Below are 55,336 nucleotides of genomic sequence, written 5' to 3'. Positions count from 1 at the left end.
TACAACTCGCCGGTCAACTATCTGGCCGGGCTGGACGATGAGGGTTTCCTCGACCAGATCCGGGCACGCCGCTTGTTCTTCTGTTGCGGCCAGGGCGCATGGGAAGAGCCCATGATCGAGGATACGCGCCGCCTGGAGGCCGTGCTCCGTGACAAGGCCATTCCGGCCTGGGTCGATTTCTGGGGCACGGATGCCAGCCATGACTGGCCCTGGTGGCACAAGCAGATTGCCTACTTCTTCGACAAATGGCTTGAGGACGACCGGGCGCATCCCCTGACCATCTAGCCACGAAGCGTCGCCCGCCTCCGCTTCCGGAAAATTGCCGTTGCCGTGATGAAACGCGGCACCGTTCGGCCGTCGGTCAGAAATCCCAGTCTTCGTCCTCGGTCGCGACCGCCTTGCCGATGACGTAGGACGAACCGGAGCCGGAGAAGAAGTCGTGGTTTTCGTCGGCATTCGGCGAGAGGGCCGAGAGGATGGCGGGGTTCACCTTGCAGGCCTCGGGCGGGAAGAGGGCTTCGTAGCCAAGGTTCATAAGCGCTTTGTTGGCATTGTAGTGGAGGAATTTCTTCACGTCCTCGGTGAGCCCGACGCCGTCGTAGAGCTCCTCGGTGTACTTGGCTTCATTGTCGTAAAGCTCCAGCAGAAGATCGAAGGAGAAATCCTTGATCTCACGCTTTTTTTCCTCACTCAGGCGCTCGATAGCACGCTGGAACTTGTAGCCGATGTAGTAGCCGTGCACGGCCTCGTCGCGGATGATGAGGCGGATCATGTCGGCGGTGTTGGTGAGCTTGGCGCGGCTCGACCAGTACATCGGCAGATAGAAGCCGGAGTAGAACAGGAAGCTTTCGAGGAAGACGCTGGCGACCTTCTTCTTGAGCGGATCGCCGGAGGCATACTGCTCCATGATCAGCGCCGATTTTCTTTGCAGGAACTCGTTTTCCTCCGACCAGCGGTAGGCGTCATCGACGTCGGGCGTCAGGCAGAGCGTCGAGAAGATCGAGGAATAGGAGCGCGCGTGGACCGCCTCCATGAAGGAGATGTTGGAGAGAACTGCCTCTTCATGCGGGGTTGCGGCATCTTCCATCAGCCTGATCGAGCCGACGCCGTTCTGGATCGTGTCGAGCAGGGTGAGGCCGGTGAAGACGCGGATGGTGAGCTTCTGTTCCTCCGGCTTCAGCGTCGCCCAGGAGGGAATGTCGTTGGACAGCGGCACCTTCTCCGGCAGCCAGAAATTGCCGGTAAGCCGGTTCCAGACTTCCAGGTCCTTGTCGTCCTCGATGCGGTTCCAGTTGATGGCGCGCACGGCGGCTGCGGCCTTCGGGGCCTTGGTCTTCACTTGGATGTTCATGATCTTCCCCGATGTCACAGCGCGCACGAGACGCAGCCCTGCACTTCCGTGCCGGATAGCGCCATCTGGCGAAGGCGGATGTAGTAGATGGTCTTGATGCCCTTCTTCCAGGCGTAGATCTGCGCCCGGTTGATGTCGCGCGTCGTCGCGGTGTCGCGGAAGAACAGCGTCAGCGACAGGCCCTGGTCGACATGCTGGGTCGCTGCCGCATAGGTGTCGATGATCTTGTCCGGGCCGATCTCGTAGGCGTCCTGATAGTATTCGAGGTTGTCGTTGGTCATGAAGGCGGCCGGGTAATAGACGCGGCCGATCTTGCCCTCCTTGCGGATCTCGATCTTCGAGACGATCGGGTGGATCGAGGATGTCGAATGGTTGATGTAGGAGATCGAGCCCGTCGGCGGCACGGCCTGGAGGTTCTGGTTGTAGAGCCCACCGTCCATCACGGCAGCCTTCAGCTCCAGCCAATCCTGCTGCGTTGGGATATGGATACCGGCCTCTTCGAAAATGCCCTTCACCTTCTCCGTTGCCGGCAGCCATTCGGCTTCTGTGTATTTGTCGAAATAGTCACCCGAAGCGTATTTCGAGTTCCCGAAGCCCTTAAAGCTCACGCCCTTCTCAACGGCCAACCGGTTGGAGGCTCGGATGGCGTGGTAGGTCACCGTGTAGAAATAGATATTGGTGAAATCGACGCCTTCCTCGGAGCCATAGAAGATGCGCTCGCGGGCGAGATAGCCGTGCAGGTTCATCTGGCCGAGGCCGATAGCGTGGCTGTCGTCGTTGCCCTTCTCGACTGACGGAACCGAGGAAATATGGCTCATCTCGGAAACCGCCGTCAGCGCGCGGATCGACGTCTCGATGGTCTGGCCGAAATCCGGACTGTCCATCGCGGCCGCAATATTGAGCGAGCCGAGATTGCAGGAAATGTCCTTGCCCATCTTGGAATAGGAGAGATCGGCGTTGAACTCGCTGGCCTCGCTGACCTGAAGGATTTCCGAGCAGAGATTGCTCATGGAAATACGGCCGGCGATCGGGTTTGCGCGGTTCACCGTGTCCTCGAACATGATGTACGGGTAACCGCTCTCGAACTGGATCTCGGCAATGATCTGGAAGAAATCACGTGCCTTGATCTTCTTCTTCTTGATACGGCCGTCCTCGACCATCTCGCGGTACTTCTCCGTCACCGAGATTTCGGTGAAGGGGACGCCGTAGACGCGTTCCACGTCATGCGGCGAGAAGAGGTACATATCTTCGTTGTTCTTCGCCAGTTCGAAGGTGATGTCCGGGATGACCACGCCGAGCGACAGCGTCTTGATACGGATCTTCTCGTCGGCATTCTCGCGCTTGGTATCGAGGAAGCGCATGATATCGGGGTGGTGGGCGTTGAGATAGACGGCCCCTGCCCCCTGCCGCGCGCCAAGCTGGTTGGCGTAGGAGAAGCTGTCTTCCAGAAGTTTCATGACTGGAATGACGCCGGACGACTGGTTCTCGATCTGCTTGATCGGTGCACCCATTTCGCGAAGGTTGGTGAGCGACAGCGCCACGCCGCCACCGCGCTTGGACAGCTGGAGCGCCGAATTGATGGAGCGGCCGATGCTCTCCATGTTGTCCTCGACGCGCAGCAGGAAACACGAGACGAGCTCTCCGCGCTGTTTCTTGCCGGCATTCAGGAAGGTCGGCGTCGCGGGTTGGAAACGGCCGGAAATGATCTCGTCGACGAGGTCCCGGGCAAGTGCCTCGTTGCCGCGAGCCAAGGCGAGCGCCACCATGCAGACCCGGTCCTCGTAGCGTTCGAGATAGCGTTTCCCGTCGAAGGTCTTCAGCGTGTAGGACGTGTAATATTTGAACGCACCGAGGAAGGTCGGGAAGCGGAGCTTCTTGTCATAGGCGTGATCGAAAAGGTCGCGCACGAAGTTGAATGCATACTGGTCCAGCACGTCCTGCTCATAGTAGCCTTCCGTCACCAGATAATCGAGTTTTTCACGCAGGTTATGGAAAAAGACGGTGTTCTGGTTGACGTGCTGGAGAAAGTACTGCTTGGCCGCCAGCCGGTCCTTGTCGAGTTGGATTTTTCCGCCCTCATCGTAGAGGTTCAGCATCGCGTTCAGCGCGTGATAGTCCAGCGCCGTGATTTCCGGTGTCTTTGCCGGCTTTTCGAGCGTCATCGTGTCCAAAATCGTTCCAGCCCCTGTCTGACGTTATCGACGTCCTCATTCGTGCCGAGCAGTTCGAAACGATAGAGGAATGGCACGGCGCATTTCGCGGAAACGATCTTGCCCGCGATGGCGTATCCTGTGCCAAAATTGGTGTTGCCGGCCGCGATCACGCCGCGGATCAGGCTTCTGTTGCGCGGATTGTTGAGGAAGCGGATGACCGGTTTCGGTACCGCTCCCTTTTCACCGCCCGCGCCATAGGTCGGCAGCACCAGTACGAAGGGCTCTTCGACCTCCGGCGGTTCCTCGGTCGCATCGACCGGCAATCGCAGCGCCGTAACCCCGAGCTTCTCGACGAAGCGGTGGGTGTTTTCCGACCGGCTGGAGAAATAGACGAGCCCAGCCATCGCGCCGGCTCAGGCGAGCGCGCTGATCATGTCGGGCCGAAACCCGGCCCAGTGCTGTTCGCCGGCGATGACGACGGGAACCTGGCGATAGCCAAGACCCTGCACGAGCGCGAACGCGTCGGCGTCCTCGGAAACGTCGATGACGTTGTAGTCGATGCCTTGGCGATCGAGCGCGCGGGTGGTCGCGGTGCACTGGACGCAGGCAGGCTTGGAATAAACTGTGATGGACATGGTTTTCCTCGTATCTGGCAAATGGGCGCGACAAACCGTTCGGTCATCCGCCGATGACCGTTCGATGCGCCGAACATGGATGGGCAACCGTCTTGATAACGGCCGGACGCAGGGCGCCGCTTACTCGCGCGGAGGAACTGGAAACAAATTCGACATGACTTCACCCCGAAGTTACTCATACGGGGTATCTGGGGAGACGGCGGGCGGCATCATTCCGCAACCCATCGCTCGCCTGCCGGACACCCCGCCCGTGGACGTTCATGTGCGAGGCAGGTCTCCTGGCTTGCGGGTCACGGCAACCGTTCACCTTCCCAAGGCATTTGCGCCTCAGTGGTTTTTTGAACGAATGCTCGCCGCTTACAGTTGCGGGGGCAGCTCCGGACAGATGCGACCATCATGGTCGCCCCGGATTCCCGTCTTAGCCTTCAACTCTTTCGAATCGAAGGAACCTCGAACACTAGATATAGTAGACAAGGTAAAAATTGCGTCAATGGCTATGATTGGTTATCAACGGTTTCGTGACGACGCGTCATCGCGAATGGCCCCGCCTGTTCGGCATTTCCTGCGGTTTGCCCGGTGCAAGGACGGCGATGGACGACGTCACGATGATCTGCGCTACCGTTCGCTTGTCGGCTTTGTAGTGCCATCCCACAAATCGCGCACCATCTCGCGGAGCATCAGGGCTTCGGCCCAGCGGTCCGTCGTATCGTTGCCGTCCCTTCCGGTTATCGCATAAGGTTTTGGCCCGAGTTCGCAGGTGAAGATGAGTTCGCCATCTTCGGGAGCACGTGAGCGCCACGTGTCAAAACCGTACTCCCACCAGCCCAGAAAGAGTTCGAGCCACGGGCGGTGATGCGGGAAGGCGATTTCGACCTGCACCTGCTCGCGCGACGCGACGCGACCATGGAAGGCGTGAGCATTGTCCAGGATGCGCCGGATGAGCGCGTGATTTTCCTCCTCAACTGGAAAGGCGAACTCGCGGCCGACGAGAAAATGCGAGAGGTCGGCAAGAAGCGGCAGATCCGGCCGACGATCAAGAAGATCGAGCGTGAAGAACAGGTCCGTCGTCATCCGGTCGCGGTGCGTTTCGATGAAGACAGGAATGCCCGCATCCTCGGCAAGCCGCATCCAGCCGTCGAGCAGCGGCAGGCAATCCTCGACCCGGCGCAGGCGCACGTCAGGTTGCAGGTTGATGTGGCTGACGGGAAACTCGGTCGCCAGGTCCAGCGGAAGGCGCAAGTCTTCTATGGAGCGTGGGAAGCAGACGCCTTCGATTTTCAGGCCGGTTCCCCGGATGGTCTCGTTGAGGGAAACGACATCCGTGCGGTTCGTATAGTGCGCACTGATGCCGTCGAAACCCGCTTCCACGATCATTCCGATATTTTCCGCAAGGCTGCGTTCGTGGCCATCGGTATGCCGGCGCTCCATGGCCCAGAGCGACTGGAAAACAAGCAGCTTCTGCATCAGGCAGCCCGTGCGCTTTTGAGGAGCGCCTTGAGGCTTGCCGATGGATCGGCGAGGTCGGCCGGATCGGGACGGGTGCCTGCCGCAATCAGCATCTCCGCCAGTTTGATCTCTTTGGCGAGGCTGTTGCCGGGGCCGAGCCCGGCGGCAGCCACGAGGCGACCGTCGTCGAGGTAGAACTCCAGGTCGCCCTGTTCGAGCGCCCGCAAGACGGTGTGGTGTCCCGGTTGCGGCAGACCGGCAACCTGCAGACCGAGGTCGTACTGATCGGACCAGAACCATGGAACGGCGACAAAGGCTTCGTTATTGCCTGCCATGTTGCGGGCGGCCGTCTCGGCCTGGCTGCGCGCATTGCGCCAGCTTTCGAAGCGCATATGGCCACCACCCGGCTGGGACACGGCCGCGCAGTCACCGGCGGCGAAGATATGGGGATCGCTGGTACGCAGGAATGCATCCGTCAGGATGCCGTTGTGGACGGCAAGGCCGGCTTTTTCCGCCAGTTCGATATCCGGCACGACGCCGATGGCCGATATGACGATATCGGCGGGAACAGACGTGCCATCGGCCAGGATGACGGCATCCGTCGTGATTTCCGCCAACCCTTGCCCGAGATGGAAACGAACACCTTCTGCCATATGACGCTCATGCAGCCTTGCGGCGAAGCGAGCGGGAACGGCGCGGCCGAGCGGCTTGGGAGCCATCTCGACGATACTGACGGCGGTACCTTTGCCGCGCAGCACCGCTGCGAGCTCCATGCCGATCAGCCCGCCGCCGATGATCGCGACGTTTGCATCCGTTTGCGCGTGCGAAAAGATCGCCTCCGCATCCAGGAAGGTCCGAAAATCGAGCGCCCGTTCCGCGCCGGCGCAAACAAGGCGGCGCGGTCGCGCGCCTGTCGCCAGAAGCAGACGGTCATAGGAAAGTATCCGCCCGTCGCCGAGGAGGAGCTGGCGACGGGCGGCTTCGATCTGCATTGCCGACATGCCGGGAAGATAGTCGATGCCGGCGGCCTCGAGTGCCTCGGCCGAGCAGATCGGTTTCATCTGGACGGCGCCGCCCAGGGGTTTGGAAAGCGGTGGGCGCTCATAGGGCAGGTGCGGTTCCGTGCCGACCAGCGTGACCGGTCCGGAGAACCCGGCTTCGCGCAGGGCGAAAGCCGCGCGGGTGCCGGTCTCCCCGGCGCCAATGATGACGATGCCGCTCATGTGGTTCTCCATCGAAAATGGGAGGCCGGCGCGCGGACGCGCCAACCAGGGAGGATCAGTTCTTGCTGGCGTAGTCGGCCATGTTTTTCGCGGTGACGAGTTCGAACGGCACCCAGACCTGCTTTTCGACAGGCTCGCCGCGCTTCAATGAAAGAGCAGCGTCCACGGCGCTTGCCGACTGGGCCTTGGCGTTCTGGAAGACGGTCGCGTCGAGATCGCCCGCCGCCATGGCGGCAAGGCCGTCCTGGGTGGCGTCGATGCCGATCACGATGACGTCTTCCATCGCTGTGCCCGCCGCCTTCAGGGCCTGAATGGCGCCGATGGCCATTTCGTCATTGTTGGCGAAAATCACGTTGATCGGCTGACCGGCCGTGATCCAGTTCGTCGTCATGTCCATGGCGTTGGTGCGCGTCCATGCGGCCGACTGCTCGTCGGCGATCGTCACGCCCTTGCAATCACCGGCCGCCAGCGCTTCCTTGAAGGAGGACGTGCGGTCGCGCGAGGCCTGATGAGCGAGGTCGCCCATCAGGATATAGACCTGCGCATCCGCGCTTTTGCCCTTTTCCTTCAGCAGCGAACAGGCTTCCTCCCCGGCAAGGCGTCCGGCATCGGTTTCCTTCGAGCCGACATAGGCCTGCTTTTCCGGCAGCTTGGCGACGTTTTCGGGTTCGAGATTGAGGAACACCAGCGGAATGCCCGCCTTGGCGGCTGCATCGCTGATACCCGGGGCGGCGGAGGTGTCGGTGAGTGTCATCACGATGGCATCGACGCCGGCTGCGATGAAGTTGTTCACCTGGTTGAGTTGCTTGGAGATGTCCGTCTGGGCATCCTCGACCTGCACGCTGACGCCGTTCACCGCCGCAGCCCTGGCACTGATGCCTTCGCGCAGAAGTGTCTGGAAGTTGTTGTCGAAGCTCTGCATTGAGACGCCGATCGTCTCGGCAAAGGCAGCACTTCCCATCATGGCGGCCAGAGCGGCCGCCAGGCACATGGATTTCATGGTATCCTCCCAATAGGTGCCGGCTCACCCAATCGCACACCGGAGGCCCGACGGGCCTGATTTCCAGAACGCGGCCCTAGCCGAGGGCCACGCGAACCTCGCCATCGACCACTTCGGCCGGATAGGTCTTCAGGTTTTCGCAGGCGGGAAGGCGCAACGCCTCACCGGTGCGATAGTCGAAGGCGCCGGAATGCTTGGGACATTCCACCTCGAAATCCATGACCAGCCCGTCGGCGAGATGGATCGCCTCGTGGGTGCACAGGCCCGCCGTGCAGTGGATGCTGTCATCCGGGCCGCGGTAGATGGCATAGGTGCGGCCACCGTGATCGAAGCGGATTGCGCCTTCCTGTTCGATGTCTTCGAACTTGCAAGCAGATACCCAGCTCATTCCGCAGCTCCCTGGACTTCGTTGCGCGCCTTGCGAGCGGCAAGCTTTTCCTTGCGCTGGCGGTAACGCTCCTGCATGCGGGCCTCGCCCTCGGCGGAGCCGTCGTGCCAGGTGCCGAACCATTTATCGAGCGGGATCAGCGCATCGCCGTAATTCACCTCGAAATACTTGTGGTGCAGGTAGTGTGCGTAGGCATGGCTATCGACCAGCTTGTCCTCGCCGACTTCCACCTTGTCGAAGCCGACATGGCCGGGAATGGCGCCGAAGCCCGCATAGTGAAGCTGATAGAGCATCAGGATCGGATTGGACGGCAGGATCAGGTGATAGAAGGCGGTGCCGAGATAGAGGAAATGCTCGACCGGATGCATCGACAGCGACGACCAGGGGGACGGGTTCACCGAATTGTGGTGGACCGAATGCACCCACTTGTAGAGGAACGGGACGTGGATGAGCCGGTGGATGCAGAAGAAGTGGAATTCGTGGATGATAGGCACGACGAGTGCGACCAGCGCCAGCGTCCAGGGATTTTCCGCAAAGCTCAGCCAGGGCGCGTAGCCGTTGGCATAGGCCCAGAGCATGGCGACCTCGATGGCCGTCCAGATTGTCACGCCCGACAGGAACGTGCGCAGCATGTTGTCGATATTCTGGCGGTCGAACCAGAAAACATTGTTCTTCTGGTCCGCGGGGAATTTGCCGTTGTATTTGAAGCGGTTTTCCTGCCGCTTCAGCACGTATAGATGAAGCTCGAAGGCGCCGTAGAACAGGAAGACGCAGACAGCATTCACCGCATAAAGCCACAGCGCCCAACCGATGCCGAGCGTCCGCATCGTCTCGACCGATGGGATGACCCATGCCCAGTAGGCAACGGCTGAAGCTGCAAAAATGGCATTCCACGGGAAGAAATAGTGCGGCAACCACTTGGCGATCGCCATCAGCTTCGGCGGGAAAACAAACAGCGGCGCAGTCTCCACCGGCGTGTTCGGCGCCCAGTCGCCGCGTTTGTTACGCATGCCATATTTGAGGTCGTCCATTGCGCTCTCCTTCGGGCTTTCGCCCGCACAATCGTCACGGTGATGGAGAGGCGGAACCCGCCTATGTCGGTCATGCCCGACAGCACCCCGCCTCTCCTCTTGATTTGAAGATTATCAGGAGCAGCCCCGGGCGCCGAAGACTTCATTGATCAAAATAGATCAAAGGCTCTCGGCGGTGATTGTGATGAAGCGGATGGGGTTCCGGTCCGGCTCGATTTTCGTGAGCCCGACCCGGCGCAGGACGATATCGAGCGCGCGTTGCGCCTGAGCCTCCGGAGCCTGATCCAGCACCACGTCCATGATGCCTTCGCGTAGCGCCGTGCGGGTATAGTCGGTCAGTTCGTGGCCGATGAACAGGATGTCCTTGCCGCGTCCGCTGCGGCGCAGGACGTCGATCACCGCGGAGTTCGCCCCGCCCACATTGTAGAGGCCGACGAGGTTCGGATACATCCGCAACGCCATCGCCAAGGTCTCGGCGCTGAAATGCTCCTCGTCGCGGGTGAAACCGAGCCATTCGAAATTGATCGGGCCGGGATGGTCGCGGAAATACTCGGAAAACCCGCGCACCCGGTCGCGATGCACCTGATAGATTGGATGACAGAGGGCGACGACCGGTCCTTCGGCCCGGGCCATGCGGCTGATGAAGTGCGCCGCCGTACGCCCTGCCGCGTAATTGTCGATACCGACGAATTCGACGTGCTCTTCGGAAGCACGCGTGACGACATGGACGATTGGCAGGCCCCGGATGGCCAGTTTTTCCACCGCGGCCTTGACCAACGGGCTGTTGGGGACGGCGAGAATGAGCCCGGCGCGCGGATAGTCCGCCCCTGCGATCGCCTTTGCGATCTCCTGCGGGTTCATCTCCTCGACGAAACGCCGGTGGACGACCACGAGCGGATCGATGCTGTGGGCGATCTGTTCGAATGCCTTTGACAGGCGTCGGTAGAAGGTGGTCTCCGGACGCACCATGAGAACATCGACCCTCAGCAGGCCACGATGGGCGTCGGGAAGCAGGCGCGGATAGTTCAGGCTTCGCGCGGCCACGACTACCTTCTCGACGAGGTCGGGCTTGACGCCTCCACGCCCGTTCAAAACCCGCTCTACCGTCGCGGTCCCTACGCCTGACAGCCGGGCGATGTCCTTGTAGCCGGGTCTGTTCATCGTGCTCCCCAAATCAACCGCCAAAATAGTCGGCGAGCCCGCCGTTTGGCAATCATGCCGGTAAACACGGCCTTGAAGAGTATCGAAACGTTCGGACCCCAGGGTTTTGCGCTCGGCTCTCAGAGGGGCAGTCAGCGCGGGTACGTGCCAGCCCTTGTTGTCCATGGAGAAAATCTTCGGAAACGTCTATCCGCATGTCGATGCGGTATCGGTTGCCGGAACATTCGGCGGATGGAAAGGTTAACTTCCCGGTTATCCGTGTAAATCGAGCCCTTCCCACGATGGGCGTTTTTCGGGAAAAGGCGCGCGACCTCGGAAAAGTCAGGCGCGCGCTGCAAGAATTGTGCAGAACGCTGATGAAGACGAATGAGGCAGCGAGATGAAACAACCGGAAACACTTTTCTTTCCCGCCAGCGCATGGGTGCCGAACCACCCGTTTCTGCCGGTGCTTGTCTACCGGGCCGCTCTGTCACCGGATGTGAGGGATCGCGCCGATGCTTTCGAGCAGCTGTTCCGTGATTCAGGGTGGCAGGGGCTGTGGCGCAACGGCGTCTTCTCCTACCAGCATTATCACGTCGGAGCGCATGAAGTGCTGGGCATCGCGGAAGGAAGCGCCGAACTCCTTATCGGCGGGCCGGATGGCGAAGCCCTTGCGGTCCATGCCGGCGATTGTCTTGTGCTGCCCGCCGGCACCGGACACAAGCGCAATGTGGCGAGCGACGATTTCCTGGTGATCGGCGGTTACCCGCCCGGCCAATATGCCGACATCGAGACGGCGGCTGCCACCGAGGGTGAGCTGAAGATCATCGCGGCGCTGCCCATACCAAAGAGCGATCCGCTCTACGGCCCGACCGGCCCGCTGGTGACGTTGTGGGGTCGGGAAAACGGCGACCATGCCTCTTCGTAGAGAACGTTGAACGAGCGGCAGAAGGCAAGCTTGCCTGGACGCGGGGGACACCCCTGTCCCATATGGGACATTGCCCGCCAAAAAACCGATGGTTAGAACGAAGGGGCAGCATTGCCGAGAGCCATCGTCGCTTCCTTGCGCAGAACTCGGCCAAACATAGTTCGTGCGGGAGGGCATCGATGAAGGTTGTCGAGGCGTCGATTGAAAAGCTGCGCGATGCGCTCCAGGCAGGTGACACAACCAGCGTCGGCCTGGTCGCGGCCTATTTGAACCGCATTGCCCACTACGACCGGCATGGTATCACCCTCAACGCCGTCCCGGTGCTCAATCCCGATATGTTCACCGAGGCGCGCGCTTCGGACCTGCGGCGCGCGCGGGGCGAAAGTCTCGGGCCCCTCGACGGCATCCCCTATGCCGCCAAGGACAGCTACAAGGTGAAAGGGCTGAGCGTCGCGTCGGGCTCGCCCGCTTTCGCCGACCTCATTGCGACGGAGGACGCCTTTGCGATTTCTCGTCTAAGGGCCGCGGGCGCTGTGTTGATCGGGCTGACGAACATGCCTCCGATGGCCAATGGCGGGATGCAGCGCGGTGTCTATGGCCGCGCGGAGTCCCCCTACAATGCCGACTGGTTGACTGCCGCCTTCGGTTCCGGTTCCTCGAACGGGTCGGGAACAGCGACGGCCGCGAGTTTAGCAGCCTTCGGTCTCGGCGAGGAAACATGGTCGAGCGGGCGCGCGCCCGCAGCCAACAACGGGCTCTGCGCCTATACGCCGAGCCGTGGCGTCATTTCCGTGCGCGGCAACTGGCCGCTCGTGCCGACCATGGACGTCGTGGTGCCGCACAGCCGTTCGATGGCGGACATGCTGGAGCTGCTGGACATCATCGTGGCCGACGATCCCGATACGCGTGGCGACCTCTGGCGCCGTCAGACGTGGATTTCCATCCCAAAGGCCTCTGCTTCGCGGCCGCAGTCCTATGTCGGCGTCGCCGCGACGGCCAGCCTTGCAGGCAAGCGCTTCGCCCTGCCAGCGATGTATATCAACGCCGACCCGGAAGCGGGAACCGGCGAAAACGTGGGGATCGGAGGTCCGACGGGCCAGCGCATCGAAACCCGCGCCTCCATGATCGCGCTTTGCGCCGCGGCGCGGGAAGCACTCGAGGCCGCAGGGGCAGAGGTCGTGATCACCGATTTCCCCGTTGTCAGCAATTACGAGGGAGACCGGCCTGGCGCACCAACCATCGCGACACGCGGCCTGGTCGACGCCGACTATCTTCACCGCGAGATCGTGGATCTCTCGGCATGGGCCTGGGACGATTTTCTGGCGACCAATGCCGACCCCACCCTGCACCGGCTTGCGGATGTCGATGGGAAACGCATCTTCCCCGCGCCGGGCGGTAGCCTGCCCGACCGCTACCATGGGTTCGACGATCGCATCGCCGAGTATCCCGCCCGCCTGCGCGACCAGCCCATCGCTTCGTTTCACGATATTCCGGGCCTTGCCGACGGGCTTCGAGGGCTCGAGGAAACCCGACGCATCGATCTCGAATCCTGGATGGACCGGCTGGGGCTCGATGCGGTGATCTTCCCGGCCGTAGCCGATATCGGTCCGGCCGATGCGGACATGAACCCCGTCTCCGCCGATCTCGCCTGGCGCAACGGCACCTGGGTCGCCAACGGCAATCTGGCGATCCGGCATCTGGGTATTCCGACGGTGACCGTGCCGATGGGGATGCTGGCGGATATCGGCATGCCGGCGGGACTGACCTTTGCCGGCCGGGCCTGGGACGATACGGCGCTGCTCGCCTATGCCTGCGCCTTCGAGCAGACAGGCACCTATCGCCAGCCACCAACCCGAACGCCCGAACTCCCGGATCTTTCAGACCGAACCGGAACCAACCGTCCGGACGCGACCGACCCGGTGATGAATCTGTCGATTGCCCCCGACGGCCATGGAGGCCAGCGCCTGTCGATACAGGTGCAAAGCCAAAGCCGGTTGCTCTGGTTGACGGTGAACGGCGCGCCTGTCGTGTTTCAGCAGGAGGGCACGCAGATCGATGCGAGCCTGGATATGGAAGACAACACCCATGTCCACAGCGAATGGCGAAACCCCTATGGGCATATCGTGATCGCTTGCGCAGAGGGTGCCGCCGCCTATGCCATCGTTGGCGGTACCGCCTGAGCAACAAGTTCGCCTTGAACTACACGGCTTCGGGAAACGACAATCCGGCGACGAGCAAGCCGGGTCCAGCGTCCGCGGGCGGACCTTGCTTTCTGCCAATGCCTGTGGAATGTCCTGATCGGGATGCATGACGATCAGCTTCACATAGACGCCGATATCGCGCGTTCGATGATTGCGGAGCAGTTTCCGCGATATCGTGGGGAGCCGGTTGTTCTCCTTGTCGCCACCGGCACCACCAATGCCATCTTCCGGGTCGGCCGGCATGTCGCAGCGCGGTTTCCCCTGCGCGCCGACGAACCGGACGCATGCCTGGCGACCCTGCATCGAGAAGCGGCCGCGATGGCCGCGTTCGCAGAGCAGTCTCCCTTTGCCGCATCGCAGCCAATCGGGATCGGCGCGCCGGGACCGCACTACCCATTGCCCTGGTCGCTTCAGAGCTGGCTGGAGGGCGATGTCGCCACACCGGATGGCCTTTCCGCCTCGATCGCTTTTGCCCGGGACATTGCCGGACTTATCGCGCGGCTGCGGCGCGTGGATACACAGGGTCGACGCTTCGCCGGCGAGGGTCGAGGCGGTCACCTTCCCGACCACGATGCCTGGATGGCGGTCTGCTTCGAAAAAAGCGAAGGTCTTCTCGATGTGGCGCGCCTGCGCGACACCTGGCGGCGGCTGCGTACCCTGCCATCCGTCGGCCCGGACCGCATGACCCATGGTGACCTCATCCCCTGGAACCTGCTGGTGCGCGGCGAAAACCTCGTGGGCGTGCTCGACACCGGCGGCTTCGGGCCCGCCGACCCTGCGCTCGACCTCGTGGCGGCCTGGCATCTCTTCGACCGGGACCGCCGCGAGCTGATCCGCACGCTGCTTGGCTCCGGTGAGGTCGAATGGAAGCGCGGTGCCGCCTGGGCGTTCCAGCAGGCGATGGGGCTGGTCTGGTATTACCGCGCCAGCAATCCGGCCATGGCGGCGCTTGGCCGGAGCACGCTCACCCGCCTGCTGGAAGATGCCGATCTTTGAGATCGCAAACGTTCAGGATATGGGTTGCACGGCCTGACGGAGGAACACAGCGTGCCTCTATGCGCCGTATTCGTCGTGCAGGCGCACCCAGTTCATGGTGCCGCCGGCCTCGTTGCGCCCCTTGGGCGTTAAGTCCAGCCAGTTGAACGCCCCCATCAACAGTTCTGTCCCGCGATGATAGGTCGAATAGCTGTGAAAGATGGAACCGTTTTCATCCTTCACGAATACGCTCACGCCGAACATGTCGGAACTGCGCTTGATCGTCGTCAGGCCATAATTGTAGACGGCCTGCCCCGCCTCCCGATCCTCCCGCGTGAAGGACACGCCGAAATCGTAGCTGAAATCGCCGTCGCCTGCCGAAACCCATGGAAACGTCCAGCCCATCCGCTCTTTTATGGCCGCGATGCGGGCGATGGGCGCACGAGACACCGCGACGAAGGAGAGATCGGCATGCTCGAAATGCTGCCGGGCCGCATCGACATGGTCCATCGTGTATGAGCAGCCCGGGCAAAGGTGGTCGGAATCCGGCGGTAGCATGAAGTGATAAATGGCAAGCTGGCTGCGCTCGCCAAAGAGGTCGTCGAGGGTGATTTGCCCGTCGGGGCCTTGAAAAGGATAGACCTTCTCGATCCGCACCCAGGGAAGCCTCTGGCGCTCGGCGCGCAATTCGTCGAGGGCATGGGTCATGGCGCGTTCCTTTTCGAACAGCGCCTTGCGCGCGTTCAGCCATTCCTCGCGTGAAACAATCTCGTGTCGCATCGTCTTTCTCCTTTGCTGTTCAGTCGGGGCGCCGGGCGAGCTTGAGCCAGGGCGCCAGGTGGAAGAGAGCCATCAGCAGATACATCGCCGTCATGCTGCTGATCGGCGAGAGATCGGTGCCGGTGCCGCATATCGCCACCGGTGGCGTGTCAAACACCGAAATCAACGCCATCACGGCGAAGGTCGGCGAGGCTGCCAGTCCGGGCCAGCGGATGTCGTCCTTCGAAAGGCTTGTTGTCGTCGTCGCCATCATCCCGCTCCAAACGTCCGATCGAGGAGCACCCTACAGGCCCTCGGAGGCCGCTCGAGAGTTACAAATGTGACGGGATTTCGTTGCGCAATGCGATCGGGGGCGTTTGCCGGGGCTGCCGACTGAAAAATCAATACATTACCCGATTGCGGACCACCCTCAGCTCTCATATCTCTTCGCCAAGGACTGTCTTGACCTGGAGGATGCCACGTGGCCCTGACGCAAAATCTCATTCGCCGCCTGGAGAACCGGGATCTGTTCGAAACGATTGCCGACCCGGCATGGCTTGGCCTACCAGCGGGCGGCGCGACGTTCGAGGTCTTCAATCCTGCGACCGGCGAGCTTCTTGCAGAAATCCCGGATATGGGGGTTGCGGAGACACGAACCGCCATCGACCGCGCCGCCGAGGCGCAGACCGAGTGGGCGGCCCGCACGGCGCGCGAACGGTCCGATACGCTGTGGCGCTGGCACCAGTTGATCGTGCGGCATACGGACGACCTTGCTGCCATCCTGACGGCCGAGATGGGCAAGCCGCTGGCCGAGGCGAAATCCGAGGTCTCGCATGCGGCGGCCTATCTGCAATGGTATGCGGAGGAGGCCAACCGCATCTATGGCGAGACCATCCCGGCGCCCTCGCGCGACCGGCGCATGATCGTCATCAAACAGCCGATCGGCGTGGTCGGCGCCATCACGCCCTGGAATTTTCCAGCCTCGATGGTCGCACGAAAAATTTCTCCGGCGCTGGCGGCCGGCTGTACGGTCGTGCTGAAGCCGGCGGAGCAGACGCCGCTGGTGGCCGGCGCCATGTTTGCGCTTGCGGAAAAAGCCGGTTTCCCGGCCGGCGTGGTGAACCTCGTCTATGCTTCGGAGGGAGACGCTGTCGGGCGGGAGCTCTGCACGAATCCCAAGGTGCGCAAGATCAGCTTCACCGGCTCGACGGAAGTCGGCCGCCTGCTCATGCGGCAGTGTTCCGATCAGGTGAAGAAGCTCAGCCTGGAGCTTGGCGGCAACGCCCCCTTCATCGTCTTCGACGATGCCGATGTCGATGCCGCCGTCGACGGCGCCATCCAGGCAAAGTTCCGCAATGCCGGCCAGACCTGCGTTTCGGCGAACCGGCTTTACGTGCAGGCGGGCGTGCATGACGCGTTCGCCGAAAAATTCACCGCACGCGTCAAGACGCTTAGCGTCGGTGACGGGTTCGACCCTGATGTGGCGATCGGCCCGCTGATCGACACGCGGGCGCTCGCCAAGATCGAGGCGCATGTCGCCGATGCGGTCGAACGGGGCGGTAGCATCCATTGCGGCGGAAGGAGGATCGATGGCACGGGCACCTTCTTCGCGCCCACCGTGCTCACCGGGATCGCCCGCGACATGCGCATCGCACAGGAAGAGACCTTCGGGCCGCTCGCCCCCATCATCCGCTTTACGGATGCCGACCAGGTGGTGCGCGAGGCCAACGACACGATCTACGGGCTTGCTGCCTATTTCTACGCCTCCAACCTCTCCCGCGTCTGGCGGGTCGCCGAAGCGCTGGAATATGGCATGGTCGGCATCAATACGGGCCGCATGTCCTCCGAAGCCGCCCCCTTCGGCGGCGTCAAGCAATCGGGCATGGGGCGCGAGGGCTCCAGACACGGTTTGGAGGATTATCTGGAGATGAAGTATCTCTGCATGGGCGGCATCTAGGCCGCCCGTCATGATCATGGGGTCAGGGATGCGTCGGCATGTCCATCGCGTCTAGACGGACAAGGCCAGACGAATTGCCCTGACGGCCGCAAGCGCCGTCCGTGTCCGCGCCGTGCTGACGAATTCGGGCCAGCTCGACAGGATGACCGCGGCGAAATCCGCTTCCGGGTCGATATAGACAAGCTGCCCGAAAACGCCGCGCGCCATATACGCGCGGCGTGTGCTGTCCTCGATCCAGAACTGGTTGTGATAGGCGCCTTCGGGCAGGACATCGTGATAGATGCCGCCGAACAGCGTCGGGTCAGCGCCGAAGCGCGTCCCGGCGATCCATTCGGCCGGAACCACGCGCCGGCCGTCGATCTCGCCGCCGCGAAGATGCAGCAAGGCAAAACGGCCATAGTCACGCAGGGTGGCATTGAAGCCGCCGTCGCCCAGGGCGTAGCCTGCCGGATCGACGGTGAAATAGGCGTCCTCCTCCGCCCCCATGGGTGCCCACAATTCGCGGCTGACAAGCTCCGCAAGCGGTGTTGCGGCGGCGCGCTGCAGCACGAAGGACAGGACATCCGTCTCGATCGAGCGATAGCGGAAGGAGGCGCCATGCGGGCACTCCAGCGTCTGCAGCGACAGGATCAGGCCCCAGACATGCGCCGGCCAGTTCGGGTTCCAGCGCTCCTTCCAGCCGCAGGCGGCATCCAGCTGCGCCATGTGGGAATCGAGCGTGGTATAGGTCTCGTCGAAAAGCACGCCGCTGGTCATATCCAGTACGTGCTGGACCGTCGCGCCGTGATAGGCCGTCGCTTCCAGTTCCGGCAGGTAGTGCGTGACCGGGGCGGTCGGATCGACCAGGCCCCGTCCGATCAAGATGCCGGCGAGTGTGCCGACGATCGACTTGGCGACCGACTGCGACAGGTGCTGCGTGTGCGGGGTCATGCCGTTCAGGTAGCGCTCGGCGACGACCGTGCCGCGATGGAGCACGAGCAGGCCATCGGCGTAGCTCGTTTCGAGAAAGCCGCCGATGGTGCCGTGCCATCCGTCCGCCTCGAAGGGAATGGCGTCGATATCCTGCACGTTGCTCGGCAACAGGCTCGCCGGCCCCTGCCCGCGCCAGACCTGCGTGGTCGGCACCATGTCCCGGACATGCTGGAAGGTCCAGCGGTTCCAGGGCGCGCGGTCCCAATCCTGTCGCGGGATGACGGGGTTGCCCGGAGCGGCCGGATCACGGAATGGCGGAATGCTGGTCATGGTTTACTCTCGTTTGACGATTTGGAGCGACGCCTCGATCAGTCGTTGCGGCGAAGATAGCTGCCGCCGACGAACTCTCCGAACAGGCTGCCCATGTCGCTCATCATGGAAAAGTTGCGCTTGGCCTTCGGGCCGAGCTTGGTGGCTACCGCATCGATCATCAGGTTGAGCACGACGCTCAGGCTCGCCGTCGAATCCCAGAAGGTCTTCACATGCGTATGGGCCTCGAAGACGAAGCGTGTATAGGCAAAGGCCCAATGGCTGAACTTGTCGGTGACGATGACCATTGGCATGTCCATCGACTTCAGCATCTCCACCAGCTTGATACCACGCGTGGCATAGGAGGCCGTGTCCACCAGAACGACGACGCTCTGCTTCGGATCCGCGTTGATGATCTCACCGAACGTGCCCGAGGCGTTGTCGATGAAGATCACGTTGGAGCGGGCCCATAGCAGGCGGCTGGCGAAATCCAGCGCAAGGCCTTTCGACGCCTGGAAACCGACGACATAGATGGTGCGCGCCTTCACCAGCAGGGTCGCCGCCTCGTCCCACACATCGGTGGTCGTCAAGGCATAGGCCTTCACGATGGCGTCGAGTTCCAGCCGCAGGCTTTCCTGCAGCACCTGCTGCGGGCCCTCGCGCATCTGGAAACGAGCCATATAGTCGTCGACTTCGCTGTCCTTCTCCGTTACCGCCACGCGCAACCGGTTCTTGAGGTCGCGCAGGTTCTCGAAGCCGAGGCCGCGAACGAACCGTGTGACCGTCATTTCGCTGACGCCCACGGCCTGCGCAATGCTGCTGCCGGTCTCGAAGGGCAGCATCTGGATGTTGTCCAGGATGTAGGCTGCTAGGTTCTGCTCCGAGGGCGAAAAATCGGCCATGCGGGCGCGCAGGAGCGCGTCGATGTCGATCTTCTCCTCAGCGCCGTTCGGTCCCTTGGCATCCTTGCCGTTTCGCGCTTTCGCCACAGTGACAGCCTCCTAGAAATTGCCTGCATGGATGGCCGGACGCCCCTGCCCCCAGATGCCGGGCGCGCTTTCCACCTCTTCCTCGATTTGCCGCGCCGCCGCAAGCAGCAGGTCCTCCCGTCCGAAACGGGCAACAAGCTGGATACCGATGGGCAGACCATCCCGGCTGCGTCCAAGCGGCAGGGAGATCGCGGGTTGCCCCGTGGCGTTGAACAATGCGGTGAAGGTCTCCTTCGGCGCAAGATCATTGAACACGCCGTCCGCATCGATGCCCGCACGATTGGGATCGAAGGTGCCGATCGGTTCCGGCAGGATTGCGCTGGTGGGCGTCAGCAACAGATCGTATCCGGTCATGAAACGGCCGACCTGCCGCGTCGTCCGGTCATAGACGGCAAGCGCCTCGATGAGTTGCGCGCCGCTCACGCCCAAGCCCCGTCGGTACAGTGCGTAGACGCTTGCGCCGAGTGCCTCCTCGAGCTTTCGGTTCATGCGCTGGGCCATCGCCGGCATGTTTGCGGCGGCGTCCGCGGCCCAGATGACTTTCTGGGCATGAAGAAAGGCGGGATAGTCGAAGTCCGGTGAGACTTCATCGATATGGTGGCCAAGAGACGCAACCCGTTCCGCCGCCGATCTTGTCGCCGCCGCCACGTCCGGGTCGATCTGGACGCCGGACCATGAGCGTAGGCACAGGGCTATCCGGAGCCCCTTGGGTGTTCGCTGCATGGCATCGAGATAGATGCCCACCGGCGGCGCGATTTCATATCCGTCGCCGGCATCCGGACCATGGCACAAGTCAAGCAGCGCGGCGGTGTCGCGCACGGAACGGGTGAGCATGAACGCCGTTGCCAGCCCCAGAAGCGGCGCGTTCGCGTTCGGAGAGCCGGTGACCCGGCCGCGCGAAGGTTTCAGGCCGATCAGACCGCAGAACGCGGCCGGATTGCGGATCGATCCACCGCCGTCGCTGCCCTGCGCGAACGGCACGATGCCCGCCGCGACGGCAGCAGCCGCGCCGCCGCTCGATCCGGCAACGCCGCGCTCCGGGTTCCACGGATTGCGGGTCGCGCCGTAGAGCGGCGATTCCGTGGTCGCCGGCACACCGAACTCGGAACTGGTCGTACGTCCGACGTTGACCAATCCACCCTTGCGCAGACGTGTCCAGTAGACGGCATCCTGGGCGGCGCGAAAACCCTGCGCTAGGCGACTGCCGAATTCCGCTGGCCGCCCGGCTTCGATCGGAAAGTCCTTGGTCAAGGTGGGAATGCCACCGAACGGTCCGGCGGCGGCGGTCTCCGACAGGCCTTCCAGTGCATCGGGATAGAGTTCGATGACAGCATTCAGCGTGGGGTTCACCGCCGCAACGGCCTCTTTAAGGCAATGGCCAAGCTCGCCTGGCGTAACCTCGCGCTTTGCCAGCAGGCGGGCGAGGCTGGTTCCGTCATGGGCTGTATATTCGTCAAGTCGCATGGATCGACACCGGTTCTGCACTGGGGGTTGTCTGTAAAGACGGCAGCCTGGCCAGAGAACCGACCAGCGCCTGCGTATAGGGATCCTGTGGCGTGGACAGAACCTGCCGCGCCACGCCTTCCTCCACGATGCGCCCAGCCTTGAAGACATAGACGCGCTGGCAGAAACTGCTGACCACGGAAAGATCGTGCGAGATGTAGAGCAGCGTCAGCGACCGCTCGCGCTGGAGCTTCACCAGCAGTTCCAGGATCTGTGCCTGTGTCGTCACATCGAGCGCCGAGGTGATTTCATCCGCGATGAGCAATTGCGGCTTCAGTGCCAGCGCCCGCGCAAGGCCGACGCGCTGGCACTGCCCGCCGGAGAGCTGGCGCGGTTTGCGATCCCGCAGGCTGCGCGGCAATTCCACCATTTCCAGCAGGGCATCGGCCTCTTTCTGCGCCGCTTTTCGATCGGCAAGGCCATGTCGCCAGATCGGCTCGGCGACCGCCTCGGCAATCGTCAGGCGTGGATTGAGCGAGTCGTAGGGATTCTGGAACACCATCTGCACGCGGCGGCGGAAGGCCGTCAGCGCCTCGCCGCCAAGCGCCCCGACATCCTGCCCGTCCAGGCGGATCGCTCCGCCGCTCGGCGTATTGAGGCGGATGATCGAGCGGGCGAGCGTGCTCTTGCCGGAGCCGCTTTCGCCGACGATGCCAACCGTTTCGCCCGCGTTGATCGTGAGATCGACGCCATCGAGGGCGCGGAAGGAATTGCTGTTTCCCGCCAGTCCCCCGAACAGTCCCTTGCCGGAGGAAAAGGACACCGAGAGGTTTTCGACTTCGAGCAGCGGCGCGCCCCGATCCGGGCGATCGGCCGTGCCATAGGTCTTGCGGCCCGGCTGGGAGTCGATCAACAGTTTGGTATAGGCGTGGCGCGGCCGGTTGATGACGTCATCGATCGGCCCCTGCTCCACCACCTCGCCATTGCGCATCACCACCACATGCGAGCAGATATCCGCGACGACGCCGAGATCGTGCGAAATGAGGATCATCGCCAGCCCGGTCTTGCGGTTGAGCTCCTTGAGCAGTTGCAGGATGCGGGCCTGAACGGTGACGTCGAGGGCCGTCGTCGGCTCGTCTGCGATCAACAGTTTCGGCTGGCAGCCGATGGCGGCGGCGATCATCGCCCGCTGTTTCATGCCGCCCGAGAACTCGTGCGGATAGGAGCGCGCGCGCTTTTCAGGCTCGCGGATGCCGACGTCCTCCAACAGCTTGACTGCGCGCCGCAGGCCCTCGCGCCTGCCGAGGCCGAGATGGCGGATCATCGGGGCCGCGACCTGCTGGCCGATACGGCGCAGCGGATCGAGATGCGAGGCCGGGTTCTGGAAGATCATGCCGATATCGCGGCCGCGAATGGCGCAGAGTTCCTCCTCGCCGAGCGCCAGCAGATCCTGCCCATCGAGCGCCACCTTGCCCTGCGCCCGGGCCGCACCGGTCAGCAATCGCATCACGGCGCGGCAGGTCACGGACTTGCCCGAACCGCTTTCGCCGACGATACCGAGGATTTCGCCCGGTTGGAGCGTGAACGAGACAGTCTTGACCGCTTCGAAATCGCCGAAGCTGACGGACAGGTCCTTGACTTCGAGCAGCGGCGGCTTGCCGGTTTCCAGGCCGTTCATGCCGTAACTCCCCTGCGCTGTATCTGTCCGAGCCCATCACCAAGCAAGGCGAAACCGAGGCCGAGCGAAATCGCGGCGAGACCCGGAAACAGGCATATCCACCAGGCCTGCTGCACGAATGCCTGCCCGTCGGCGATCATGACGCCCCATTCGGCGAGCGGCGGTTGTGCGCCGAGGCCGAGGAAGCCGAAGCTTGCGCCCGCCAGCATGACGAGCACCGCGTCGCTGACCGCATAAGCGATGACAGGCCCGACGGCGTTCGGCAGCACATGATGGCTGAGAATGGCCCTCGGCGGGTAGCCGAGGCATTTGGCCGCCTGGATATACTCGCTTTCACGGATCGTCAGCACCTGCGCCCGCACCAGCCGCGCATAGCTGACCCAGCCGACGAGCGCCAGCGCGAGGATGAAGTTGAGAAGCCCCGGCCCGAGCACGCCGACAATGGCCAGCACCAGCACGAAGAAGGGAAATGCGACGGTCAAGTCGTAGATGCGCATGAACACATTGTCGACGACACCACCGAAGTAGCCGCTCAGCAGCCCGATGGTCGTGCCGATCAGAAGGGGCGGCAGCACGCCGGCGAAACACAGCAGCAGATCGACACGGCTTGCGTAGAGAACACGCGAAAAGACGTCGCGCCCGACCTGGTCCGTGCCGAACCAGTGGGCCGCGCCCGGCGGCGAGAGCATGTTGACGATGTCGATGGCATCAGGATCATAGGGCGCGATCAACGGAGCCGTCAGCGCCACCATCAGCCATCCGAACAGGATGGCGAGCGCAACTGGCATGGTAGGGGTGATTCTGCGGGCGGGCGGCGCGATCTGCGCCAGAACGGGGGTGTCAGCCATGTGCGATTTCCTCAGAACCGGACGCGCGGGTCGATGAAGGCGGTCAGCAAATCCACCAGCAGCGTGATCAGGACCGTCGAGACCGCAAAGACCAGCGTCAGCCCCTGCACGACGTAGTAGTCGCGCCCGAGCAACGCGTTGACCATCAGCGTGCCGAGCCCCGGTACCGCATAGACGGTTTCGACGATGACGGCGCCGCCGATCATGAAGGCCACCATGACACCGAGCAGGTTGAGCGTCGGCAGCACGGCGTTCGGCAACATGGTTTGCCAGAAAATCTGCCGTTCCGTCGCGCCCTGTGCCCGGGCGGCGGTCACGAAGTCGGCCGTCGTCTTCTCGATGAGGGCGGCGCGCAGGCTCTGCGTCAGAACCGGCACCAGCCAGATAGCCGTCGACATCGCCGGCAGGAACAGGTGATGGAGATGCCCCGTGAAGCCCGTGCCGTAGCCCGAAACGGGGAACCAGCCGAGGCTGACGCCGAAGAAACGCGACATCATGATACCCAGCCAGAACACCGGGATGGTGAGGCCCGCAATGCCGACCAGCCGGATGATCTGGTCGGCGATGCCGCCGGGCCGGCGGGCGCCGAGGATGGCGAGCGCGACCGTCGGCGGGATGGCGAGGCAGATGACATAGACGGTGAGGAACAGCGTCGGCCACATGAACTGTTCGATGAGCTGGCTGACCGGCCGCTGAAAGCGCAGGGACTGGCCGATGTCACCCGAAAGCAGATTGACGAGATAGGTCAGAAACTGCCGCCAGAGCGGCAGGTCCAGCCCATATTGCGAGCGGATCGCGGCAATGGTCTCGGCGCTCGCCCTCTCCCCGGCAAGAAGCCGCGCGGGATCGCCGGGCGCCATATGCACCAGCAGGAACGTCACGAGGCTGATGCCGGCCAGAACGCCGATCAATTGCAGCAGGCGCCGCGCGATAAGTTGCAGAAGAGACAATCCGGTTCTCCGGTTCGAGCGTCAAGGGCGCGCCCCTGTCAGGGCGCGCTTGAGGCGGCTCACTGGCCGATGGTCGTTTCTTCCAGGGTCCATTGCAGCGATGGCGTCAGCTTGAGGCCTTCGAGACGCTTCGCGTACGCGACCGCATTCGGCGCGTAGTAAAGAGGAACCTGTGCAACCTCGTCGGTGGTGATCTTCTGGATTTCCTTGTAGATTTCCGCCCGCTTGGCCTGATCGACCTCCTTGGTGCCCTCCTCCACGAGCGCATCCACCTTCGGATTGGCATAGAAGGTGTTGTAGGAGTTCGAGCCGCAGGTTCCGCACACGGCCCAGCGCACGGCAAGGTCGGGGTCCGGTGTCTCGTTGTACCACCAGTTGGCTGCGGCGTCGTAGTCGCCCTTGCCGGTGGCATCCCACCAGGCACCACCGTCGACATTGACGATGACGGGCTTCAGGCCGATCGCCTGCCATTGCGCCTGGATCAGCAGCGCTGTCTGCTGGGACGGCGCGTCGGCGGTCGCCAGGATTTTTACTTCGTGCCCCGCCATGCCGGACTCGGCGAGCAGTTCCTTCGCCTTGGCAGGATCGTAGGGAATGCCCGGATAGTCCTTGTCATGGAAATCGACACTGCCCGGCAGCGTGGTGTTTGCCGGTTCGGCATAACCACGCGTGATGGCCTTGGCCATGGCTTCGTTGTCGATCGCCATGCCTGCGGCCTGCCGTGCCTGCAGGTTGGAGAAGGGTTCACGCTTGTGGTTGAGCAGGGTCATGTAGATGGTGGTCGATGGTTCGAGCCGCATATCGATCGTCTCGACCGTCTTCAGATCGTCGATCTGCGCCCACGGCACTGCCCGGACGACATCGATCTCGCCCGCCTTCAGCATGGCGATACGGGTTTCAGGCGATGCGATCTCGATCAGCTCGACGGTTGCGTCCGACTTCGGATAGCCCTTGCGCCAGTAGTGCGGATTGGGTTCGAGAACGAGCTTTTCGTTCGGCTTCCACTGCTTGACCTCATAGGGGCCGGATGTGACCGGCACCGTGGCGAACGCTGCTTCCTCGCCGCGCTTCTCGACATCGGCCTTGGAAACTATGCCCATATTCCAGATTTCGGCGTTGCCGAGGAACGGCGCGAAGGCCGATTTGAGCTGCACGACCACGGTTTTCGGATCAGCGGCGGTCACGGATTCCACAGAGCTGAGCGGCGCGGGATAAGCCGATTTCTTGTCGCCCCGGATGCGTTCCAGGCTGAAGGCCACGTCGGCAGCCGTGATCGGCGAACCGTCGGAGAACTGCGCGTCACGCAGATGGAACGTGTAGGTCTTGCCGTCTCCGGAAACTTCCCACGTCTCGGCCAGTCCTGGCTCCAGGACGCCGGTCTCCGAATTGCGCCGAACAAGGCGCGAATAGAGCTGGCCATAGGTTTCGATGTTGCCGGCCGCCGCCGAACGCATCGGGTCCAGGGTCGTCGTCTGGTAGGGCGAGACGACACGAATGACGTCGGCCGCCAAGGCGGGTTCAAAAGCAATCAGTCCGGCAACCAGGAAGGTCGCGCCGCGCAATGTCAAACCCATGGCCCGCATGCGGGGCCTGCTCCAAAAGTTCATCTTTTTCTCCTCCCCAAATCCAACGTGCCGTCAGACACAATGCGGAGGCTATGTTATGTATGCCACATCAGTCAACATCAATGTTATGTATTCAACATGACCGGAACGACGACAGGTCAGCATTCTTCGGTGAGATCTACGGCGACCCCGCGAATTGAGAGCCTATAAGGCCTGATCCACTGCCGTCGTCGCGTCCTCATTTATCCAGGTGCAGGCTGCTATCCCCTGCCGTATGGTGCCGAATCGCTATTCTAGGCGGGGGTGCCAGGCGCTTGCGCTGACTTCGCACTGTGTCCTTCCTGCCGACACCCTGACAATGAAGACCAGAGAGAAGTCCATGGAGCCGATCGAGGAAACGACGACCATCGCAAACCGCAGCGATTTCGCCCAATGGGCGATCGAACGCGCTGCGGCCATTGTTGCCGAACAGGGTGGCGCTCTCGCTCTTACCGCGCGAGGAGATGGCGATGAGGCCATTGCCGGTGCTGCCAATGCGCTCGGCCAAGCCATCGTCGACGCGATGCTGGAGGTGTTTGACGGCCTGATCGGCGAAGACTGACGGCCTCCCGTCTCTCGCCGGCGATGCGTATCGGATCGGGGCCGAATACGCCGCGCAAACTCGGCAGGATCTTTGGCTTGATCCGCCGCATGGCGTGGCTTGGCGTCAACCACGCAGTCCGCAAAACGGACATGCGGCTATCCTCTATCGGAAACGAACGGCCCCCCACGCCACGCCGGCGCGATAGGATCGCGGCCGGCGAAGGGCGGACGTTCAGTCAGCGCGCAAGATGTTCGAAGAGCCGGGCCACGGCCTCGGCGCCCGGATCGATGTGCCCTTCGAGTTGTCTGGCGTTGATATAGGCTGCGCGCCCGGCCTTTGCGCGGGTGAGGGTTGCCGTGAAATTCGCTCCTTCGCGGGCTGCCGCCGCGGCGGCGGCAACGCTCTGGCCGAGGGATTCGAGCGCGGGCGCAAGCGCATCGACCATCGTGCGGTCGCCGGCCCGCGCGCCGCCGATTTCCTGCATGCGGGCGAGACCCGCGCGGAGCGCCTCGCGCATCGGCAAGCCACTCGATGCGCCGTCGCCGGCCGCCGCGAAGAAGATGGCGAGCAGCACGCCGGAGGATCCGCCCATAGTTTGGCTAAGCTCCTGGCCGATGGCGCGCAGGAGCTGGGTGTGATCGGACAGCGGCAGGCGATCGATGGCGTTGATCAGCGCGCGGGCGGCGCCTGCCAGCGTCGAGCCGGTGTCGCCGTCGCCGGATTTGGCGTCCAGCGCGTTGAGGTCCTGTTCGGCGGCGATGAGGACGTCGCAGCAATTGATGACGAAGGCACGCGTCGCGGCATGGCCGGAGGCCATCGGGGTGATCGGGGTCAGGCCATCCGGCAGCGCGGCGATAGCGATCGGGCGGATTTCCGAGACGCCGGGCCAGGCGGCGATCGGCACGGGGGCTTTCAGCAGGTCCAGTTCGGCCGCATCGGCGGAGAGGACGGAGATGGAGAAACCCTGCATGTCGAGCGAGGTCATCAGCGGTGCGGGGCCGACGGCGTGGGTGATTTTTGCGCCGATGGACGAGCCGAGAAGGTCATGGGCGAGCACGGACATTTCCACCACCGAGGCGCCGCCGAGATTGTTGATCAGCGCCACGTGCTGCCCTTCACCCATGACGGCGGCCAGCCGGTCGACCATGATCGAAACGGAGGCGCGTGCGCCTGCGAAATCGATCTGTTCGACACCGGCTTCGCCATGGATGCCGAGGCCGAGTTCGGCCTTGCCTTCGGGAATGCGATCCTCCTTCGGCGAACCCGGCACGCGGCAGGTGTCGAGCGACATGCCGATGGAGTGCGTGCGGGCGATGACATGTCTGGCGGCGGCGGTGACCGTGTCGAGGTCGGCCCCCTTTTCCGCAAGAGCACCCGCAATCTTGTGCACGAAGAGCGTGCCGGCGACGCCGCGCGCCTGCGGCAGCTCGGGCAGCGCGATGTCGTCGCCGACAATCACCATGGAAACGTTGAGGCCGAAAGCCCGCGCCCGCTCCGCGGCAAGGCCGAAATTCAGCCGGTCGCCAGTATAGTTTTTCACGACGAGGAGGCATCCGGCGGGGCCTGTTACCGCAAGAATTCCGGCGAGCACGGCATCGACGCTCGGCGAGGCAAAAACGTCGCCGCAGACGGCGGCCGTCAGCATGCCCTTGCCGACGAAGCCGACATGGGCCGGCTCATGGCCAGAGCCGCCGCCCGAGACGATCGCCACCTTGGACTTGTCCCAGTCGCTGCGCAGGACGACCCTGATATGGGGATAGCCGTCGAGACGGGTCAGCGTACCGCCCGAGAGAGCCAGCACCCCGTCGATCGCCTCGGTAACGACGTCTTCACGCCGATTGATGAATTGCGCCATGAAAAATCTCCTCAGACTGATGCGTGATCCGACCGGTGTGAAACAGGAATCGGCAGGATCATGCTGAAAAAACAAAAGCTTTAGCGCTGGTCCGTTGCAAGCGGGCCAGCACTACAGGCGCATGCCGGCCGCATCGAAAAAGAGCGGTCGTGACGGTTGGATCCGGATGGTCTCGCCACCGCGAAGCGGGGTATGGGCGTCGGTGACGGTTATCAGGTCATGCCGCTTGAAGGTGAGGTGGAGGCGTGTCTGGTCGCCGAGGTGCTCGACGCGCTTGACCAGCGCCTCCTCCCCCTCGCCTTGCGCGATATGCTCCGGGCGAAGGCCGATGCTCGTTGCACGCGCCGGGGCGCCGGCGAAAAGATCGGCCGGCAGCACGTTGATGCGCGGCTGGCCGAGGCGGGTTGCGGCGTAGATGCTGACGGGCTGTTCGTAGACTTCGCGCGGCGAGCCGAACTGCACCAGTTTGCCCGCATTGAGCACGCCGACATGGGTCGCCATGGTCATCGCCTCGATCTGGTCGTGGGTGACATAGAGCAGCGTCGCACCCGATTTCGCCTGGATGCGCTTCAATTCGATGCGCAGGTCCGCCCTGAGCTTCGCGTCGAGCGAACTCAGCGGTTCGTCCATCAGGAAGATTTCGGGATTGCGCACCAACGCACGCCCAATCGAGACGCGCTGCATCTCGCCGCCCGAAAGCGCCGTTGCCTTGTTGTCCAGCTTATGGGCGATCTGCAGGACCTCCGCGACCTCCCGCACCTTCCGGTCGATCGCCTCTTTCGGCGTCTTCAGGAGCGGGGATTTCAGGGGGAACTCCAGGTTCTGGCGAACGGTGAGGTGCGGATAAAGCGAATATTGCTGAAACACCATGGCGACATTGCGCTCGGCCGGCGAGAGCCCCCTCATGGAGCGCCCGCCGATATAAACCTCGCCGCTGTCGGGCGCATCGAGGCCCGAAACCATGCGCAGCGTAGTCGTCTTGCCCGCGCCTGTCGGGCCGAGCAGCACGACGAAGGAGCCGTCGGGCACGGTCAGTGAGACATTGTCGAGCGCGACGGTATCCCCGAAGCGTTTCGTCACGTTTTCAAGAACGATCTCAGCCATGTGCCAGCACTCCCTCATTACCCTCGGAGATCATCGCCCTGCCGCTTTCCGCATCGAAAAGCGAGAGGGTGCGCGCATCGAAATCGAGGCCGAGCAGTTCATCCTCACGCGCCGTTTGAGCGGATGAAATGCGCGCCTTCAGGTCGCCATGCTCCGTCGAGAGCGTGACGATCTGTGTCGTGCCGAGATATTCGACGGCGCTGATACGGCCGCGATAGGGCGCGTCGTCGCGGAACGTCACATGTTCCGGACGAACGCCAAGCGTCAGGCGGCCGGCGCGGCCTTCTCGTGCGGCGGGCACGTTGATCCTGATGCCGCCGAGATCGACACTGGTCCCGCCGATGCCGATCATGCCGTCGAACTCCAGAAAATTCATGGACGGAGAACCGATGAACTGGGCGACGAATTTCGTCGCCGGCCAGTCGTAGATCTGTTGCGGCTTGCCGAACTGCTCGACCGAGCCGTGGTTCATGACGACGATCTTGTCGCCCATCTGCATGGCTTCAAGCTGGTCATGCGTGACATAGACGGTTGTCGCGCCCATGCGATCATGCAGAGCCCTGAGTTCCTCGGCCATATGCTCGCGGAACTCGGCATCGAGCGCGCCGAGCGGCTCGTCCATGAAGAAGGCTTTCGGTCGCCGCACGATGGCCCGTCCGAGCGCCACGCGCTGGCGGTCGCCACCGGAAAGCCCGCCTACGGGCCTATCGAGAATGTGCTCTATCTTCAGGATGCGGGCGACTTCGGCAACGCGGGTCTTGACCTCCTCGCCGCGCAGGCCCTGGCTCACCAGCGGGTAGGAGATGTTCTTGCGCACGTTCATGTGCGGGTAGAGCGCGAACATCTGGAAGACGAAGGCGATGTCGCGCTGGCTCGCCGGCTTCATGCCGACTTCCTCGCCGTCGATGAAGATTTCGCCCGACGTCGGCAGTTCGAGGCCGGCCATCATGCGCAACGTCGTCGTTTTGCCGCAGCCGGAGGGGCCGAGCAGCATGAAGAACTCGCCGTCCTCGATGGTGAAGGACGAGGAACGCACGGCAGTGAAGGCGCCGAACTCCTTGCGAACGTTCTGGATTTTGATCTGCGCCATCGGCCTACTCCGGGAAATGGCTGACGATGATGAACATCACCGTGCCCAGCAAGGTTACGACGAAGGACCACGAATAGAGCACCAGCGCGAAAGGCTGCATGAGCATGAAGACGCCCGCCGCGATCAGCACCGAGGCCAGCATTTCCCAGGCGCTTCGCCTGAAATGCAGCAAGCCGTTGAAGAATCTTGTCATTTGCGGACTGCTCCGAAGGTGATGCCGCGCAGGAGATGTTTGCGCAGAAGGATGGTGAACACCATGACCGGGACGAGGAAGAGCGTCGCGCCGGCGGCAACGGCCGGCCAATCCTGGCCGCTGACGCCGATGATGGTGGGAATGAAGGGCGGCGCCGTCTGGGCGTTGCCGGATGTCAGCAGGACGGCGAAGGCATATTCGTTCCAGGCGAAGATCAGGCAGAAGATCGCGGTCGAGGCGATGCCGGTGGCCGCCTGCGGCAGCACCACCTTGTAGAAGGCCTGGAACCGCGTGTAGCCGTCGATCAGTGCCGCCTCCTCGTATTCGATCGGGATCTCGTCGATGAAGCCCTTGAGCAGCCAGACGGACAGCGACAGGTTCACCGCCGTATAGAGCAGGATCATGCCGGCATGCGTGTCGCTAAGGCCGAGCGAACGGAACATCAGGAAGATCGGAATAGCGACGGCGATCGGCGGCATCATGCGCGTCGAGAGGATGAAGAACAGCAGATCGTCCTTCAGCGGCACCTTGAAGCGGGAGAACGCATAGGCCGCCGCCGTGCCGAGCACGATGCACAGCACCGTCGATCCGAAGCCGATGATGACGGAGTTGGTGAAGCGTTCGGCAAAGCGCGAGGGGCCGGAAATGACGAGCCCGTCCTTGCGCACCAGCTTGTCGTACCAGGTGGTGGGTTCGCCAAGCGCCTGCAATTGTTCGGGCGAGAGGCGGGTGCGCGTGGTGAAGACGTTGACGTAGCCTTCCACCGTCGGCGTGAAGAAGGTTTTCGGCGGATAGGCGATGGCGTCCGACGGGCTCTTGAAGCTGGTCGTGATGATCCAGACCAGCGGGAGGATCGTGATCAGCGCATAGCCGATGACCAGGATGCCCGCGGCCCATTTTTGCCGCGGTGACGGCTCGGTGACGGAATAGCTGCTCATCGTTGTTTCACCTTGTTGAGCGCTTTGACATAGATCGAGGCGAGGCCGAAGACCGTGACGAAGAGGATGACGGCATAGGCCGAGGCGTAGCCGGTACGCCATTTCTCGAAGGCCTCGCGCTTGAGGTTGATCGAGGTGAGTTCGGTGATCGAGCCCGGGCCGCCGCCGGTGAGTTGCACGACGAGATCGAACATCTTGAAGTTCTCGATGCCGCGGAACAGCACGGCGAGCATCAGGAAGGGCAGGACGAGCGGGATGGTGATCGTCCAGAACTGCCGCCACTTGCTGGCCCGGTCGCATTCGGCCGCCTCGTAGATGCTGCCCGGAATGGAGCGCAGGCCCGCAAGGCAGATCAGCATGACGAAAGGGGTCCACATCCAGGTATCGACGATGACGATGGCCCAGGGGGCAAGCGACACGTCACCGATCATCGAGAAGCTCGATGGGTCCGCGCCGGTCAGGAAACCGACCGCATAGTTGAAGAGGCCGATCTGCGGCTGGTAGAGGAAGGTCCAGAAATTACCGACGACGGCCGGGCTCAGCATCATCGGAAGCACGATGATCGTCGTCCAGAGATCGTTGCCACGGAACTTCTTGTTGATGAGATAGGCGAGTGTGAAACCGATCAGGACCTGAAGCACGATGGTCCAGATCAGGAAGTGGGCCGTCGCCTGCATTGTCAGCCAGATGTCCCGGTCCGACAGGATGTTCAGGTAGTTTTTAAGGCCGACGAACTCGACTTCGGCATTGGGCCGGTTGACGCGGAAATTGGTAAAACTCAGCCGGATCGTCCAGATGAGCGGGAAGATGTTGACCGCCAGAAGCAGCACGATCGACGGGCCGACGAAGAGCCAGGCGAGCGCGCGGTCCGACAGGCCGTGCATGCGGTTGGCGATGGCGCGCGGCGTCGCTTCGGCGACCCGGTCCACGGATGATTTCAGCATGGGTGTTCCCCTGATGTCAGACTGAGCGGCGGCAGAGCCGGGGCAGATCCCCGGCTCCGGCCGCGCCTTGGCCCACTGGGAGGCGCGGGCCTGGGCCGATGGCGATCAGTACTTGCCTTCGTCGTCGAAGACCTGCGTCCAGTCCTTGGCGAGGCCATCGAGTGCATCCTTGGCGGAACCCTGGCCGGCGACGACATAGTCGTGGAACCGTTTCTGCGCCGCCTGGAGCAGCGAGGCATAGGCCGGCTCTGCCCAGAAATCCTGCACGATCGCCATGGAATCGAGGAAGGTCTGCGCATAGGGCTGGCTGGTCGCGAACTTCGGGTCCTCGACCACCTTCAAGAGCGCCGAATAGCCGCCCATTTCCCACCATTTCTGCTGGATTTCCGGCTGCGCGAACCACTTGATATAGGCGAGCGCATCCTCCTGCTTTTCCGAGGAAGAGACGACGGAAATGCCCTGGCCGCCGAGCTGCGCATAGGCCGCACCGTCAGGACCCGCCGGATTGGGGAAATAGCCCGATTTTTCGCCGCCGACATTGGCGTCGGCATGGATGCCGGGCCAGGTGAAGGCGAAGTTCATGTGCAGCGCGACCTGGCCCGATTTGTAGGCGTCGATGTCTTCCGACATATAGGCGTCGGAATGGCCGGGCGGCGTGCAGCAATCGTAGAGTTCCTTGTAGAACTCCAGACCCTTCACCGCCTCGGCGGAATTGACGTAGCCTTCCAGATCGTAGGGCTTGTCCGGGTTCTCATACTTGAAGCCGAAGCTGTAGAGCACGTCCATGACGCCCATGGTGATGCCCTCGGAGCCGCGCTCCGTATAGATCGCCGCGCCATAGACCGTCTTGCCGTCGATCTCGCGCTTCTGGAAGAACTGCGCGATATCCTTCAATTCGCCGAAGGTCTTCGGCACGGCCAGTTCACGGCCGTATTTTTCCTTGAACTCCGCCTGCAATTCCGGACGGGCGAACCAGTCCTTGCGGTAGCTCCAGCCGACGACGTCGCCGAAGGCCGGCAGCGCCCAGTAGTTCGGCGAGTTCTTCGGCCATTCGGCATAACCGACGACGGTCGCCGGGATGAAATCGCTCATCTTGATCCCTTCCTTGTCGAAGAAATCGTTGAGCTTCACGTATTGGCCGTTCTCGGCGGCGCCGCCGATCCACTGGCTGTCGCCGATCATGAGATCGCACAGCTTGCCGCCGGAGTTTAGCTCGTTGAGCATGCGGTCGGCGAAGTTCGGCCATGGCACGAACTCGAATTTCATCGTGACGCCGCTCTTGGCCTCAAAATCCTTGCTCAGCTCGACGAGTGCGTTTGCCGGATCCCAGGCAGCCCAGCAGAGTGTCAAGTCCTTTGCATTGGCCTGGCCCGTGGTTGCAACACCGGCGGCCAGAAGCGCACCGAAAGCGGCGAGTGATCTGATATGGCGAAATGTCATGGCGGGGACCTCCTCCCTCGCCTCCCGACCCCATCGGAAGGCAGAAAACGCCCATTACGGGCACCTGGCGCGGAATGACTTCCCGGCGGGCTTGCTCTCCTCCGCGCCGCCTCGTGGTGCGCACGTTCCTCCCGGCGACCACGGAACAAGTCATATTGAGGTGCGCACCTCAATGCAAGGGAATTTTGAGGTGCGCACGTCAATTGTTGCTTTCGTCCGCATTTTGCTAGAGAAATCGCGGAGACGTCATGCCGAGTGAACGAGGACGGAGAATGCGGCCAACCGCAAAAGATCTGGCAGAAGCCGCGGGCCTCAGTCTCGCGACCGTCGATCGCGTGCTCAACGAGCGGCCCAATGTCAGCCCCAAGGCGGCGAAAAAGGTAGCTGAAGCCATCGAGCGCATCGGCTTCATACGCAATCCAGCCGCCGTGGCGCTGGCCCGCAACAAGACCTATCGCTTCCGATTCGTCGTTCCGGCCTCCGGCGACCAATATCTCGCCGAACTCATCTCCCGTGTCGGCGAGGCGAAAGAGGCGCTACGCGCCGATTCCACCGACGTCGAGGCCGCTCAGATTCCCATGGGCGACCCGCACCAGATCGCGAAATATCTCTCCGCCATCGACAGCGAGGCGGTGGACGGCGTTGCCGTGATGGCGCCGGAATCGCCGCAGGTCCGCGACGCATTGATGCGGCTCGTCGAGCGCGGCGTGAAGGTCGTGCAGTTCCTCTCCGGCCAGGAGCGCATGGAGAGCGCGGACTATGTCGGCGTCGACAACTTCGCCGCAGGCGCGACGGCCGGCAAGATCGCCGGCCGTTTCATCGGTGCGCGGCCGGGCAAGATCATGGTCGTCGCCGAAACCATGATGGCGCTCGACAGCATCCAGCGTCGACTCGGCTTCGACAGCATTATCAACGCTCAGTTCCCCTATCTCCAGAGCCTGCCGTCGCTGGAAACCTATGCGGACGAAAAGCGCGCCGGCCTCATCATCGGTCGGACGTTGCACCACAACCCGGACACCATCGCCGTCTATGTCCTGAGCTCGGAGGCGCGCGTGCCGCTGACCGCCGTCTGGAGCGCGCAGGAGGGGCGCGCCCTCACCGTCGTCGCGCATGAGCGCACCCCCTTCAGCGAGCAGGCGCTGATAGACGAGCGCATCGACGCCGTGATCGCCCAGGATCCCGGCCATGCCGTGCGCAGCGCGTTGCGCATCATGCGCGCCCGCTCCGACCACCGCGAGCTTCTCGCCTCGCAGGAGCGAATCCGCATCGAGGTCCTCCTCAAGGAAAACCTTCAGGTCGAGTGAGCGGCAACGTCGAGGTCATGTTTACCAAGGAGCGGCAGGGCGTTTCACCTCGTGCATCGCGGACTTCGCGCGACTGGATATGATCAGTCTCCCTCATGCGGCTCTTGGCCTTGATCCCATTGATCTTCGAGTGCGCTTCCAGCGTCGACAGCCCTCAGCGTAGCCGCCCAGCTAGCGCGTCTCCAATCCTCCATCATGCTGCCGCTGACGAAGTCGCCTTTACCCAAAACGCGAGGTGTAGAGGATCGACTTGACTCTGCCGATAGAACTGCCTAGTAAGTTGTAGGCCTAACCCTACAATTGGATGCCATGCGACAGTCCTCTCTGAACTCAACCGTAACGCTGCCCCTTGCGGACCTTCCCGGCCCGGACGTGGCTGTGCGCCGTTTGCGACATCCCGGCCGCTGGGTCAGCGGTGGTATCGTTCTTCTTCTGCTTGCCGTCGTCGCCCGCGCTTTCGCTGTCGGGCAGATCCAGTGGACGGTGGTCGGGCAGTTTCTGACGGCGGAGGTCATCATCACCGGTTTCGGCTGGACGCTGCTGATTTCGGCCTGTGCCCTGGTGCTGGGGGTCGCGCTCGGCTTTGCCTTCGGCATCATGCGCCTGTCGGAAAACCCGATCCTGCGCTTTGCCGCCTGGCTCTATGTCTGGATCTTTCGCGGAACGCCGGTGCTTCTCCAGCTTCTCATCTGGTTCAACATCGCGCTTGTGTTTCCGCGCCTGTACATTCCCGGTCTGGTGGATGAGCGTATGGTCGATGTGGTGACGCCGTTCGTCGCTGCGGTCCTCGGCCTGGGCGTCAACGAGGGCTCCTACCTCACGGAAGTGGTGCGCGGCGGCATCGGCTCCGTCGATCGCGGCCAGAAGGAAGCAGCCCATACGCTCGGCATGACGCCCGACCAGACGATGCGCCGCATCGTTCTGCCGCAGACATTGCGGCTGATCCTGCCGGTGCTCGGCAACAGCGCCATCGGCATGCTGAAATTCTCCTCGCTCGCCGCCACCATCGCCATGGGCGAAATGCTCAACGCGGCGCAGCGCATCTACTTCATCAACGGGGCCGTCATCGAACTGCTGTTCGTCTGCGCCGTCTGGTATCTCGCCGGCACCACGGTGCTGTCCATCGGTCAATATTATCTCGAACGCCATTTCGGCCGCGACGGCGCGACGGCGTCCGGCGAGCGCCGGTGGTTCAAGGGCTGGGCGCGACGTCCGGCCGTCGAGGGGGAAGCATGAGCCTCGCAGTCAAGGCGGTCGGTATCCGCAAGAGTTTTGGTGACCACGAAGTCCTCAAGGGGCTCGATCTCGAAGTCACCCATGGCGAGGTGCTGTGCATCCTCGGCCCTTCCGGCAGTGGCAAGAGCACGTTCCTGCGCTGCATCAACCACCTGGAAACGCCCAATGGCGGCTACGTCTGGGTCGATGGCGCCATCATGGGCTACGCGCTTACCCGCGGCGCCCTGCAGGAGCTGCCGGTCAAGCGGCTGCGCGCCCAGCAGAGCCAGCTTGGCATGGTGTTCCAGCATTTCAATCTTTTCGCCCACCGTACGGTGCTCGGCAATGTCATCGAAGGGCCCATGGTCGTTCGCGGTCTCAGCCGCGCCAAGGCGGAGGCCCGCGCCATGGAGCTGCTGGAGCAGGTCGGCATGGCCGGCAAGGCCGCAAGCTATCCCTCGCAGCTTTCCGGCGGCCAGAAGCAACGCGTGGCCATCGCCCGCGCGCTTGCGATGGAGCCGCGCGTCATGCTGTTCGACGAGCCGACCAGCGCGCTCGACCCGGAGCTTGTCGGCGAGGTGCTGGAGGTGATGCGCGCGCTTGCCCGCGGCGGCACCACCATGATCGTCGTCACCCACGAGATCGGCTTCGCCCGCGAGGTGGCCGACCGCGTCGTGGTCATGATCGACGGCGAAATCCGCGAAATGGGTGCGCCCGGCGACGTCCTCAGCAACCCCTCCGATCCGCGCGTGCGCTCGTTCCTGAGCCGCGTGCTCGCCTGACCCTTTTTCTTTCGTCCAACAATGGGAGTACGGACAATGAAGACAATCCTGCCAATGATGCTGGGGCTTGCCTCCGCCACGTTTATCAGTCTCGCCGGCATCGCACAGGCGGCCGGCGACGAAAAGCTCGCGGCCGCGCTGCCCGAGGCCGTGCGCTCGGCCGGCAAGCTGAACTTCACGATCAGCCTGGCCTACCCGCCGATGGAATACAACGACGCCGGCTCGACGGAGCTGAAAGGCTTCGACATCGATCTTGCCAAGGCGATCGCCGAACGGCTCGGCCTGGCGGCGGAATTCCAGAACGTCGAGTTTCCGCAGCTCATCCCGCAGGTCGTCACGGGCCGGTCGGACATGATCATCACGGCCTTCTCCGACAAGGTCGAGCGCCAGACACAGCTCGATTTCATCGACTACTTCAAGACGGGCAACGTCTTCTATTCGAGCGTCGACCATCAGGCCGAGATCAAGACCGAAGCCGATCTCTGCGGCAAGACCGTCGCCGTGGCGACCGGCACGAGCTGGGTCACCTGGGCAGAAGAGCTCGGCAAGTCCATTTGCCCGGCCGACAAGCTGATCACCGTCATCCAGATCCCGACCCAGGCCGAGCACATCATGCAAATCCGCCAGGGCCGCGCCCAGGCGTCGGTCATCGGCCTGGAAGGCCTGCTCGACCTGATGAAGCAGGAGCCGGGCAAGTTCTACCAGATCGGCGAGGTCGGCGACGTCAACCACTACGGCATCGCCTTCGCCAAGGCGAATGGAGAACTGCGCGACGCGGTGCACGCCACGCTCGACGCACTGAAGGCGGATGGCACTTATGCACAGATCCTCGACCGCTACGGCTTGAAAGAGGCGGGCGTGGAAGAGTTCAAGATAAACGGAACCACGAAGTAACGGAACTCTGCCGGAGCCTGCCTTGACCCAGCCTTCCACGCCAGACGCCAACACCACGAGCCCGGATGACCGGCTGTCGCGCTTTCGCCTCGATTCCTATTCGAGCGAGCAGCTCTATCGCCAGCTCTACCGGGCGCTGCGTGCCGCTATTCTCAGCGGCGATTTCTCGGAGGGGGAGGCCATCCCCTCTGAAAACCAGTTGCGCGACCAGTTCGGCATCGCCCGCACCACCGTGCGCAACGCGATGGCGCTTCTGGTGTCGGAAGGTTTGGTCCAGCAGGTACGCGGCCGGGGCACCATCGTCTCGCATCGACCGATCAGCCACAATATCTGGAATTTCGGCAGTTTTACCGAACTCGCCCGCCGGCAGGGTCAGCGCCCCGTCACGCGGGTGCTCGAACACCGGGTGGAAAATGGCGAGCTGCTGCTCGTCCGCGCCCGAGGGCTGGCCAATGACGAAACGGTCAGCTGGCTGAACGTCGATACGTCCCAGCTCGACCTGGCTCTCTATCCCGGTATCGAGACCAACGATTTCGCGGCGCAATCGCTCTACGAGGTGTTGCGCCGCGACTATGACCGCCACCCCCTGCGCTCGGAACTGCTGCTGACTGTCGTGCCGCCGTCCGAACGCCTGCGGGAGGTCTTTGGCCCGGCACCACATGTGCCTGGCTACCTTTGCGCCAGCGGGGATGTGCTCGACGCGGACGACCGGTTGGTCGAGCGCACGTCGATCGTCTACTCGCCGGCCGTCCAGATGAAATTCGCAACGCGCTGGGGGCGCGATACCGCGCCCGCCTGAGGGCGGCGCGACGCAGGAGAACCGACATGAACCGTCTCAGTGAGACCTTCAACACCGTGAAACCCATTCTCGGCATGCTGCATCTTGCCGGCGAAGGTCCCGCCGCGAAACTCGCTCAGGCCGAGGAGGAAGCCCGCATCATGGCCGGCGAAGGCGTCGACGGGCTGGTGGTGGAAAACTATTTCGGCGATGCCGATGACGTCGAGCGTGTCCTCGACCGGCTGTGCAGCCTCGATCTCGGCGCGAAGATCGGCGTCAATGTGCTGCGCGACGATCCGCGCGCCTTTACGCTCGCCAAACGCTATCCGGTTTCCTTCATTCAGGTCGATTCCGTCGCCGGCCACCTGCCGCCGGAGGACGATGCCGTCTTCGCGGCGAATTTTGCCGCCCGGCGGGCGAGCGTTCCATCGCTGCTGCTCGGCGGCGTGCGGTTCAAGTATCAACCGGTCCTTTCCGGGCGACCGGAAGAAGAGGATGTGCGGCTGGGTGCCGCGCGCTGCGATGGCCTCGTGGTGACCTCGGATGCCACCGGCCAGCCGACGGACATGGACAAAGTGGCACGCTTCCGCGCCGCCACCGGCGGCACAGTGCCGCTGCTTGTCGGCGCCGGCCTCACCGAAGCGAACGCTGCCGAGCACCTCGCCCATGCCGACGGTGCGATCGTCGGAAGCTGGTTCAAGCACGACCACAAGGATACCGGGCGTGTCGAGGCCACCCACGTCGCTCGCCTGATGCGCGCGGTCCGCGCCCTCAGGAGCGCCGCATGAGCGCCGACGCCATCGTTGCCCGGCCTGTGGCGGCCGGGAATTTTGCCCGTTACGGCAAGGTCTACGATCTTGCCGGGGATACCGATCGCGATGTGATCCGCACGAACGGCGACGGATGGCAGGACGGCTTTACCCGTACGCCGCTGATCGACGGTTCGGGCCATCTCGGCATGACTCGCGGCGGAAGCGCGCCGTGGTCCTGCACGGCCATGGAACGGCATCCGCAGACCGAAGAAGCGATCTTCTGCGCCGCCGAGCCGGTCGTCCTCGCCGTGGCCCCTGCCTCGACCGCCGACGCGCCGCATCGCGACGAGATCGAAGCCTTCGTCATCGCGCCGGGCCAGGCGGTGGTGATGCATCGCAATGTCTGGCACGATGCCTGCCGGGGCGCGACCCGCCCGGCGGCGTACTACTGGATGGCAATCTGCGGCCTCGGTGAAAGCCCCTGGATTCCGGTCGCCGGCGGGCCACGCCAGGTCCGGACGACTGATGGACCTTCGGCATGACCGCCTTCTTCATCGGCGACGTCGCGCTCGACGAATACTACACCGCGGACCGCTGGCCTGGCCGCGCCGACAAGGGCATGGTCCGGGAATTGCCCGCCGAGATCGGCGGTTCCATTGCCAACGCGGCCGTCGTGCATGCGACGCTGGGCGGCGACACGCAGTTCATCTCCTTGCTGAACGACAGCCCTTTGTCGCAGCGGCTCGTCGACGATCTCCGGCAGAACTGTGTCGGCGTCGACCATATGCTGACCGACGCCACCATCGCGGAATCGCGCAACCTGATCTTCCTGATCGATGGCGAACATGTGGTGCTCACGGTCGAAATGGGCGAGCAGCCGATGTGGCTGGCGCCCGAAACGCTTGCCGCCTTGCGCCAGCCCGGTTTCCTTTACACGACGCTCTATCGTGTTCGCAGGCTGCATACACAAACGCAGAACGGCATACTCAAGCAGGCCGACCTGCTCGCCGACCTGCTTCAGCACGGTCGTCGTGCCATATTCGATCTCGATGTCGGCGGCTGCACATCCGAGGATATGCCCTATCTCTCCGGTGCGGCCGTCGTCATCTTCAACCAGGTCGGCTTTCGCGCCACCTTCGGCCATGACGACATGGCCCGCATCGGCGACTGGATCGGCGACCACGGTATCGGTCGGGTGGTGCGCACGCTGGCGGCGGACGGCGCGGAGGCTTTCGATGGCAAAACACACCAGCGGGTCGCCGGCTATCCGGTCGAGGTGGCCGACGTGACCGGGGCCGGCGACACGTTCGGCGGCGCGCTCACCTGGTGCCTTGCCCGCAACCAGACCTTCACCGACGCCCTCGACTTCGCCGTCGCCGCCGCCTCCCGTTCCGTCACCATTCACGGCCCCCGTGGCGGCAAGGCAAGCGAGGAAGACGTGCGGCGTTGGCGCCAAGGACAGGGCTCAGCCCAGGCGGATCCCGGGCGCTGAACCTGCCCGCCGCAGCGAGGCCGATTTCCTAATGTGTGCGAGGTTGCGCCGCTGCCAACCATGTCTCAAGCGCTGTGGCCGCCGCATGGGCCTGGGCGACGATCTGTGGCACGAGATCGATATCGGGCAGGCTCCCGAGGCCGAGCGGCCCCATCGCAAAAAGGCCTTCGAAGACCCCTGCCCCTACGAGCGCCCGGCCATCGCGGTCGACGGTGATGCCGAGGTCGAGTTCGTCGCGTCTTACGAGCTGCGCGGAGAGAAGCGAGCGGAACAGCGGGGAATCGAGATCGGTCGGGCGCACGCGACAATCGATCGTCCGGTCCGCCGGCAACACCTGCAATCCCGCCGCGCCTGAAAGCAGCACGCCGTTCGTCGCGATACGCTCGACCCTGCCCTTTCGCACGGTGATCGCGCCGCTGGCGATCGCCTGGCGCAGGCGATCGTAGTGGCCAAGCGGAAGACGGTTGCGGTGGCTGTCGTAGATCGGTTTGACGTGGCGCTTGAAGCGACGGCGCTCCTCCGGCGTCAGGCCCTGCCAGAGTTCGCGCGCGTGCAGGCGAAAATCGTTCATGATCCCCTGCCAGCCCGTGCCTTCCAGCGCTGCGCGGTTCGCCGCCTCGCGCAGATGGCGGAAAGCGCCGCGAAGCGTGTTGGGGAACGGACGATCGGAGGAAACGGTGCCGACGGCCGATGACGCATGCGGCTGCGGCAGGAAGCCGGACGCGGAAATCAGCGTCACATGGGACGCTTCTCCCGCCGCCAGCAGGCGCAAGGCGCGATCGACGGCATGGACGCCACCGCCGATCACCTGCACCTCTTTCGCAGCGGTAAGACCGGCTTTGCCCTCGGCGCCTTCGCGCAGGCCATAGCCCGTCGCCAGAAACACGGTGTCGAAGCGCGCCTGCTCCCCATCGCCTGATGTCACCGAGAGGCCGCCCTGAGGATGCCGGCCGATCGTCGCCACGCTCTCCGCGCGCACCTGGACCATGACATCGGCGCGCGTGCGCAAGGCTTCGGAGAAACGCTGATAGGCGTAGGCGCTGAACACCTCTCCCGGCACGAAGGCGTGGTCGACATTGCCGGACAATGGATCGCCGCGATCACGCCAGTCGTCATTGGTCTCCAGCCAGTGCCGGAAATCGTCCCGTGCCGCCGGATCGACCGAGAGGTCGCGAACACGGCTGTTGAGCAGCGCCGAAGCCGGGCGGCCGATGCTCTCTCCGCCATCGATTTTCGGGAACGGGTCGAACATCACGAGATGGAAAGGACGATGAAAAGTCTTCAGCAGCGCAATCGCCGTCATCAGACCGGTAAAGCCGCGGCCGACGATGGCGATCCGGGCAAGAGAACCGGCGTCCTGCGATTGCGGGAGGAAATGGGCGGGTACAAGCGTCATCGATAGGCTCCTTTCCTGCACAGGGTGCGGCGGCTTCCAGAACTCGTCCTGTCCGACGAGTGGTGACACGGTATTATCGACTAAAACAATAGAATATTGCCCGCGAAATCAAGCCCCCTCCGAGTACGATCCCAGCCGGAATCTCAGAGCGGCAGCAGTGCCTGTTCAAAAATCTTCGTCGAGCGGGCACCCGACCGGCAATAGCCGAGAACCGGGCCGGGCAATTCGGCGAGCGCCTCCGCCATGCTGCTTACCGCCTCGACCGTCGGTCCGGACGGCGCCACGGGAATATGCCGGACTTCGATGCCGAGTTCGCGGGCGCGGGCGGCAATGGCGGCAAATTCAGGCTGTTCGGGTTGTTCGTGGTCCGGGCGGTGGCACACGATCGACCGGAAGCCGTGCAGGCTGACGATATCGACGTCTTCCGCATCGATCTGCGGTGAGACGGAGTAATCATCGTTGATCTTGCGAATATCCATGGGTCTTTCCTTCATTCGGGACTGGAAGAGGATCGCGGCTCGCTACACCGCGTCCAATATGCGGCGCTGGAGGTCGACGGCGCGCGGATCGGCAAGCTCCTGGCGCGGACGGTCCAGATCGATCTCTATGTCCAGCGCGATAGCCCCTTCCCGCAACACAACGACGCGATCCGCCAGCGCGACAGCTTCCGCAACATCGTGCGTGATCAGCACCGTGGTGAAGCCGCGCGCGGCCCAGATGCGTTCGAGCAGCCGGTGCATTTCGATACGGGTGAGCGCATCCAGCGCGCCGAAGGGTTCGTCGAGCAACAGGATCTGCGGCTCGCTGACCAGAGCCCGCGCCAGGGCAACGCGCTGGCGCTGGCCGCCGGACAGGACGCTCGGCCAATCGTTCTCACGCCCCTCCAGTCCGACATCGGCCAGTGTTCGGCGCGCCGTCTCCTGCCAGTTCGGGCCGCGGGCAATGCCGACATTTTCGATGACCCGCTGCCACGGCACCAGCCGTGCCTCCTGAAAAAGCAGGCGCACGGAAGGATGTAGGCGCTCGACTTGGCGCCCTCCAATCCCGACGCGGCCGCTGTCGGCCGCATCGAGCCCGGCGACAAGGCGCATCAGGGTCGACTTTCCCCCACCCGACCGGCCGACGACGGCCAGGAACTGGCCCGCCGGGATGTCGAGGTTGAAGTTGCCGAGCACATTGAGCGCGCCAAAGGATTTTTCGACCCGCGAAAGGCTGATCGGCAGGCCACCGGCGCTTTCCGGCACATAGAAGTCGGCAGCACTCATTTTATGCTCCCCGGCTTCACCTGATAGGCGGGATGCCAGACGAGCACGCGCTTTTCGATCGCCCGGGTCGCCACGTCGGCAAGCTTGCCGAGAAGCGCATAGACGATGATGCCGAGAAGCACGACATCGGTCTGCAGGAATTCACGCGCGTTCATCGTCATGTAGCCGATGCCGCTGGTGGCCGAGATCGTTTCGGCGACGATGAGCGTGAGCCACATGAAGCCGAGCGCATAGCGCAGGCCGACGAGGATAGACGGCAGTGCGCCGGGCAGGATGATGCGCTGGACCAGCGCCTTGCGGTCGAGCCCGTAGACCGACGCCATCTCGACGAGCTGCGGATCGATGGTACGAACGCCGTAGAAGGTGTTGATGTAGATCGGGAAGAAGACGCCGATGGAAACAAGGAAGATCTTGGCCGTCTCGTCGATTCCAAACCAGAGAATGACGAGCGGAATCAATGCCAGATGTGGAATGTTGCGCACCATCTGCAAGGTGCTGTCGAGCAGTGTTTCCGCCGGCTTCCAGAGCCCCGTGAGAACGCCCGCGACAAAACCGAGCCCGCCGCCGATGACGAGCCCGATCACGGCGCGCTGCGTGGAGGCGAGCGTGTGAAAGAACAGCGATCCATCCAGCAGCAACCGCCAGAAGGTTGCGGCGATCTTCGTCGGCGCCGGCATGAGACGGGCGTTGACGAGGCCGGTCTGCGACGCGATTTCCCAGAGGAGGAGGAGCGCGATGGGAAGAGTCCAGGGGGCGAGCGCGCTCCCCAGGCCCTTCAGGTTGAGTTTGCGGCTTTCACCGGCAGCGTAGCCGCCGGCCACCGACGTTTCCGCCATCAGGCACCGCCCTTGCGTACGACGTCCGCAATCGAGATCTTTTCGGGGATCAGGCCGAGGTCGAAGAAGGTATCGGCAATGGCCTGCTGTTGCTTGACCACGCTGTCATCGATGGCTTTCACGCCATAGGACTGCCGCTCCAGCGCAACGGTCAACACATCAGCCGGAATGCCGACGGAAGGTGCAAGCTCGGCAGCCGCGGCCGCGGTGTTGGCCTTTGCCCATTCGTCGATTTCCGCAACGGCTTCGATCACGACATCCACCGCTTCGGAATTGGCTTCCACGAAGGGCTTGGCGCCGAGATAGAACTGATGGTTCGGAACGATGCCCTCGCCGTTCCGCAGCTCGCGCGCCTCGATCGCGACTTCCGCGGCCGCCTGGAAGGGATCCCAGATGACCCAGGCATCGACGGCGCCCTGTTCGAAGGCGGCGCGGCCGTCGGCCGGCGGGAGGAAGGTCGTCTTGATGTCGGTATATTTGAGGCCGGCTTCCTCCAGCGCCTTCACCAGCAGGAAATGCACGTTCGAGCCCTTGTTGAGCGCGACGGTCTTGCCCTTGAGGTCGGCAACGGTCTTGATCGGGCTATCCTTGGGCACGAGGATCGCCTCGCCGCGCGCCGCCGGCGGCTCATGCGCGATGTAGATCAGCGGCGCACCGGCAGCCTGTGCGAAGATCGGCGGCGTCTCGCCCGTCGTGCCGAAATCGACGGCGCCGACATTGAGTGCTTCGAGCAGCTGCGGACCCGCCGGAAACTCGGTCCACGTCACGGTGTAACCGATCTTCTCCAGCTTCTCTTCGAGCAATCCTTTGCCCTTGAGCAGCACGAGCGTGCCGTATTTCTGGTAGCCGATACGGACGACCTTGTCGGAAGCCCAGGCGACACCGCCACCCAGAAGCGGCAGCGCGATCGAGGCGGCAAGAGCGGCGGAGAAAATGCGGCGTGTCATTGTCATGGCGTTCCCCTTCGAGATATTCTCTAAAGACTACATAATCTATAGAATTTAACCATCGGCGAGGACGCCCATTCCAACTTTCACCGGGCCGCGTAGTTTTTTCTCCTATTCTCGCCGCCTGCACCTCGTCCGGCCACCGCCGAAACATTCAAGCCGCTTCCCGTACCTTCCGGAATGTGCGGATCGCATCGATATGTTCCGGCCCGATGCCGCAGCAGCCGCCAACGACGGACGCGCCATCGCGAAGCCAGCGCTCGATCCATTTCAGGTAGTTTTCCGGGTCGAGATCGGCGCGAATGTCGGAAATGCCGGCATAGGGCGTATCGGAGGGCGGCTCCGGCGCGAAGGCATTGGCATAGACGCCGATGGCGGCGGAGGCACCCGTTTCATCCGCCGCCCGGCGCGCGGCACGCACGGCCGCGCCCATCACTTCCGGCTGGCTGCAATTGAAGAAGATCCCGCTTGCGCCCGCGGCGAGCGTTTTGCGCACGGCCTCCTCGACCGGTTCGCCCGAACGCAGCTCCGCCGGTCCCGTGCGCCCGTCCTCGTCTTTCAGCGTATAGGAAACATAGGCCGGCTTGCCGTCGCCGATCACCGCCGACAGTGCAGTCAGAGCCTCGACGGTCGAACTCTGGGTCTCGATCAGCCACAGATCGACATGGGGCCACAACCCGCCAACGAGACTTTCGACGATGCGCGGCGCACCGTCGGCGTGGAAGCGCTCCGGCCGGTAGCTCTCGAACGGCGGCGGGAGCGATCCGGCAACCAGAACCCGCCGGCCGGCGCCATCCGCAACGGCGCGCGCTAGACGGCCCGCACGGTCGGCAAGCGCCCGCCCCGCCGCGGCAAAACGCTCTTCGCCCAGCATATGCGGCACGAGGCCGTAGGAATTGGTCGTGATGATGTCAGCGCCGCTATCGACATAGGCCTGATGCGCCCGCGTAACGTAATCCGGCGCCTCGATCAGTGAGAGCGCCGACCATTCCGGCAGGCGGAAGGGTGCGCCGAGCCGCTCGAGGAGGCGTCCCATGCCGCCATCGAGAATGGTGAAGGACGGTTGGTTCGTGGTCATCTTGTTCCTCCTTGCCGATCGCCGGCGAATGCGCGACCGAAATGCCGTTCCAGGCGGTTCTGCACCAGCTCGAGGCCGATCGACAGAAACCAGTAGATCGCTGCCGCCGTGAGCAGCATTTCCATGTAGTGATAGGTGGCGCGGCCGTAGGACTGCGCCAGAAAATTCAGTTCCCAGAGCCCCATGATCGACACGAGGGAGGAATCCTTCAGCATCGAGATGAAGTGGCCGCCGGCCGGGGGAATGATGATGCGCATCGCCTGCGGCGCGATGATCTTCAAGGCGATGACGCCGCGCCCGAGCCCAAGCGCCACCGCCGCCTCCCCCTGTCCGCGTGGTACGGACAGAATGCCGGCACGGATCGTCTCGGCGAGATAGGCGCCGTAGTTCAGCGAGAGCGCGACAATGCCGGAGGCAAGCCCCGACAGCACCACGCCGAATTGCGGCAGCGCGAGATAGATGATCAACACCTGCACCAGCAGCGGTGTGCCCCGGAAGAAGGACGCGTAGAAGGTGGCGACGCCGAAGGCCAGCGCATTGGAGGACAGGCGGCCGAGCGCCGTCAGGATCGCCACCACAAGCGAGATGGCCATGGAAGCGACCGTGATCAGCAAGGTAAGCGCAACGCCCTGGATGAAGCCGTCGGGCGAGAGGCGCAGGCCCAGCATGAAAGGCAGTTTCTGCCCGATCAGGCCGAAATCCAGCCCGAGATTGTAGAAGAGCCAGAAAAGCAGCATCGACAAGGCCAGCCACGTCAGCTGAACGCGCAGCCGAAAGCCGGCGGGCCCGGTCACGGAGAACCGTGGCCGGGCACCGGTTGATGTCCGCAAGGCGGGAAGACCGACGTCAGAATGCATATCGGGTGATATCGACCTTGAACCACTTCTGCGAAATCTTTTCGAGCGTACCGTCATCCTTGAGTTCGGTGATCACCCGCTTCACCTCGGCATCCCATTCCGGATCGCCCTTGTCGGTGACGACGGCGTTGGGCTCGGCAAAGAGCGGCTCGCCTGCGAGCTTCAGCTTGCCCGTCGCATCGATCTGCCCCTGCGCCGTGCCGAGCGAGGCGACAATGGCGTCAAGGCGCACGCCTGCTCCGAGCGCAAGGTTCTGGAAGTTGACCGTCTCGTCATTCGGCACCGACTGCACGGCACCGAACGGGAAGGAAATCGCCGCCTGTCCCGGGATCGTGAAGCTCTTGTTGACATAGGCCTCGTAGGACGAGCCAGTGCCGACGCCGACCTTCTTGCCGGTCAGGTCGGCGGCAGACCTGATCGTCTGCTCGTCCTTGTTCACGACGAGGACCGCGGGGACGCTGTAGTAGTTCACCGGGAAGTTGACGACCTTCGCGCGTTCCTCGGTCGGGGTGGACGAGGTGATCGCGACGTCCCAGCGGCCAGCCCATCGGCCGCTGATAATCGTTTCCCAGCCGGGCGTTTCGAGCTTCAGCTTTACGCCCAGCTTTTCGGCGAACGCCTTGGCCACGTCGATGTCGAAGCCGTCGAGCTCGTTGTTGTCGTTGATATAGGCGAAGGGCGGATAGTCGTTGACGACGGCGTTGACGACTTCTCCCTTCTGCTTCACGCGATCAAGCACTTCACCGGCTTGGGCCGCAGTCGCAAGGGTGGCAAGTCCGAGCGCCAGAATGGCACTGGTGAATGGTTTCGACATGATCAGCCTCCAGCTATGTCAGATAGCTGACCTTAACGGGGCGGATCGCGCTACAGTAGATAATTAATTCTATAATATTTATGTATTTTGAGGTTGCATACGAAATCGACGGCCTTTTTGCCAATGGCATTCCGCGACACGCCGATTGCTCGACACCCATTCAAGTCGACGGCGTCTCCGCCGCGACGAGATCGAGCAGGCCTGGCAGACGTCTGTCAATCTCCTCGCGCCTGAGCGTTGCCGCGCGGCTATTGCCCCGGTCGACCTGACGGATGAGCCCCGACTCGCGGAGAACGCGAAAATGGTGCGTCAGGGTGGCCTTGCTGACCGGCAATTCGAAGGACGCACAGGTCCGCGCTGTCCCGGCCGGAGCCTGTGCCAGTTCCGTGACGACGCGCCGCCGCAATGGATCCGCCAGCGCCGACAGGACGGCACCGAGTACGATTTCGTGCTCTGCGGGATGACCTTCGTGATCCATGCTGATGCCTCAAGGTATGGATTGTATCGTACCTTTCGTAATGCTAGGTACGATACAATCCATACCAAAAGGAGACGCCATGTCGAGCCCCGCCTTCACCCTTCCCGCACAAGAAACAGATGAGACCGGCCCCTATGCGCTCGCCGGGCAGGCGCGAGCCCAGGCCGGAAAGGCAGAAGCGCTGGAGGCCGCGCTGATCGCTCTGGTCGAACCGACGCGCAGGGAAGAGGGTGTGTTGCAATACCATGTGCACCGCGACCGCGCCGATCCGGACCTCTTTGTGTTCTATGAGGTATGGGAGAGCACCGCGCATCTCGAGGCACATCTCTCGCAGCCTTACGTGCAGGACTTCCTGGCAAAGCGCCAAACCCTGCTCGATGGCGACATGGATGTCCGCTGGCTGCGGATGACGAGCCCCTATCAAGCATGAGGCCGTTGTTCGCCTAGAGCAGGCCGGCGGCCGTCATCAGTTCGACGACCGTCTTGCTGTCGAGCGTGGAAGCCTCGACCTTCGGAGCGTCCAGATCCTTGAGCGGGACAAGCTTGGGGTTCGCATCGCCGGCGATGGCATATTCGAACGAAGTGCCGTCACGCAGGATCGACTGGCCGGCCTTGCCGGTGATCCACTTCAGGAAGGCCTGCGCCTCCTTCTGGTGCGTGCTGGTCTTCAGGATGCCGCCGCCGGAAATGCTGACGAAGGCGCCCGGATCCTGGTTCCTGAAGTAGTGCAGCGCGACGTTGCCGCTGTTTTCGCCGGTCTTCGCCTGATCGCCGAACCAGTAATAGTGGTAGATCACCGCGCCTTCGATCTCGCCGGCATTGACCGCCTTCATTGCAACGCTGTTGCCCTTGTAGGGCGTCGCATTCTCCTTCAGCGCCGTCAGCCAGGCTGCCGTCGCCTCCTTGCCCTTGAGCTGGAGGAGCGCACCGACGATCGCCTGGAAATCCGCGCCATTGGGTGAAGCCCCCCAGCGGCCCTTCCAGGCGGGATCGGCAAGATCGAGCATCGATTTCGGCAATGCGTCCTCGGTGAGCTTGGTCTTGTCATAGGCAAAGACCGTCGAACGCGCGGCGATGCCTGTCCACATGCCATCCGCCGGGCGATAGTCCGACGGCACCTGATCGAGCGTTTCCTTGTCGACGGGCGCAAATCGTCCGGCCGCATCGAGCAGCGCCATGGCAGGCGAGTTTTCCGTCAGGAAGACGTCGGCCGGCGTCAGGTCACCTTCCTGCAGGATGAGGTTGGCAAACTCCATGTCGCTGCCCTTGCGGACCACGACATTGATCCCGGTCTCCTTGGTGAACGCATCGATCCACGCTTTTCCGAGCCCTTCGTGCTGGGCATTGTAGATGACGAGCTCGCCGGCTTCCTGCGCTTTGGCGCCGGATGCCAGAGACGCGAACGCGGCAAGCGACACGGCTGCGATTGTCAATCGGATCGACGGGTTCATGGTGTTCTCCTTTAGAGCCGAGTTGCCGCCAGAAAAACTGGGCAAGCGAGCTCTACTTATCGCGCGGCCAAACCCGGCGCCAGTGTCACCACGCCGCAGGCGGGCATCTCGATTGTGCAAACCATTGCCTTTCACTCAAGAAATCCTTAGGGCAGAAACGGGCGGCCTGTTTATCGCGAAACAGGTGTCCTGTCGTTTTCATGGCATGAAGGCATGAGCCTTGTTGCAGGATAGTACAGCAGAGACATTCGACCGGCCCTGGCCGGCACGGAGGCGCATGCGCGCGTCCCTGCCGCATCTGCCCGTCGTCGTGCTCGCCACACTGGTCGCGCTGTTCAGCCTCGTGCCGCTCGGCTTCATCGGCTGGGTGACCTATGATGTGGGCTGGGAGACGGTGAAGACGCTCGTCCTGCGCCCGCGCGTCGGCGAACTCGTTCTCAGCACGATCTATCTCGAACTCCTGACGATCCCGCTGTCGATCGTCGTCGCGGTTGGCATGGCCTGGCTGACCGAGCGCACCGACATCCCCGGTGCCCGGCTCTGGGCGTGGCTTGCGATAACGCCGCTTGCCGTTCCGGCTTTCGTGCACAGCTATGCCTGGGTCAGTCTCGTGCCGAGCATGCGCGGCCTTGCCGGCGCCACCTTCGTTGCCGTTCTCGCCTACTATCCCTTTCTCTACCTGCCGGTCGCAGCCGCCCTCCGGCGTCTCGATCCCGCCGTGGAAGATGCCGCCGCGTCGCTCGGCCTTGCGCCCGTCGCCGTGTTCTTTCGCGTTGTTCGGCCGCAGTTGCGGCTTGCCATCTGCGGCGGCTCGCTTCTGATCGGCCTGCATCTCCTGTCGGAATACGGCCTCTTCGCGATGATCCGCTTCGACACGTTGGCGACCGCGATCGTCGATCAGTTCCAGTCCTCCTACAACAGCCCCGCCGCCAACATGATCGGCGGCGTGCTCGTCGGCTGCTGCCTGTTCCTGCTCGCCCTCGAATTCCTGCTGCGCGGCAACGAGCGCTATGCGCGCGTCGGTGCCGGCGCGGCGCGGCCGGCCGAACGGCGCCGGCTCGGCCGCCTGGCGCTGCCTGCCCTCATCCTGCCGGTGGGGCTCGCCATCCTCACCCTCGGCGTGCCGCTGGTGACGCTTGGTCGCTGGCTCTGGTTCGGCGGCGCCGCCATCTGGGACGGCGACGTGACCCGTGCGGTGGGCGAGACCCTGCTGCTCGCTCTCTCCGGCGGCATCCTCGCGACCATCGTCGCGGTTCCCATGGCCTGGCTCTCGGTGCGCGCGCCGGGACGGCTGCAACGCATTCTCGAAGCCTGCCACTACTATGTCGGCTCCCTGCCGGGCGTCGTGGTGGCGCTGGCGCTGGTTTCGATCACGGTGCGCTTCCTGCTGCCGCTCTACCAGACCTTCGCGATGCTGCTCGCCGGCTACGTCCTTCTGTTCCTGCCGCGCGCCATGGTGGGGCTGCGCGCGAGCATCGCCCAAGCACCTGTCGAACTGGAGCGGGCCGCCATGGCGCTTGGGCGCACGCCAGCGCAAGCGCTGCGGCAAGTCACGCTGCGGCTCGCCGCGCCGGGTGCGGCGGCAAGCGTCGCCCTTGTCGCGCTTGGCATTACCAACGAGCTGACCGCCACCCTGATGCTGGCGCCGAATGGCGTCGAAACGCTGGCGACGCGCTTCTGGTCGCTGACGAGCGAGATCGATTACGTCGCGGCGGCCCCCTACGCGACCATGATGGTCGTGCTCTCGCTGCCCCTGACCCTTCTTCTCCATGCCCAATCGAAACGGACTGCCGGACAATGACGCTGCTTTCCCTTGAGTCCATCAGCAAGCGGTACGGCGAGGTTCAGGCGCTGGAGTCCGTCAGCCTCTCGGTGAGGCCGGGAAGCCGCACGGCCGTGGTCGGCCCTTCGGGGTCCGGCAAGTCGACATTGCTGCGCATCATTGCCGGTTTCGAGTTTCCCGATCGCGGTCGGGTTTCCTGCGACGGAACGCTGCTCGCCGAAGGCCCTGCCGGCATGCCGGCGCACAAACGCGGTATCGGTATCGTCTCGCAGGACGGCGCGCTGTTCCCGCATCTGAGCGTTGCCGAAAACATCGCCTTCGGCTTCGAGCGCCGCATACCCGACCGCGCAGAACGCGTCGCCGGGCTGCTCGACATGGTGGAACTCGATGGCGCCATGGCGACGCGCCGTCCCCACCAGCTTTCCGGCGGCCAGCAGCAGCGCGTGGCGCTCGCCCGCGCGCTCGGTCGCCAGCCGCGCCTGATGTTGCTCGACGAACCCTTCTCGGCCCTCGACACGGGCCTGCGCGAAACCATGCGCAAGGCCGTCGCGCGGGTTTTGCAAAATGCCGGCATTACCGCGATCCTCGTTACCCATGACCAAGGGGAAGCGCTTTCCTTTGCCGATCAACTTGCTGTGCTGCGCGAGGGGAAACTGATCCAGGCCGGTCCACCGCAGGTTCTCTACCGGCAGCCCCGCGATCGCGAAACCGCACTCTTCCTCGGCGACGCCATTCTCCTGCCGGCCGATGTGAGCGGGGGATTCGCCGATTGCGCCCTCGGGCGCGTGGCCGTCGATGGCGATCATACGGGGCGGGGGGAAATCATGCTGCGGCCGGATCAGATCACCATCACAGCCAACGATTCCGCGCCGGAAGCGGGCGCCCGGGTGGTCGATGTCCAGTTCGGCGGCGCCGTCTCGACGGTCGCCATTGCCCTGCCGGACGCCTCTCTGCCCCCCATCTCCATCAGGACGTCGGGCATCATGCTCCCCGTTCCCGGTGATACCGTCCAGCTTGGCATCGCCGGCCGCGCGCATGTGCTCGCCTAGAGGAGACGAAATGACATCTCCAATCAAAGTCGCCGTCGCAGGGTCGCGCGGGCGGATGGGGCAGACGATCGTTGCCGCGCTGCATTCGGACACGACCTTTCAATACGTGGGCGGGATCAGCCGTCCCAACCAAAGCGGCGCGGGACTGATCGATATCGATGTCGCGCTCAAGACCGCTGACGTCATCGTGGATTTTTCGACGGCGGGGGCGGCAGCGGCACTGGCGCAACGATGTTCCGGACAGGCAGGCCCCGCGCTGGTCATTGGCGCAACGGGCTTCGATGGCGACGAGGAAGACAGGATCGCCAATGCAGCGCGTCAAATCCCCATTCTTCGATCCGGTAATTTCTCCATCGGCCTCAACCTGCTGACAACGCTCATCTCGCAGATGTCCGGGATACTTGCCCCCGACACATGGGACATCGAGATCGTCGAAGCTCATCATCGCCGAAAGATCGACGCCCCCTCGGGAACCGCGCTCATGCTCGGCGAAGCAGCGGCGTTGGGGCGCGAGGTTCCGCTCGAAAAGGTGGAGCGCCGTGGCCGCGACGGACTGACGGGCGCGCGGCCGGATGGCGAAATCGGCTTCTCGGTCATCCGCGGTGGCGGCATCATCGGCGAACACAGCGTGATTTTCGCCGCGGAAGAAGAAACCATCACGATCTCTCATGCGGCGCTGGGTCGGGACATGTTCGCCCGCGGCGCATTGGCTGCGGCCCGCTGGATCGTCGGAAAGCCGCCGGGCGAATACACAATGGCGGATGTTCTCAATCTCGGCGGCCAGGATACAAAGCGCGCTGAAGTCTGACGGCCCGGGAAATTCGCTATCGAGCGATTTCTGCAAGCGCCACTAGAGCGAAGGTTCGCCGCTCTGAGCGATATCGTCGATCAGGTGGATCGGCGATCCCTGCGGCGGCAAGGGTGGGGCGTGCGTCGACAGCCAAAAGGCAAGCATCCCCACATATCGGCTTCGAGATGAAGCATCCGCGTATCGTGTTCCGAAAGAGCTTGTGCGGACCGAGTAACCCGAGTGAATGACCGCGCTGAACCGTTCTGATCCCGGTTCGGCGACAATGTGATATCTTCGACCCGGCCGCCATGCTACGAGGCGCCGAACAACGCCATGAGATACTTCGATGCTTCCCTGGATTCAGCTTGATCGTGCAACCATTCCCGGTGATGGCGGCGAGCTTCGCCTGAAACAGCGCGGCAGCGAGTTTTCCATCATGCTCGGCTCCACGGAGCTTATGAACAGCAGGCTGAGCGGTTCGGAAGAAGCACTGGCGACGCTCGGCTGCGAGCGGATTGCGGGCCGGAAAGACACAAGGATGCTGATTGGCGGCCTCGGCATGGGCTTTACCTTGCGCGCAGCCCTGGGCGCACTGCCGCGTGACGCCTCCGTCGTCGTCGCCGAACTTGTTCCCGCCGTCGTCGACTGGGCGCGCGGACCGATGGCGGATCTGCATGCCGGCACACTCGACGACCCGCGTGTCGATATCCATGTCGGCGATGTCGGCGCGCTCATCCGTTCGAAGACCGCTGCGTTCGACGCTATCCTCCTTGATGTCGACAACGGCCCCGATGGATTGACGCGCGTCTCCAACGACAACCTGTACAGCCACGACGGCCTGCGTGCCGCCAAGGCCGCCCTGCGCCCGAACGGAGTGCTTGCCGTCTGGTCATCGGCGCCCGACAGTGTTTTCACCCGCCGATTGCGTGACGTGGGCTTTGTCGCGGAAGAGGTGAGCGTGCGCGCCAGCACCCGGCATCGGGGCGCGCGCCATGTTATCTGGATGGCGACCAAGCGCTAGAAGCCGGACTCACGACGGATGCGCGGCAAGCCTGCCAGCGGAGGCCCGTTCGATCAGCGTACATCCAACCTTGTGAACGCGATGCGGCCCCGGCGTCGGCTTTTTCGCAAGCTGCGCGATCGCCCAGGCGCCCATGGAACGATGGGGAAGTTCAAGCGTCGTCAGACGGGGCCGCAAGTGCCGGGAAAGCTCGTCGTCATCGTAACCCACGACGGAAATGTCGCCCGGGATACGAAGCCCGGCCTCGCCGATCGCGTTGAAGCATCCCATGGCCATCTTGTCGTTCTGGCAGAAGATGGCCGTCGGCGGCGCCTTCAGTGACAGGA

The 55,336-nt window shown here is 63.4% G+C and carries 56 protein-coding genes and 1 riboswitch (2 of these 57 cut by a window edge); of the genes, 19 read left to right on the top strand and 37 right to left on the bottom strand.

Translation table 11 applies throughout. The annotated features are described in order from the left end of the window. A protein-coding gene (locus tag MUO32_RS04440; RefSeq protein ID WP_257947011.1) for an esterase family protein crosses the window boundary here: on the top strand, window positions 1-285 show its 3' portion. The gene continues 426 nt to the left of window position 1, outside the view; only the last 285 of its 711 coding nucleotides appear in the window; the start codon falls outside the window, past its left edge; it ends in the stop codon at window positions 283-285. A gap of 76 nt (window positions 286-361) precedes the next feature. Here the strand turns inward: MUO32_RS04440 and nrdF are convergent, their stop codons facing one another. From nrdF to MUO32_RS04390, 10 genes are all read right to left on the bottom strand, one after another. Continuing rightward, a complete protein-coding gene (nrdF, locus tag MUO32_RS04435) occupies window positions 362-1,351 on the bottom strand; it encodes a class 1b ribonucleoside-diphosphate reductase subunit beta (protein WP_257947010.1) in 990 nt (329 codons plus the stop codon). A 14-nt stretch (window positions 1,352-1,365) separates the two neighbouring features. Next, window positions 1,366-3,513 (bottom strand): class 1b ribonucleoside-diphosphate reductase subunit alpha, encoded by a 2,148-nt coding sequence (gene nrdE / locus MUO32_RS04430; protein ID WP_257947009.1) that lies wholly within the window; start codon window positions 3,511-3,513, stop codon window positions 1,366-1,368. After that, window positions 3,510-3,908, bottom strand: coding sequence for a class Ib ribonucleoside-diphosphate reductase assembly flavoprotein NrdI (nrdI, locus tag MUO32_RS04425; RefSeq protein ID WP_257947008.1), 399 nt, complete (start codon window positions 3,906-3,908; stop codon window positions 3,510-3,512). The genes nrdE and nrdI overlap by 4 nt, the downstream gene beginning before the upstream one ends. Window positions 3,909-3,917: 9 nt before the next feature. Beyond that, window positions 3,918-4,139, bottom strand: a complete 222-nt coding sequence (gene nrdH, locus MUO32_RS04420; RefSeq protein WP_257947007.1) for a glutaredoxin-like protein NrdH — start codon at window positions 4,137-4,139, stop codon at window positions 3,918-3,920. 250 nt (window positions 4,140-4,389) lie between these two features. Then, window positions 4,390-4,607, bottom strand: a riboswitch (cobalamin riboswitch). A gap of 147 nt (window positions 4,608-4,754) precedes the next feature. Continuing rightward, complete coding sequence (locus MUO32_RS04415; protein ID WP_257947170.1) at window positions 4,755-5,606, bottom strand: sugar phosphate isomerase/epimerase; 852 nt, start codon at window positions 5,604-5,606, stop codon at window positions 4,755-4,757. Beyond that, complete coding sequence (locus MUO32_RS04410; RefSeq protein ID WP_257947006.1) at window positions 5,603-6,808, bottom strand: NAD(P)/FAD-dependent oxidoreductase; 1,206 nt, start codon at window positions 6,806-6,808, stop codon at window positions 5,603-5,605. Before MUO32_RS04410 ends, MUO32_RS04415 begins: the two co-directional genes overlap by 4 nt. Window positions 6,809-6,863: 55 nt before the next feature. Then, window positions 6,864-7,808, bottom strand: coding sequence for a substrate-binding domain-containing protein (locus tag MUO32_RS04405; RefSeq protein WP_257947005.1), 945 nt, complete (start codon window positions 7,806-7,808; stop codon window positions 6,864-6,866). A gap of 76 nt (window positions 7,809-7,884) precedes the next feature. Continuing rightward, entirely contained in the window at window positions 7,885-8,196 is a 312-nt protein-coding gene (locus MUO32_RS04400; protein ID WP_257947004.1) for a MocE family 2Fe-2S type ferredoxin, read from the bottom strand. Then, on the bottom strand, window positions 8,193-9,227 hold the full coding sequence (locus MUO32_RS04395) for a sterol desaturase family protein (RefSeq protein ID WP_257947003.1): 1,035 nt from the start codon (window positions 9,225-9,227) through the stop codon (window positions 8,193-8,195). The genes MUO32_RS04400 and MUO32_RS04395 overlap by 4 nt, the downstream gene beginning before the upstream one ends. A 159-nt stretch (window positions 9,228-9,386) precedes the next feature. After that, on the bottom strand, window positions 9,387-10,388 hold the full coding sequence (locus MUO32_RS04390; protein WP_257947169.1) for a LacI family DNA-binding transcriptional regulator: 1,002 nt from the start codon (window positions 10,386-10,388) through the stop codon (window positions 9,387-9,389). A gap of 379 nt (window positions 10,389-10,767) precedes the next feature. Here MUO32_RS04390 and MUO32_RS04385 point away from each other — a divergent pair, with 379 nt between their 5' ends. From MUO32_RS04385 to MUO32_RS04375, 3 genes are all read left to right on the top strand, one after another. Then, window positions 10,768-11,295: a cupin gene (locus MUO32_RS04385; protein WP_257947002.1), complete on the top strand. Its 528-nt coding sequence runs from the start codon at window positions 10,768-10,770 to the stop codon at window positions 11,293-11,295. Between the two features lie 179 nt (window positions 11,296-11,474). Next, entirely contained in the window at window positions 11,475-13,475 is a 2,001-nt protein-coding gene (locus MUO32_RS04380; RefSeq protein ID WP_257947001.1) for an amidase, read from the top strand. Between the two features lie 123 nt (window positions 13,476-13,598). Then, complete coding sequence (locus MUO32_RS04375; protein ID WP_257947000.1) at window positions 13,599-14,492, top strand: phosphotransferase; 894 nt, start codon at window positions 13,599-13,601, stop codon at window positions 14,490-14,492. Window positions 14,493-14,549: 57 nt separating this feature from the next. On the opposite strand, the gene MUO32_RS04370 is transcribed toward MUO32_RS04375, so the two are convergent. Together MUO32_RS04370 and MUO32_RS04365 are read right to left on the bottom strand one after the other, a co-directional pair. Then, the gene (locus MUO32_RS04370) at window positions 14,550-15,251 is read right to left on the bottom strand and encodes a thioredoxin family protein (RefSeq protein WP_257946999.1); all 702 of its coding nucleotides are present in this window, start codon (window positions 15,249-15,251) and stop codon (window positions 14,550-14,552) included. 19 nt (window positions 15,252-15,270) lie between these two features. Then, entirely contained in the window at window positions 15,271-15,501 is a 231-nt protein-coding gene (locus tag MUO32_RS04365; protein ID WP_257946998.1) for a hypothetical protein, read from the bottom strand. Window positions 15,502-15,756: 255 nt separating this feature from the next. On the opposite strand from MUO32_RS04365, the gene MUO32_RS04360 reads away from it, so the two are divergent. Continuing rightward, window positions 15,757-17,187, top strand: a complete 1,431-nt coding sequence (locus MUO32_RS04360; RefSeq protein WP_257947168.1) for an NAD-dependent succinate-semialdehyde dehydrogenase — start codon at window positions 15,757-15,759, stop codon at window positions 17,185-17,187. Between the two features lie 51 nt (window positions 17,188-17,238). Here MUO32_RS04360 and MUO32_RS04355 read toward each other — a convergent pair whose 3' ends face one another. The 7 genes from MUO32_RS04355 to MUO32_RS04325 are packed head-to-tail and all read right to left on the bottom strand — an operon-like array spanning window position 17,239 to window position 25,923. Further along, window positions 17,239-18,429 carry a serine hydrolase gene (locus MUO32_RS04355; RefSeq protein WP_257946997.1) on the bottom strand — a complete coding sequence of 397 codons (1,191 nt, stop codon included), beginning with the start codon at window positions 18,427-18,429 and terminating at the stop codon, window positions 17,239-17,241. Window positions 18,430-18,467: 38 nt separating this feature from the next. After that, complete coding sequence (locus tag MUO32_RS04350) at window positions 18,468-19,397, bottom strand: MurR/RpiR family transcriptional regulator (protein ID WP_257946996.1); 930 nt, start codon at window positions 19,395-19,397, stop codon at window positions 18,468-18,470. Between the two features lie 12 nt (window positions 19,398-19,409). Then, a complete protein-coding gene (locus tag MUO32_RS04345) occupies window positions 19,410-20,861 on the bottom strand; it encodes an amidase (RefSeq protein WP_257946995.1) in 1,452 nt (483 codons plus the stop codon). After that, the gene (locus MUO32_RS04340) at window positions 20,851-22,518 is read right to left on the bottom strand and encodes an ABC transporter ATP-binding protein (protein WP_257946994.1); all 1,668 of its coding nucleotides are present in this window, start codon (window positions 22,516-22,518) and stop codon (window positions 20,851-20,853) included. Before MUO32_RS04340 ends, MUO32_RS04345 begins: the two co-directional genes overlap by 11 nt. Then, complete coding sequence (locus tag MUO32_RS04335) at window positions 22,515-23,366, bottom strand: ABC transporter permease (RefSeq protein ID WP_257946993.1); 852 nt, start codon at window positions 23,364-23,366, stop codon at window positions 22,515-22,517. The genes MUO32_RS04340 and MUO32_RS04335 overlap by 4 nt, the downstream gene beginning before the upstream one ends. A gap of 11 nt (window positions 23,367-23,377) precedes the next feature. Then, window positions 23,378-24,316, bottom strand: a complete 939-nt coding sequence (locus MUO32_RS04330) for an ABC transporter permease (RefSeq protein ID WP_257946992.1) — start codon at window positions 24,314-24,316, stop codon at window positions 23,378-23,380. A gap of 59 nt (window positions 24,317-24,375) precedes the next feature. Further along, window positions 24,376-25,923, bottom strand: a complete 1,548-nt coding sequence (locus MUO32_RS04325) for an ABC transporter substrate-binding protein (protein ID WP_257946991.1) — start codon at window positions 25,921-25,923, stop codon at window positions 24,376-24,378. Window positions 25,924-26,239: 316 nt separating this feature from the next. Here MUO32_RS04325 and MUO32_RS04320 point away from each other — a divergent pair, with 316 nt between their 5' ends. Continuing rightward, on the top strand, window positions 26,240-26,482 hold the full coding sequence (locus MUO32_RS04320; protein ID WP_257946990.1) for a hypothetical protein: 243 nt from the start codon (window positions 26,240-26,242) through the stop codon (window positions 26,480-26,482). A gap of 217 nt (window positions 26,483-26,699) precedes the next feature. Here the strand turns inward: MUO32_RS04320 and MUO32_RS04315 are convergent, their stop codons facing one another. The 7 genes from MUO32_RS04315 to MUO32_RS04285 form a co-directional block, all read right to left on the bottom strand. After that, window positions 26,700-28,319: a dihydroxyacetone kinase subunit DhaK gene (locus tag MUO32_RS04315; protein ID WP_257946989.1), complete on the bottom strand. Its 1,620-nt coding sequence runs from the start codon at window positions 28,317-28,319 to the stop codon at window positions 26,700-26,702. A gap of 111 nt (window positions 28,320-28,430) precedes the next feature. Further along, on the bottom strand, window positions 28,431-29,423 hold the full coding sequence (locus tag MUO32_RS04310; RefSeq protein WP_257946988.1) for an ABC transporter ATP-binding protein: 993 nt from the start codon (window positions 29,421-29,423) through the stop codon (window positions 28,431-28,433). Then, a complete protein-coding gene (locus MUO32_RS04305; protein ID WP_257946987.1) occupies window positions 29,416-30,513 on the bottom strand; it encodes an ABC transporter ATP-binding protein in 1,098 nt (365 codons plus the stop codon). The genes MUO32_RS04310 and MUO32_RS04305 overlap by 8 nt, the downstream gene beginning before the upstream one ends. A 4-nt stretch (window positions 30,514-30,517) precedes the next feature. Further along, window positions 30,518-30,706, bottom strand: coding sequence for a hypothetical protein (locus MUO32_RS04300; protein ID WP_257946986.1), 189 nt, complete (start codon window positions 30,704-30,706; stop codon window positions 30,518-30,520). After that, window positions 30,703-31,644: a carbohydrate ABC transporter permease gene (locus MUO32_RS04295; RefSeq protein ID WP_257946985.1), complete on the bottom strand. Its 942-nt coding sequence runs from the start codon at window positions 31,642-31,644 to the stop codon at window positions 30,703-30,705. The genes MUO32_RS04300 and MUO32_RS04295 overlap by 4 nt, the downstream gene beginning before the upstream one ends. Next, window positions 31,641-32,588 carry a carbohydrate ABC transporter permease gene (locus MUO32_RS04290; protein ID WP_257946984.1) on the bottom strand — a complete coding sequence of 316 codons (948 nt, stop codon included), beginning with the start codon at window positions 32,586-32,588 and terminating at the stop codon, window positions 31,641-31,643. The genes MUO32_RS04295 and MUO32_RS04290 overlap by 4 nt, the downstream gene beginning before the upstream one ends. A gap of 105 nt (window positions 32,589-32,693) precedes the next feature. Next, window positions 32,694-34,028 carry an ABC transporter substrate-binding protein gene (locus MUO32_RS04285; RefSeq protein WP_257946983.1) on the bottom strand — a complete coding sequence of 445 codons (1,335 nt, stop codon included), beginning with the start codon at window positions 34,026-34,028 and terminating at the stop codon, window positions 32,694-32,696. Window positions 34,029-34,300: 272 nt separating this feature from the next. Between MUO32_RS04285 and MUO32_RS04280 the strand changes: the two genes are divergently transcribed. From MUO32_RS04280 to MUO32_RS04245, 8 genes are all read left to right on the top strand, one after another. Beyond that, window positions 34,301-35,332 carry a LacI family DNA-binding transcriptional regulator gene (locus tag MUO32_RS04280; RefSeq protein ID WP_257946982.1) on the top strand — a complete coding sequence of 344 codons (1,032 nt, stop codon included), beginning with the start codon at window positions 34,301-34,303 and terminating at the stop codon, window positions 35,330-35,332. A 378-nt stretch (window positions 35,333-35,710) separates the two neighbouring features. Beyond that, entirely contained in the window at window positions 35,711-36,568 is an 858-nt protein-coding gene (locus MUO32_RS04275) for an amino acid ABC transporter permease (protein ID WP_257946981.1), read from the top strand. After that, window positions 36,565-37,329, top strand: a complete 765-nt coding sequence (locus tag MUO32_RS04270; RefSeq protein ID WP_257946980.1) for an amino acid ABC transporter ATP-binding protein — start codon at window positions 36,565-36,567, stop codon at window positions 37,327-37,329. Before MUO32_RS04275 ends, MUO32_RS04270 begins: the two co-directional genes overlap by 4 nt. A gap of 36 nt (window positions 37,330-37,365) precedes the next feature. After that, entirely contained in the window at window positions 37,366-38,223 is an 858-nt protein-coding gene (locus MUO32_RS04265; protein WP_257946979.1) for an ABC transporter substrate-binding protein, read from the top strand. 22 nt (window positions 38,224-38,245) lie between these two features. Continuing rightward, window positions 38,246-39,022, top strand: a complete 777-nt coding sequence (locus MUO32_RS04260; protein ID WP_257946978.1) for a GntR family transcriptional regulator — start codon at window positions 38,246-38,248, stop codon at window positions 39,020-39,022. Between the two features lie 26 nt (window positions 39,023-39,048). Beyond that, window positions 39,049-39,789 (top strand): BtpA/SgcQ family protein, encoded by a 741-nt coding sequence (locus MUO32_RS04255; RefSeq protein ID WP_257946977.1) that lies wholly within the window; start codon window positions 39,049-39,051, stop codon window positions 39,787-39,789. Next, complete coding sequence (locus tag MUO32_RS04250) at window positions 39,786-40,295, top strand: ureidoglycolate lyase (protein WP_257946976.1); 510 nt, start codon at window positions 39,786-39,788, stop codon at window positions 40,293-40,295. The genes MUO32_RS04255 and MUO32_RS04250 overlap by 4 nt, the downstream gene beginning before the upstream one ends. Continuing rightward, window positions 40,292-41,245, top strand: coding sequence for a carbohydrate kinase family protein (locus MUO32_RS04245; protein WP_257946975.1), 954 nt, complete (start codon window positions 40,292-40,294; stop codon window positions 41,243-41,245). Before MUO32_RS04250 ends, MUO32_RS04245 begins: the two co-directional genes overlap by 4 nt. 28 nt (window positions 41,246-41,273) lie before the next feature. On the opposite strand, the gene MUO32_RS04240 is transcribed toward MUO32_RS04245, so the two are convergent. The 9 genes from MUO32_RS04240 to MUO32_RS04200 form a co-directional block, all read right to left on the bottom strand. Then, the gene (locus MUO32_RS04240) at window positions 41,274-42,641 is read right to left on the bottom strand and encodes an FAD/NAD(P)-binding protein (RefSeq protein ID WP_257946974.1); all 1,368 of its coding nucleotides are present in this window, start codon (window positions 42,639-42,641) and stop codon (window positions 41,274-41,276) included. 143 nt (window positions 42,642-42,784) lie between these two features. Continuing rightward, window positions 42,785-43,120: a TIGR01244 family sulfur transferase gene (locus MUO32_RS04235; RefSeq protein ID WP_257946973.1), complete on the bottom strand. Its 336-nt coding sequence runs from the start codon at window positions 43,118-43,120 to the stop codon at window positions 42,785-42,787. A gap of 42 nt (window positions 43,121-43,162) precedes the next feature. Continuing rightward, entirely contained in the window at window positions 43,163-43,906 is a 744-nt protein-coding gene (locus MUO32_RS04230) for an ABC transporter ATP-binding protein (RefSeq protein WP_257946972.1), read from the bottom strand. After that, window positions 43,903-44,742 carry an ABC transporter permease subunit gene (locus MUO32_RS04225; RefSeq protein WP_257946971.1) on the bottom strand — a complete coding sequence of 280 codons (840 nt, stop codon included), beginning with the start codon at window positions 44,740-44,742 and terminating at the stop codon, window positions 43,903-43,905. Before MUO32_RS04225 ends, MUO32_RS04230 begins: the two co-directional genes overlap by 4 nt. Then, window positions 44,742-45,695: a sulfonate ABC transporter substrate-binding protein gene (locus MUO32_RS04220; protein ID WP_257946970.1), complete on the bottom strand. Its 954-nt coding sequence runs from the start codon at window positions 45,693-45,695 to the stop codon at window positions 44,742-44,744. The genes MUO32_RS04225 and MUO32_RS04220 overlap by 1 nt, the downstream gene beginning before the upstream one ends. Window positions 45,696-45,843: 148 nt before the next feature. Then, window positions 45,844-46,767 (bottom strand): homocysteine S-methyltransferase family protein, encoded by a 924-nt coding sequence (locus tag MUO32_RS04215; RefSeq protein WP_257946969.1) that lies wholly within the window; start codon window positions 46,765-46,767, stop codon window positions 45,844-45,846. Further along, complete coding sequence (locus tag MUO32_RS04210; RefSeq protein WP_257946968.1) at window positions 46,764-47,561, bottom strand: amino acid ABC transporter permease; 798 nt, start codon at window positions 47,559-47,561, stop codon at window positions 46,764-46,766. The genes MUO32_RS04215 and MUO32_RS04210 overlap by 4 nt, the downstream gene beginning before the upstream one ends. Window positions 47,562-47,613: 52 nt before the next feature. Next, window positions 47,614-48,438, bottom strand: coding sequence for a transporter substrate-binding domain-containing protein (locus MUO32_RS04205; protein ID WP_257946967.1), 825 nt, complete (start codon window positions 48,436-48,438; stop codon window positions 47,614-47,616). Between the two features lie 160 nt (window positions 48,439-48,598). Further along, complete coding sequence (locus tag MUO32_RS04200; protein ID WP_257946966.1) at window positions 48,599-48,916, bottom strand: helix-turn-helix transcriptional regulator; 318 nt, start codon at window positions 48,914-48,916, stop codon at window positions 48,599-48,601. Between the two features lie 79 nt (window positions 48,917-48,995). Here MUO32_RS04200 and MUO32_RS04195 point away from each other — a divergent pair, with 79 nt between their 5' ends. Next, window positions 48,996-49,346, top strand: coding sequence for a putative quinol monooxygenase (locus MUO32_RS04195; RefSeq protein ID WP_257946965.1), 351 nt, complete (start codon window positions 48,996-48,998; stop codon window positions 49,344-49,346). Between the two features lie 13 nt (window positions 49,347-49,359). On the opposite strand, the gene MUO32_RS04190 is transcribed toward MUO32_RS04195, so the two are convergent. After that, window positions 49,360-50,367 carry an iron ABC transporter substrate-binding protein gene (locus MUO32_RS04190; RefSeq protein WP_257946964.1) on the bottom strand — a complete coding sequence of 336 codons (1,008 nt, stop codon included), beginning with the start codon at window positions 50,365-50,367 and terminating at the stop codon, window positions 49,360-49,362. A 277-nt stretch (window positions 50,368-50,644) separates the two neighbouring features. On the opposite strand from MUO32_RS04190, the gene MUO32_RS04185 reads away from it, so the two are divergent. The 4 genes from MUO32_RS04185 (at window position 50,645) to MUO32_RS04170 (ending at window position 55,010) form a co-directional block, all read left to right on the top strand. Then, a complete protein-coding gene (locus tag MUO32_RS04185) occupies window positions 50,645-52,168 on the top strand; it encodes an iron ABC transporter permease (RefSeq protein ID WP_257946963.1) in 1,524 nt (507 codons plus the stop codon). Continuing rightward, the gene (locus MUO32_RS04180; RefSeq protein WP_257946962.1) at window positions 52,165-53,199 is read left to right on the top strand and encodes an ABC transporter ATP-binding protein; all 1,035 of its coding nucleotides are present in this window, start codon (window positions 52,165-52,167) and stop codon (window positions 53,197-53,199) included. Before MUO32_RS04185 ends, MUO32_RS04180 begins: the two co-directional genes overlap by 4 nt. A gap of 10 nt (window positions 53,200-53,209) precedes the next feature. Next, window positions 53,210-54,007 carry a 4-hydroxy-tetrahydrodipicolinate reductase gene (dapB, locus tag MUO32_RS04175; protein WP_257946961.1) on the top strand — a complete coding sequence of 266 codons (798 nt, stop codon included), beginning with the start codon at window positions 53,210-53,212 and terminating at the stop codon, window positions 54,005-54,007. A 328-nt stretch (window positions 54,008-54,335) separates the two neighbouring features. After that, a complete protein-coding gene (locus MUO32_RS04170) occupies window positions 54,336-55,010 on the top strand; it encodes an MnmC family methyltransferase (RefSeq protein ID WP_257946960.1) in 675 nt (224 codons plus the stop codon). A 9-nt stretch (window positions 55,011-55,019) separates the two neighbouring features. Here MUO32_RS04170 and MUO32_RS04165 read toward each other — a convergent pair whose 3' ends face one another. Further along, window positions 55,020-55,336 carry the 3' portion of a LacI family DNA-binding transcriptional regulator gene (locus MUO32_RS04165; protein ID WP_257946959.1) on the bottom strand. Its footprint extends 733 nt past the window's final position, so the window shows 317 of its 1,050 coding nt (coding positions 734-1,050); its start codon lies beyond the right edge, outside the window; the stop codon is at window positions 55,020-55,022.

The sequence above is a fragment of the Shinella sp. CPCC 101442 genome (assembly GCF_024704725.1).
Classification (GTDB): Bacteria; Pseudomonadota; Alphaproteobacteria; order Rhizobiales; family Rhizobiaceae; genus Shinella.
Note: the sequence above shows the minus strand (reverse complement) of the source record. Positions and strands in the feature narration are given on the sequence as shown.

What these genes read in the sequence shown, in the direction of transcription:
- nrdF (WP_257947010.1), bottom strand. Translation starts at nt 1,351, where the DNA reads ATGAACATCCAAGTGAAGACCAAGGCCCCGAAGGCCGCAGCCGCCGTG.
- nrdE (WP_257947009.1), bottom strand. Translation starts at nt 3,513, where the DNA reads ATGACGCTCGAAAAGCCGGCAAAGACACCGGAAATCACGGCGCTGGAC.
- nrdI (WP_257947008.1), bottom strand. Translation starts at nt 3,908, where the DNA reads ATGGCTGGGCTCGTCTATTTCTCCAGCCGGTCGGAAAACACCCACCGC.
- nrdH (WP_257947007.1), bottom strand. Translation starts at nt 4,139, where the DNA reads ATGTCCATCACAGTTTATTCCAAGCCTGCCTGCGTCCAGTGCACCGCG.
- MUO32_RS04410 (WP_257947006.1), bottom strand. Translation starts at nt 6,808, where the DNA reads ATGAGCGGCATCGTCATCATTGGCGCCGGGGAGACCGGCACCCGCGCG.
- MUO32_RS04405 (WP_257947005.1), bottom strand. Translation starts at nt 7,808, where the DNA reads ATGAAATCCATGTGCCTGGCGGCCGCTCTGGCCGCCATGATGGGAAGT.
- MUO32_RS04400 (WP_257947004.1), bottom strand. Translation starts at nt 8,196, where the DNA reads ATGAGCTGGGTATCTGCTTGCAAGTTCGAAGACATCGAACAGGAAGGC.
- MUO32_RS04395 (WP_257947003.1), bottom strand. Translation starts at nt 9,227, where the DNA reads ATGGACGACCTCAAATATGGCATGCGTAACAAACGCGGCGACTGGGCG.
- MUO32_RS04390 (WP_257947169.1), bottom strand. Translation starts at nt 10,388, where the DNA reads ATGAACAGACCCGGCTACAAGGACATCGCCCGGCTGTCAGGCGTAGGG.
- MUO32_RS04385 (WP_257947002.1), top strand. Translation starts at nt 10,768, where the DNA reads ATGAAACAACCGGAAACACTTTTCTTTCCCGCCAGCGCATGGGTGCCG.
- MUO32_RS04380 (WP_257947001.1), top strand. Translation starts at nt 11,475, where the DNA reads ATGAAGGTTGTCGAGGCGTCGATTGAAAAGCTGCGCGATGCGCTCCAG.
- MUO32_RS04375 (WP_257947000.1), top strand. Translation starts at nt 13,599, where the DNA reads ATGCATGACGATCAGCTTCACATAGACGCCGATATCGCGCGTTCGATG.
- MUO32_RS04370 (WP_257946999.1), bottom strand. Translation starts at nt 15,251, where the DNA reads ATGCGACACGAGATTGTTTCACGCGAGGAATGGCTGAACGCGCGCAAG.
- MUO32_RS04365 (WP_257946998.1), bottom strand. Translation starts at nt 15,501, where the DNA reads ATGGCGACGACGACAACAAGCCTTTCGAAGGACGACATCCGCTGGCCC.
- MUO32_RS04355 (WP_257946997.1), bottom strand. Translation starts at nt 18,429, where the DNA reads ATGACCAGCATTCCGCCATTCCGTGATCCGGCCGCTCCGGGCAACCCC.
- MUO32_RS04345 (WP_257946995.1), bottom strand. Translation starts at nt 20,861, where the DNA reads ATGCGACTTGACGAATATACAGCCCATGACGGAACCAGCCTCGCCCGC.
- MUO32_RS04340 (WP_257946994.1), bottom strand. Translation starts at nt 22,518, where the DNA reads ATGAACGGCCTGGAAACCGGCAAGCCGCCGCTGCTCGAAGTCAAGGAC.
- MUO32_RS04335 (WP_257946993.1), bottom strand. Translation starts at nt 23,366, where the DNA reads ATGGCTGACACCCCCGTTCTGGCGCAGATCGCGCCGCCCGCCCGCAGA.
- MUO32_RS04325 (WP_257946991.1), bottom strand. Translation starts at nt 25,923, where the DNA reads ATGAACTTTTGGAGCAGGCCCCGCATGCGGGCCATGGGTTTGACATTG.
- MUO32_RS04320 (WP_257946990.1), top strand. Translation starts at nt 26,240, where the DNA reads ATGAAGACCAGAGAGAAGTCCATGGAGCCGATCGAGGAAACGACGACC.
- MUO32_RS04315 (WP_257946989.1), bottom strand. Translation starts at nt 28,319, where the DNA reads ATGGCGCAATTCATCAATCGGCGTGAAGACGTCGTTACCGAGGCGATC.
- MUO32_RS04310 (WP_257946988.1), bottom strand. Translation starts at nt 29,423, where the DNA reads ATGGCTGAGATCGTTCTTGAAAACGTGACGAAACGCTTCGGGGATACC.
- MUO32_RS04305 (WP_257946987.1), bottom strand. Translation starts at nt 30,513, where the DNA reads ATGGCGCAGATCAAAATCCAGAACGTTCGCAAGGAGTTCGGCGCCTTC.
- MUO32_RS04300 (WP_257946986.1), bottom strand. Translation starts at nt 30,706, where the DNA reads ATGACAAGATTCTTCAACGGCTTGCTGCATTTCAGGCGAAGCGCCTGG.
- MUO32_RS04295 (WP_257946985.1), bottom strand. Translation starts at nt 31,644, where the DNA reads ATGAGCAGCTATTCCGTCACCGAGCCGTCACCGCGGCAAAAATGGGCC.
- MUO32_RS04290 (WP_257946984.1), bottom strand. Translation starts at nt 32,588, where the DNA reads ATGCTGAAATCATCCGTGGACCGGGTCGCCGAAGCGACGCCGCGCGCC.
- MUO32_RS04285 (WP_257946983.1), bottom strand. Translation starts at nt 34,028, where the DNA reads ATGACATTTCGCCATATCAGATCACTCGCCGCTTTCGGTGCGCTTCTG.
- MUO32_RS04280 (WP_257946982.1), top strand. Translation starts at nt 34,301, where the DNA reads ATGCGGCCAACCGCAAAAGATCTGGCAGAAGCCGCGGGCCTCAGTCTC.
- MUO32_RS04270 (WP_257946980.1), top strand. Translation starts at nt 36,565, where the DNA reads ATGAGCCTCGCAGTCAAGGCGGTCGGTATCCGCAAGAGTTTTGGTGAC.
- MUO32_RS04265 (WP_257946979.1), top strand. Translation starts at nt 37,366, where the DNA reads ATGAAGACAATCCTGCCAATGATGCTGGGGCTTGCCTCCGCCACGTTT.
- MUO32_RS04255 (WP_257946977.1), top strand. Translation starts at nt 39,049, where the DNA reads ATGAACCGTCTCAGTGAGACCTTCAACACCGTGAAACCCATTCTCGGC.
- MUO32_RS04250 (WP_257946976.1), top strand. Translation starts at nt 39,786, where the DNA reads ATGAGCGCCGACGCCATCGTTGCCCGGCCTGTGGCGGCCGGGAATTTT.
- MUO32_RS04245 (WP_257946975.1), top strand. Translation starts at nt 40,292, where the DNA reads ATGACCGCCTTCTTCATCGGCGACGTCGCGCTCGACGAATACTACACC.
- MUO32_RS04240 (WP_257946974.1), bottom strand. Translation starts at nt 42,641, where the DNA reads ATGACGCTTGTACCCGCCCATTTCCTCCCGCAATCGCAGGACGCCGGT.
- MUO32_RS04235 (WP_257946973.1), bottom strand. Translation starts at nt 43,120, where the DNA reads ATGGATATTCGCAAGATCAACGATGATTACTCCGTCTCACCGCAGATC.
- MUO32_RS04230 (WP_257946972.1), bottom strand. Translation starts at nt 43,906, where the DNA reads ATGAGTGCTGCCGACTTCTATGTGCCGGAAAGCGCCGGTGGCCTGCCG.
- MUO32_RS04225 (WP_257946971.1), bottom strand. Translation starts at nt 44,742, where the DNA reads ATGGCGGAAACGTCGGTGGCCGGCGGCTACGCTGCCGGTGAAAGCCGC.
- MUO32_RS04220 (WP_257946970.1), bottom strand. Translation starts at nt 45,695, where the DNA reads ATGACAATGACACGCCGCATTTTCTCCGCCGCTCTTGCCGCCTCGATC.
- MUO32_RS04215 (WP_257946969.1), bottom strand. Translation starts at nt 46,767, where the DNA reads ATGACCACGAACCAACCGTCCTTCACCATTCTCGATGGCGGCATGGGA.
- MUO32_RS04205 (WP_257946967.1), bottom strand. Translation starts at nt 48,438, where the DNA reads ATGTCGAAACCATTCACCAGTGCCATTCTGGCGCTCGGACTTGCCACC.
- MUO32_RS04200 (WP_257946966.1), bottom strand. Translation starts at nt 48,916, where the DNA reads ATGGATCACGAAGGTCATCCCGCAGAGCACGAAATCGTACTCGGTGCC.
- MUO32_RS04195 (WP_257946965.1), top strand. Translation starts at nt 48,996, where the DNA reads ATGTCGAGCCCCGCCTTCACCCTTCCCGCACAAGAAACAGATGAGACC.
- MUO32_RS04190 (WP_257946964.1), bottom strand. Translation starts at nt 50,367, where the DNA reads ATGAACCCGTCGATCCGATTGACAATCGCAGCCGTGTCGCTTGCCGCG.
- MUO32_RS04185 (WP_257946963.1), top strand. Translation starts at nt 50,645, where the DNA reads ATGCGCGCGTCCCTGCCGCATCTGCCCGTCGTCGTGCTCGCCACACTG.
- MUO32_RS04180 (WP_257946962.1), top strand. Translation starts at nt 52,165, where the DNA reads ATGACGCTGCTTTCCCTTGAGTCCATCAGCAAGCGGTACGGCGAGGTT.
- dapB (WP_257946961.1), top strand. Translation starts at nt 53,210, where the DNA reads ATGACATCTCCAATCAAAGTCGCCGTCGCAGGGTCGCGCGGGCGGATG.
- MUO32_RS04170 (WP_257946960.1), top strand. Translation starts at nt 54,336, where the DNA reads ATGCTTCCCTGGATTCAGCTTGATCGTGCAACCATTCCCGGTGATGGC.